63 protein-coding genes and 2 pseudogenes are annotated in these 56,681 nt (G+C 39.9%); 5 read left to right on the forward strand and 60 right to left on the reverse strand.

Features of this window, described 5'->3' with window-relative positions:
* The 15 genes from DXC23_RS10630 to DXC23_RS10700 form a co-directional block, all read right to left on the reverse strand.
* Nucleotides 1–200: Type 1 glutamine amidotransferase-like domain-containing protein (locus DXC23_RS10630; RefSeq protein WP_158552566.1), on the reverse strand; the 200-nt coding region annotated here is incomplete at its 3' end.
* A 578-nt stretch (nt 201–778) separates the two neighbouring features.
* A complete protein-coding gene (locus DXC23_RS10635) occupies nt 779–1,111 on the reverse strand; it encodes a DUF3784 domain-containing protein (protein WP_117706258.1) in 333 nt (110 codons plus the stop codon).
* 393 nt (nt 1,112–1,504) lie between these two features.
* Nucleotides 1,505–2,737: a tyrosine-type recombinase/integrase gene (locus DXC23_RS10640; protein ID WP_117706260.1), complete on the reverse strand. Its 1,233-nt coding sequence runs from the start codon at nt 2,735–2,737 to the stop codon at nt 1,505–1,507.
* Between the two features lie 11 nt (nt 2,738–2,748).
* Nucleotides 2,749–3,000 carry an excisionase gene (locus tag DXC23_RS10645; RefSeq protein WP_117706262.1) on the reverse strand — a complete coding sequence of 84 codons (252 nt, stop codon included), beginning with the start codon at nt 2,998–3,000 and terminating at the stop codon, nt 2,749–2,751.
* A gap of 14 nt (nt 3,001–3,014) precedes the next feature.
* The gene (locus tag DXC23_RS10650) at nt 3,015–3,248 is read right to left on the reverse strand and encodes an excisionase (RefSeq protein WP_117706264.1); all 234 of its coding nucleotides are present in this window, start codon (nt 3,246–3,248) and stop codon (nt 3,015–3,017) included.
* Nucleotides 3,229–3,462, reverse strand: coding sequence for an excisionase (locus DXC23_RS10655; RefSeq protein WP_066714304.1), 234 nt, complete (start codon nt 3,460–3,462; stop codon nt 3,229–3,231). Before DXC23_RS10655 ends, DXC23_RS10650 begins: the two co-directional genes overlap by 20 nt.
* 19 nt (nt 3,463–3,481) lie before the next feature.
* A complete protein-coding gene (locus DXC23_RS10660; RefSeq protein ID WP_117706266.1) occupies nt 3,482–3,703 on the reverse strand; it encodes an excisionase in 222 nt (73 codons plus the stop codon).
* Nucleotides 3,704–3,798: 95 nt separating this feature from the next.
* Entirely contained in the window at nt 3,799–4,020 is a 222-nt protein-coding gene (locus DXC23_RS10665; protein ID WP_002587855.1) for an excisionase, read from the reverse strand.
* Nucleotides 3,993–4,574, reverse strand: a complete 582-nt coding sequence (locus DXC23_RS10670; protein ID WP_117706268.1) for a type II toxin-antitoxin system PemK/MazF family toxin — start codon at nt 4,572–4,574, stop codon at nt 3,993–3,995. Before DXC23_RS10670 ends, DXC23_RS10665 begins: the two co-directional genes overlap by 28 nt.
* A gap of 104 nt (nt 4,575–4,678) precedes the next feature.
* Nucleotides 4,679–5,266 (reverse strand): sigma-70 family RNA polymerase sigma factor, encoded by a 588-nt coding sequence (locus DXC23_RS10675; protein ID WP_117706270.1) that lies wholly within the window; start codon nt 5,264–5,266, stop codon nt 4,679–4,681.
* Nucleotides 5,267–5,512: 246 nt separating this feature from the next.
* A complete protein-coding gene (locus tag DXC23_RS10680) occupies nt 5,513–5,701 on the reverse strand; it encodes a hypothetical protein (RefSeq protein ID WP_055156969.1) in 189 nt (62 codons plus the stop codon).
* Entirely contained in the window at nt 5,698–6,435 is a 738-nt protein-coding gene (locus DXC23_RS10685; protein ID WP_117706272.1) for an ImmA/IrrE family metallo-endopeptidase, read from the reverse strand. The genes DXC23_RS10680 and DXC23_RS10685 overlap by 4 nt, the downstream gene beginning before the upstream one ends.
* A 19-nt stretch (nt 6,436–6,454) precedes the next feature.
* Nucleotides 6,455–6,706 carry a hypothetical protein gene (locus DXC23_RS10690; protein ID WP_055156974.1) on the reverse strand — a complete coding sequence of 84 codons (252 nt, stop codon included), beginning with the start codon at nt 6,704–6,706 and terminating at the stop codon, nt 6,455–6,457.
* Between the two features lie 3 nt (nt 6,707–6,709).
* Complete coding sequence (locus DXC23_RS10695; RefSeq protein ID WP_055156976.1) at nt 6,710–7,009, reverse strand: hypothetical protein; 300 nt, start codon at nt 7,007–7,009, stop codon at nt 6,710–6,712.
* Between the two features lie 13 nt (nt 7,010–7,022).
* Nucleotides 7,023–8,258 (reverse strand): DNA polymerase IV, encoded by a 1,236-nt coding sequence (locus DXC23_RS10700; protein WP_117706274.1) that lies wholly within the window; start codon nt 8,256–8,258, stop codon nt 7,023–7,025.
* Between the two features lie 152 nt (nt 8,259–8,410).
* Here DXC23_RS10700 and DXC23_RS10705 point away from each other — a divergent pair, with 152 nt between their 5' ends.
* Both DXC23_RS10705 and DXC23_RS10710 read left to right on the forward strand, forming a co-directional pair.
* Nucleotides 8,411–8,821, forward strand: coding sequence for a helix-turn-helix transcriptional regulator (locus tag DXC23_RS10705; RefSeq protein ID WP_117706276.1), 411 nt, complete (start codon nt 8,411–8,413; stop codon nt 8,819–8,821).
* Between the two features lie 91 nt (nt 8,822–8,912).
* Nucleotides 8,913–9,455, forward strand: a complete 543-nt coding sequence (locus DXC23_RS10710; RefSeq protein WP_242997499.1) for an ImmA/IrrE family metallo-endopeptidase — start codon at nt 8,913–8,915, stop codon at nt 9,453–9,455.
* 189 nt (nt 9,456–9,644) lie between these two features.
* On the opposite strand, the pseudogene trxB reads toward DXC23_RS10710, so the two are convergent.
* A pseudogene (gene trxB, locus DXC23_RS10715) lies at nt 9,645–10,571 on the reverse strand (thioredoxin-disulfide reductase).
* Nucleotides 10,572–10,586: 15 nt separating this feature from the next.
* Nucleotides 10,587–10,910: a thioredoxin family protein gene (locus DXC23_RS12705; RefSeq protein WP_005330449.1), complete on the reverse strand. Its 324-nt coding sequence runs from the start codon at nt 10,908–10,910 to the stop codon at nt 10,587–10,589.
* 115 nt (nt 10,911–11,025) lie between these two features.
* Here DXC23_RS12705 and DXC23_RS10720 point away from each other — a divergent pair, with 115 nt between their 5' ends.
* A complete protein-coding gene (locus tag DXC23_RS10720) occupies nt 11,026–11,760 on the forward strand; it encodes a Crp/Fnr family transcriptional regulator (RefSeq protein ID WP_347474794.1) in 735 nt (244 codons plus the stop codon).
* Between the two features lie 121 nt (nt 11,761–11,881).
* Here the strand turns inward: DXC23_RS10720 and DXC23_RS10725 are convergent, their stop codons facing one another.
* The 15 genes from DXC23_RS10725 to DXC23_RS10795 form a co-directional block, all read right to left on the reverse strand.
* On the reverse strand, nt 11,882–13,573 hold the full coding sequence (locus DXC23_RS10725) for an FAD-dependent oxidoreductase (protein ID WP_117706281.1): 1,692 nt from the start codon (nt 13,571–13,573) through the stop codon (nt 11,882–11,884).
* A gap of 1 nt (nt 13,574) precedes the next feature.
* Nucleotides 13,575–13,895 (reverse strand): rhodanese-like domain-containing protein, encoded by a 321-nt coding sequence (locus DXC23_RS10730; RefSeq protein WP_117706282.1) that lies wholly within the window; start codon nt 13,893–13,895, stop codon nt 13,575–13,577.
* A gap of 13 nt (nt 13,896–13,908) precedes the next feature.
* Entirely contained in the window at nt 13,909–14,214 is a 306-nt protein-coding gene (gene trxA, locus DXC23_RS10735; RefSeq protein ID WP_005421612.1) for a thioredoxin, read from the reverse strand.
* 92 nt (nt 14,215–14,306) lie between these two features.
* Nucleotides 14,307–15,053, reverse strand: coding sequence for a 3-oxoacyl-ACP reductase family protein (locus DXC23_RS10740; protein WP_005421611.1), 747 nt, complete (start codon nt 15,051–15,053; stop codon nt 14,307–14,309).
* Nucleotides 15,054–15,206: 153 nt separating this feature from the next.
* Entirely contained in the window at nt 15,207–15,365 is a 159-nt protein-coding gene (locus DXC23_RS10745) for a rubredoxin (RefSeq protein ID WP_005339874.1), read from the reverse strand.
* Between the two features lie 91 nt (nt 15,366–15,456).
* A complete protein-coding gene (locus tag DXC23_RS10750; RefSeq protein WP_117706284.1) occupies nt 15,457–15,831 on the reverse strand; it encodes a desulfoferrodoxin family protein in 375 nt (124 codons plus the stop codon).
* A gap of 46 nt (nt 15,832–15,877) precedes the next feature.
* A complete protein-coding gene (gene rbr / locus DXC23_RS12780; RefSeq protein ID WP_117706286.1) occupies nt 15,878–17,059 on the reverse strand; it encodes a rubrerythrin in 1,182 nt (393 codons plus the stop codon).
* A complete protein-coding gene (locus tag DXC23_RS10760) occupies nt 17,052–17,459 on the reverse strand; it encodes a transcriptional repressor (RefSeq protein ID WP_055151682.1) in 408 nt (135 codons plus the stop codon). The genes rbr and DXC23_RS10760 overlap by 8 nt, the downstream gene beginning before the upstream one ends.
* A gap of 126 nt (nt 17,460–17,585) precedes the next feature.
* Nucleotides 17,586–18,236 carry a peroxide stress protein YaaA gene (gene yaaA / locus DXC23_RS10765; RefSeq protein ID WP_347474800.1) on the reverse strand — a complete coding sequence of 217 codons (651 nt, stop codon included), beginning with the start codon at nt 18,234–18,236 and terminating at the stop codon, nt 17,586–17,588.
* A gap of 140 nt (nt 18,237–18,376) precedes the next feature.
* Nucleotides 18,377–18,976, reverse strand: coding sequence for a transcriptional repressor LexA (lexA, locus tag DXC23_RS10770; RefSeq protein WP_024853352.1), 600 nt, complete (start codon nt 18,974–18,976; stop codon nt 18,377–18,379).
* A 189-nt stretch (nt 18,977–19,165) separates the two neighbouring features.
* Nucleotides 19,166–20,149, reverse strand: coding sequence for a WYL domain-containing transcriptional regulator (locus DXC23_RS10775; protein ID WP_117706288.1), 984 nt, complete (start codon nt 20,147–20,149; stop codon nt 19,166–19,168).
* Between the two features lie 23 nt (nt 20,150–20,172).
* A complete protein-coding gene (locus tag DXC23_RS10780) occupies nt 20,173–20,598 on the reverse strand; it encodes a hypothetical protein (RefSeq protein WP_117706290.1) in 426 nt (141 codons plus the stop codon).
* A gap of 55 nt (nt 20,599–20,653) precedes the next feature.
* Nucleotides 20,654–21,358, reverse strand: a complete 705-nt coding sequence (locus DXC23_RS10785; protein WP_117706292.1) for a transglutaminase-like domain-containing protein — start codon at nt 21,356–21,358, stop codon at nt 20,654–20,656.
* A gap of 64 nt (nt 21,359–21,422) precedes the next feature.
* The gene (locus DXC23_RS10790; protein WP_117706294.1) at nt 21,423–22,034 is read right to left on the reverse strand and encodes a class I SAM-dependent methyltransferase; all 612 of its coding nucleotides are present in this window, start codon (nt 22,032–22,034) and stop codon (nt 21,423–21,425) included.
* Between the two features lie 31 nt (nt 22,035–22,065).
* A complete protein-coding gene (locus DXC23_RS10795; protein WP_117706296.1) occupies nt 22,066–23,592 on the reverse strand; it encodes a DNA methylase in 1,527 nt (508 codons plus the stop codon).
* Nucleotides 23,593–23,643: 51 nt separating this feature from the next.
* Between DXC23_RS10795 and DXC23_RS10800 the strand changes: the two genes are divergently transcribed.
* The gene (locus DXC23_RS10800) at nt 23,644–24,207 is read left to right on the forward strand and encodes a restriction endonuclease subunit S (RefSeq protein ID WP_199523077.1); all 564 of its coding nucleotides are present in this window, start codon (nt 23,644–23,646) and stop codon (nt 24,205–24,207) included.
* On the opposite strand, the gene DXC23_RS10805 is transcribed toward DXC23_RS10800, so the two are convergent.
* From DXC23_RS10805 to DXC23_RS10840, 8 genes are all read right to left on the reverse strand, one after another.
* Nucleotides 24,186–24,770, reverse strand: coding sequence for a restriction endonuclease subunit S (locus DXC23_RS10805; RefSeq protein ID WP_117706300.1), 585 nt, complete (start codon nt 24,768–24,770; stop codon nt 24,186–24,188). The two genes, DXC23_RS10800 and DXC23_RS10805, sit on opposite strands and share 22 nt — an antisense overlap.
* Nucleotides 24,771–24,780: 10 nt before the next feature.
* On the reverse strand, nt 24,781–25,764 hold the full coding sequence (gene xerA, locus DXC23_RS10810; RefSeq protein WP_101069750.1) for a site-specific tyrosine recombinase/integron integrase: 984 nt from the start codon (nt 25,762–25,764) through the stop codon (nt 24,781–24,783).
* 116 nt (nt 25,765–25,880) lie between these two features.
* Nucleotides 25,881–27,146 carry a restriction endonuclease subunit S gene (locus DXC23_RS10815; protein ID WP_117706302.1) on the reverse strand — a complete coding sequence of 422 codons (1,266 nt, stop codon included), beginning with the start codon at nt 27,144–27,146 and terminating at the stop codon, nt 25,881–25,883.
* A complete protein-coding gene (locus DXC23_RS10820; RefSeq protein WP_117706305.1) occupies nt 27,139–28,773 on the reverse strand; it encodes a class I SAM-dependent DNA methyltransferase in 1,635 nt (544 codons plus the stop codon). The genes DXC23_RS10815 and DXC23_RS10820 overlap by 8 nt, the downstream gene beginning before the upstream one ends.
* 11 nt (nt 28,774–28,784) lie before the next feature.
* Complete coding sequence (locus DXC23_RS10825) at nt 28,785–31,970, reverse strand: HsdR family type I site-specific deoxyribonuclease (RefSeq protein ID WP_199523078.1); 3,186 nt, start codon at nt 31,968–31,970, stop codon at nt 28,785–28,787.
* Between the two features lie 17 nt (nt 31,971–31,987).
* Nucleotides 31,988–32,194: a helix-turn-helix transcriptional regulator gene (locus tag DXC23_RS10830; protein WP_101069754.1), complete on the reverse strand. Its 207-nt coding sequence runs from the start codon at nt 32,192–32,194 to the stop codon at nt 31,988–31,990.
* Nucleotides 32,195–32,381: 187 nt separating this feature from the next.
* The gene (locus tag DXC23_RS10835; protein ID WP_002594687.1) at nt 32,382–32,597 is read right to left on the reverse strand and encodes a hypothetical protein; all 216 of its coding nucleotides are present in this window, start codon (nt 32,595–32,597) and stop codon (nt 32,382–32,384) included.
* Nucleotides 32,598–32,752: 155 nt separating this feature from the next.
* Nucleotides 32,753–33,088, reverse strand: coding sequence for a helix-turn-helix transcriptional regulator (locus DXC23_RS10840; RefSeq protein ID WP_117706307.1), 336 nt, complete (start codon nt 33,086–33,088; stop codon nt 32,753–32,755).
* Between the two features lie 152 nt (nt 33,089–33,240).
* Between DXC23_RS10840 and DXC23_RS10845 the strand changes: the two genes are divergently transcribed.
* Nucleotides 33,241–33,693 carry an SLOG family protein gene (locus DXC23_RS10845; RefSeq protein ID WP_117706309.1) on the forward strand — a complete coding sequence of 151 codons (453 nt, stop codon included), beginning with the start codon at nt 33,241–33,243 and terminating at the stop codon, nt 33,691–33,693.
* 39 nt (nt 33,694–33,732) lie between these two features.
* Here DXC23_RS10845 and DXC23_RS10850 read toward each other — a convergent pair.
* The 20 genes and pseudogenes from DXC23_RS10850 to DXC23_RS12725 all read right to left on the reverse strand — a co-directional run bounded on the left by DXC23_RS10850 (nt 33,733) and on the right by DXC23_RS12725 (nt 56,118).
* A pseudogene (locus tag DXC23_RS10850) lies at nt 33,733–35,472 on the reverse strand (lysozyme family protein).
* 14 nt (nt 35,473–35,486) lie between these two features.
* Nucleotides 35,487–35,981, reverse strand: coding sequence for a hypothetical protein (locus DXC23_RS10855; protein WP_117706311.1), 495 nt, complete (start codon nt 35,979–35,981; stop codon nt 35,487–35,489).
* Between the two features lie 17 nt (nt 35,982–35,998).
* Nucleotides 35,999–36,766, reverse strand: coding sequence for a class B sortase (gene srtB, locus DXC23_RS10860; RefSeq protein WP_117706313.1), 768 nt, complete (start codon nt 36,764–36,766; stop codon nt 35,999–36,001).
* A gap of 12 nt (nt 36,767–36,778) precedes the next feature.
* Entirely contained in the window at nt 36,779–37,180 is a 402-nt protein-coding gene (locus DXC23_RS10865; protein WP_117706315.1) for a DUF6075 family protein, read from the reverse strand.
* Between the two features lie 13 nt (nt 37,181–37,193).
* Nucleotides 37,194–39,527: a VirB4-like conjugal transfer ATPase, CD1110 family gene (locus tag DXC23_RS10870; RefSeq protein WP_117706317.1), complete on the reverse strand. Its 2,334-nt coding sequence runs from the start codon at nt 39,525–39,527 to the stop codon at nt 37,194–37,196.
* Complete coding sequence (locus DXC23_RS10875) at nt 39,520–39,885, reverse strand: PrgI family protein (protein ID WP_002587811.1); 366 nt, start codon at nt 39,883–39,885, stop codon at nt 39,520–39,522. Before DXC23_RS10875 ends, DXC23_RS10870 begins: the two co-directional genes overlap by 8 nt.
* A 68-nt stretch (nt 39,886–39,953) precedes the next feature.
* Nucleotides 39,954–40,655, reverse strand: a complete 702-nt coding sequence (locus DXC23_RS10880) for a hypothetical protein (protein WP_199523079.1) — start codon at nt 40,653–40,655, stop codon at nt 39,954–39,956.
* 157 nt (nt 40,656–40,812) lie between these two features.
* On the reverse strand, nt 40,813–41,649 hold the full coding sequence (locus tag DXC23_RS10885) for a hypothetical protein (protein WP_117706319.1): 837 nt from the start codon (nt 41,647–41,649) through the stop codon (nt 40,813–40,815).
* 71 nt (nt 41,650–41,720) lie between these two features.
* On the reverse strand, nt 41,721–42,080 hold the full coding sequence (locus DXC23_RS10890) for a hypothetical protein (RefSeq protein WP_002587808.1): 360 nt from the start codon (nt 42,078–42,080) through the stop codon (nt 41,721–41,723).
* 18 nt (nt 42,081–42,098) lie between these two features.
* Nucleotides 42,099–43,889 (reverse strand): VirD4-like conjugal transfer protein, CD1115 family, encoded by a 1,791-nt coding sequence (locus tag DXC23_RS10895; RefSeq protein ID WP_117706321.1) that lies wholly within the window; start codon nt 43,887–43,889, stop codon nt 42,099–42,101.
* Nucleotides 43,879–44,082, reverse strand: a complete 204-nt coding sequence (locus DXC23_RS10900; protein ID WP_002587806.1) for a hypothetical protein — start codon at nt 44,080–44,082, stop codon at nt 43,879–43,881. Before DXC23_RS10900 ends, DXC23_RS10895 begins: the two co-directional genes overlap by 11 nt.
* An 11-nt stretch (nt 44,083–44,093) precedes the next feature.
* The gene (locus tag DXC23_RS10905; RefSeq protein ID WP_117706323.1) at nt 44,094–44,978 is read right to left on the reverse strand and encodes an LtrC-like protein; all 885 of its coding nucleotides are present in this window, start codon (nt 44,976–44,978) and stop codon (nt 44,094–44,096) included.
* A gap of 5 nt (nt 44,979–44,983) precedes the next feature.
* The gene (locus DXC23_RS10910) at nt 44,984–45,790 is read right to left on the reverse strand and encodes a PcfB family protein (RefSeq protein WP_117706326.1); all 807 of its coding nucleotides are present in this window, start codon (nt 45,788–45,790) and stop codon (nt 44,984–44,986) included.
* Entirely contained in the window at nt 45,774–47,138 is a 1,365-nt protein-coding gene (locus DXC23_RS10915; protein ID WP_117706330.1) for a relaxase/mobilization nuclease domain-containing protein, read from the reverse strand. Before DXC23_RS10915 ends, DXC23_RS10910 begins: the two co-directional genes overlap by 17 nt.
* Nucleotides 47,129–47,470 (reverse strand): plasmid mobilization relaxosome protein MobC, encoded by a 342-nt coding sequence (mobC, locus tag DXC23_RS10920; protein ID WP_002587802.1) that lies wholly within the window; start codon nt 47,468–47,470, stop codon nt 47,129–47,131. Before mobC ends, DXC23_RS10915 begins: the two co-directional genes overlap by 10 nt.
* On the reverse strand, nt 47,439–47,597 hold the full coding sequence (locus DXC23_RS10925; protein ID WP_002587801.1) for a DUF3789 domain-containing protein: 159 nt from the start codon (nt 47,595–47,597) through the stop codon (nt 47,439–47,441). Before DXC23_RS10925 ends, mobC begins: the two co-directional genes overlap by 32 nt.
* 124 nt (nt 47,598–47,721) lie before the next feature.
* Entirely contained in the window at nt 47,722–48,126 is a 405-nt protein-coding gene (locus tag DXC23_RS10930) for a DUF3846 domain-containing protein (protein ID WP_002587800.1), read from the reverse strand.
* A complete protein-coding gene (locus DXC23_RS10935; protein WP_117706333.1) occupies nt 48,123–49,079 on the reverse strand; it encodes a DUF3991 and TOPRIM domain-containing protein in 957 nt (318 codons plus the stop codon). Before DXC23_RS10935 ends, DXC23_RS10930 begins: the two co-directional genes overlap by 4 nt.
* A gap of 23 nt (nt 49,080–49,102) precedes the next feature.
* A complete protein-coding gene (locus DXC23_RS12815; RefSeq protein ID WP_347474802.1) occupies nt 49,103–55,435 on the reverse strand; it encodes a DEAD/DEAH box helicase family protein in 6,333 nt (2,110 codons plus the stop codon).
* A 329-nt stretch (nt 55,436–55,764) separates the two neighbouring features.
* Nucleotides 55,765–56,118: a TnpV protein gene (locus DXC23_RS12725; RefSeq protein WP_225359666.1), complete on the reverse strand. Its 354-nt coding sequence runs from the start codon at nt 56,116–56,118 to the stop codon at nt 55,765–55,767.
* Nucleotides 56,119–56,681: the final 563 nt, after the last annotated feature.

Below are 56,681 nucleotides of genomic sequence, written 5' to 3' on the forward strand. Positions count from 1 at the left end.
GTTGAATAAGCCTCCGTTGAAATATCAATTTCAGTTACGATTGCTCCCAACTTTTTGAATAATTTTCTAGCCGAGCCGACATAACCGGTGTAGCCTTCACGCAGTGAAGCTGTTGGAATAAATGCGACTTTCTTATTTTCAATTTCTTCCTTTATCAGACTTCCCACACTTGAAAAGTGCGAACATAAAAATAGTTTCATCAATATTCTCCTTTATAAATACCGATTTATCTTTTTCTTTCTGAAAATGGGCAATTCCGCAATGGAACTGCCCATTCATCTTGAAAATTATGTGATTTTTAAGGCTCTGCACAAATTCACGCATCAAATGATGTAAGTTTGATGTAAATCGCTGATTTGTGAGGTTATCCTAAATCCCAAAACCCGCATAAATACTGGTTTTTTGCTACTTTTATTTATCTAAGGGTTTCATTGTCGGGATTTTTGTTGCGGTTCCCTCATTTGCAAAAATAAGTTGTTCTAACGGGCATTAAAGCCTTTTTCAAAGGCTTAAAAACAACTTTTTCGGACTCATTTACATCAAATCAACGCCCAAATGATGTATGTTTTGATGTAAGTGATGTAAGCCAAACTATGAAACCAGGCAAATCTCCACTAACATTTATTATATTCATCTTCTGCCTGAAAGTCAACCTGCAACCCAAATCCCATAATGAAGTTTTGGCTTTATCTTGTAGTTTGCGAATATCTGTAAAATCAAAAAAGCCCTTTGAGAAAAGATTTCTCCTCTCTCAAAGGGTTCGACAATCCGAATTTTATTACTTTTTACATCCTTTATTACAGGAGATGATGATTGCAACAATATCAATCAAAACAATCCCCAAAAAAACATATACGAAAAATGCAGGTAAAATATTTTCAAGCAACACCATAATCAAAAGAAGAATTGCTATAACAGACATTCCTATTCCGATTATTCGACATAGCTTTTTTTCGTTATATTTTTCTTTTTCTTCTTGTGAAGCTGTATTGTATCCGGCAATAAGCCAACTACCATGTCCGGAAATTAAAACAACAGAAAGTATAATCAATATTATAAAAACAATCCATACAATCCAATCCGGTCCGGTTGATAAATCTGCCAATTTCATTATATACACCTCCGTAAATTTGGTCATATATATGTTGTATTATTCGTTAATCGGCTTCATTGTCGGGACGAAATCGTCCAAATTAACATTAAAACCATCTTGCCAATTTCGCTACTTGTAAATGGGCATATACAAGGCATTTTTACACCATTTCTATCAGTTTCATTAAGCTAAAAATAAGATTTGGTGTAAAAAATGGTGTAATTGGTGTATGGCTATATTAAATTACTCAGGCTCTTATTATGTATCACTGTAATAATTTTATTTGTTTTTCCGAACTTCGATAATCGCTTCATCTTATTTTTTCTATTCTACCATTTTCATCACATAAAGTAAAGAGAGCAGACACCGGCATTGTAGCCGACATAAGCTCTCTTTTCATTTTTCCAGTATTTATTGATTGAACTGCTGTTCAAGTCCCTCAAACTCTGACTTTCTTAATTCCTTTGTTACATCTGTGTAGATGTTCAATGTTGTGGATACATCTTTGTGTCCGAGTGCGTCCTGTATGACTTTCACATTCACTCCTGCTTCACACATTCTCGTGGTAAATGTATGTCTAAGAGAATGGCAGCTAAAGTGCGGAAGTAAAACCTCCGGATTATCACTTTCTAAAAACTGCTTATCATTACAATTTCGTATAATGCGACGAATTGCTTTATTGAGGGTTGCTTGATGTTGCGGCTGACCAAAACGATTTACAAAAATAAAATCCGTATATCCGTCAACCGTGGCTTCACAATGCAGTCCGAGAAGTTCCTGCCTTTCTTTTTCCATTAAAAACGCTTCTTTAACAAATTCAAGCATTGGGACTTGTCGCATACCTGCCGGTGTCTTGGTTGTGTTCACATTGAAATAGCAACCTCTCTTGCTTCCTTCGGTTCTGTGGTCGTAGTAAACAAGCGTATGATTCACATCTATAATTCCTTCCTCTAAATCTATATCGCACCACCTGAGTCCGGTCAATTCGCCCACTCGCAGTCCTGTTCCGACCATAACCGCAAATATAGGATACCAATACTGTGCTTCCGGTGTGTTCTTCAGATAATCAAGGAAAAGTTCCTGCTCCGGTTTAGTTAATGCCCTGCGTTTTTCATTCTTAAAGCAATGCGATTTTTTCAATTCTCGCAAAACATTGTCCGTTGGATTGCTTCTGATATAATCATCATCTACTGCCATTTCAAAAACCTGATGTAGAACGGTATGTATACTGTCAATTGTTGCAGCTTTCAAATGTCTGTCATCAACAAGGCTGTTATAATATCTCTTGATGTCACTCTTTTTTAAGGACATTATAAATTGAGAGCCAATCTGGTTGCGCACGAATGTCTCGTACATATATTTGTAATTTTCAAAGGTATTGTTTTTTATTCCACGCTTCAAATCTCTCCAAAGCTCATACATATCATTAAGTGTTGTGTATCGTGCTTCTGCCTTGATACCGTCTTTTTTGTCCTTGTCGATTTCTTCTTCCTTATATCTCAAATCGTCTAAGTTTTTTGCGTAAATGCACTGTCTTTTTCGGTTCACATCCGTCCAACGATATTGATATGTACCATCTGAGCGTTGAGATTCTCCTTTGCGGAGAACCTTTCTGGATTTGTCTTTTCTTTTTGTATTTGCCATCGTTCTACCTCCTAAAGTTCTGTGGTCACATCAATAAATTTTTCTAATTTCTCTCGTATAATTAAAAACTGGTCGCTTCTTGCAATTCTGAAACTGCAATCCTTTTCTTTCAAAAGTGCTTTCAGTCTTCTTTCTCCGATACCGGTATATGCAGCCGCTTCCTCAACAGTAAGACATTTCTTTTCCCAAATTGGTATTTCCTCCGGCGGTTGCAATAACTGTTGTTGATAATCATAAAGTTCAGTACCATCTATCTTGTACATCTTCATTCCTCCCATCAAATAGAACTCATTTGTTCCAAAAATTCTTCAAAGCATTTGCGTTTAATCAGCGTTCTTTTTCCTATTTTTATTGTGAATTGTTTTGCTTCCGGCAGTTTGATAAGTCCTCGTATTGTTTCTCTGCCGATACTTGTGTACGCATACATCTCATCAACCGAGAGTGCTACCTTGTGCCATACCGGAACGCTCTCACTCTTAGTGATAAACCACTCAATATTCAGACTGCTCATCTTTTGCTCCTCCCTTGAATTTTGATGTCCGAATGAACTCATCGAACGCTTTTCTCTTTATAAATCTGTGATAACCCATCCACAAAACAAATGGACACGCATACGGATTTGTTATTTCTTTCAGTTTTTCCTCGCTGATTCCTGTATAGAGTGACGCTTCTCTTAAAGTCAGTATTGGCTTATGCTCTAATGGCATTCCTTTGTTGCTTATCATTTATTCTCCTTTCCACTTCCTATATGGAATACTGTCTTTCCAGATATTTTTCAAACGATTTTCTCTTAATGACTCTACGACTTCCAACCCATATGACAAACGGACATTTTTCATCACTTGTCATTTCGTAAATTTTATTTGCACTGAGTCCTGTGTACATCGCAGCTTCCGCAACAGACATTATAGGTTTGTTCCATAATGGAATATCGTATGTTATGATTTCATCTCTTTTTCGGGACATATACTGATACCTCCTTGTGTTGATGGCATCAGTATATTCATTTTTCTGCGATAAGCCCATTATGCAATCGGACTCATCGCAGATTTGACTTTTTACTATATTGAATACTGCCTTTCGAGGTATTCCTCAAAGGATTTTCTCTTGATTACCCTGCGACTTCCTATCCATATCACAAAAGGACAGTCCTCCGATTCTGACATCTCATATATCTTATTGGCACTTATCCCTGTATAAATTGAAGTTTCCGTTACCGATAAAACAGGCTTTAACCAAAGCGGGATGTCATAACTTACAATTTCATATCTTTTCTTAGACATTCTGACACCCCCTTTTCTCTTGCGTTGTGCTGTCTTTCAGCAATCACATAATCCCAACCGGATTGATTGCATTTATCACAATGGTCTTTGACCTTAGCAAACGGGTCAAGCCGACGCACGATATACTCGGGATTGTGAATATAATCTTTCAGGCACTTTGGGCAAAGGCAACGGATATTTTCTTTCTTTTCTTCCTTATAAATCCAAAGTCCGAAAGTCTTTTTAAGCGTTATATTTATTCGCCTTAAAAGCTGCTCATCTTCAATCGTTCCGATGTAATCTCTGAGTTCATCTTTGTTTACTGTCTGAAGTTGCTCCAGTAGAACCATTGACGGCTTCTTGAGTCCAAACTCCTGACCGAGCAGGATATGTGACGGCAGGTATCTTTTCTTGATAACGCCTGTTACAGCAGCCACAATAATTGTTGGTGCGTTTCTGTTATAATCATCTGCCTGAATCACAAGCACCGGTCGTGTTCCGCTTTGTACCGAACCTGTTCGTGTTCCGAAGTCGTAGTAGAATAAATCTCCACGGCAAATTGTTTTTTCTTTCATATGTAAAACCTCACATTTCTAAATATTTTGAAGTGTCATTCGTATCCGGAATGAAATAACCCCTTCACTCATTGCACAAAAGGCTTCATTTTGGACACCCAAAATCAGAGATTCTCATAAAATTTCTTAAAATTTTTCTTTGCCGCTTCAATAGATTTGCTGACAGAACTGTGATAAGTACCTTCTTCTACGGCTATTTCACGACAGCTCTTTCCCTCAATGACAAACTTATACAATCTTCGTCCCTGAGCAGGTTTCATCATTGAAAGCACTATTCTAACTTTCTCAATTTCACGCAGACGCTGTAATTCTTTCCTCTCTGCAATTTCTTCTGCTTCTCTGAGTTCAAATGGGTCAACAAAATCTAAGAATGCTTCATTATGGAATTGCTCAAATAAATCATCTTCATAACAAAAGGCATCTAAATGTCTTGCATCTCGCATTTCACATCTATGAGTTGTTCTGTTATCGTCAATAATCACTTTTCCCTGTGCGACATAAAGCAGAACAAAAGGAATGTATCTGCCGATAATGTCAGGATATTTATCCCACAGTTCTTCTTCGGTAAGTTCGGTTATAATCGCCCATTTCTCTGTACCGGTATATCCGTCGTATTCATATTTGAGATTGATACGTTTACAGTCCTTTGCAAATAATTCTTCTTGTTCCGTTAATGTAAGTTTGTTTGTCATTTTCGTAATCTCCTTTGAATTTTCTAAAATTGCTTTTTTATATAGAAAATTTGGAGATTATGGGTATTTAGCTATGTATGCCTGCCACTGCTTTTTCATTTGCTTCTCCGTTTCGGAGCAACAAAAAAATAGCCGAACATCAAGAACGCAAGGATATAGTTATCCCGTTATTCTCAATGTCCGGCTATTTGGTAACTCATTCAGGTTCCGTGGCTCGGTACAAAGCTCAGTTATTCAGTTGTTTGCTCATTTCTTGTTTATTCTAAATGTTCTGAATTTGAGATTACCTCTGCGCAGTGAAAGGTCAATCTCATTTACATACCCACATTTCGGGCATTTAATTTCAATGTTTCCTGTCGTCATCGTGACTTTATCAAAGATACGCCATTCACAGCGTTTGCACCTGACGATTACTTTCTGTTCCAGTCTTGTCAAATCTTATACACCTCCGGATAAACAGCAAGGTAGTCAAACGGATTATCAAGATAATCCTTGTGCAAGAGTCCAAGCTGTTTCATTCGTATTGCAAGTGCTTTCTTTGAGCATCCTAAAAAATCTGAAAGTGCTGCGTATCTTTCATAGACCGCCGGATAATAGATTTTATTTAGGCATTCGATTTTATCCCCAAGCCCAAACAAAAACATTCCTTTTTCTATCAGACACCTCGGAAGCAGAATTGCAGCCGCAAGTGTATTTGCCTGCCATTCCTCCCAATCGGTAATTATTCTTCTTTTCTCTGTGTCTGCGGTTGCCTTGTAATAATGCACTCCGGCTGATTTTTCCGTTATTCCATAATCATTTGGGAACAACATCTTGAATATCTGATGACTGCCTTCGTGCATTAGTGTAAAATTCTTTCTTCCTTTCAGGTTGTTGTCATAGTTAAGGTCAGACTCGACCAGAACCGTTTTGCCATCCAAGAAGAAAAAGGCTTCATCGTCGTTGTTTTCAAATACCTGCACTCCGAGTTCCCCAAACGATGTCATTCCGAGAATGCTTCCATCATAGGAAAGGTGCATATACTCAATCGTCAGTCCAAGTACCTTTTCGAGCATTAGCTCCGGCTCAATGCGGTACACCTGTGATTTCTTTATTTCAGGCAGTTCAAAATATGCCTTTACAAATTTCTCTGAAATTGTTTCTATATCATTTCTCGATAAGCGTTTCAATTACTTAGCCCTCCTAACATTAGGATTTTGCTTCGACAAACCACTTTCCGTTTTCTTCATCGAACAGAAAAGCCGACTGTCCGCAAATCTGAACCGTGTAGCGAATGCCTGTGCCACCGACCTTAGTAGCGGCGGCTCTGCACTTCTGCATTACACGGTCAACTTCATATATCTCATCATTTTCAAACTTAATGGAATTCGGACGAGCCGTTCCATCAGGTCTATGCGTCACATTTACTTCGACATATACTTTTCTTCTTTCACACTCCATTGCTTATACCTCATAATTTCTCATTGTTACAACCAATCTTCCCAAATGCTCATATCCGTCGATGTCTTTATCTGAGACTCTGTATTTCGGTTTTTCGTCATCATTCTTGTTAATGTAGCAGGAAAGCCGACCTTTTAGAAACGGCTTATTCAAATCAAAGAATAAAAACATCCCTTCGTATATTCCGTAATCGGTAAAATGGTTTCCGCCGTCCGCAATGAAGATAGCCATATCATCACTGCATCCTTTTATTAAACAATCAGGCATTCTTACATATGCCTGTACATCACTTTCATCAATCACAATTAAGCCCTCCTTAGCCGACCATTCCCGTCGGCATCGTGATTTCCACTTTTTCCGGTGGTAGCTGCAAGTCCTGATACAGAACTCCATTCCTTATGCTGCCCTTACCGAAGCGTCTGCGGATTGTTTCAATACATTTTTCAAGTCGTTCCAACTTTTCCTGCTTTTCCACATCCATAAATAATCCTATCTGACGGGGCGTGTCTTGAGGAATAAGATTGATTGCTTGGATTGTTACGGAACGGATTGGATTGTACCAACCATACCTTGCTTCAAAAAGTTGAAATGCTCTCTTGGCAAGAACCATCGGCGATTGCGTAGGCAAGTCAATCTTGGTCTGCCATTGTCTTGTACATAGTGTGTTATCTCTAATGTGTATGGCAACTCCTTCGGCACTCAGTCCGTGGACTCGGAGCTTGTGTCCGATGTCTTGGGTCAATTCGAGAAACACGGGCCACACCTGCTCCGGTTTCTCTAAGTCTGCAACTGTCGTTATACCGTGTCCTACGCTCTTGATAGGCGATACGAAGTCTTTCTTGGCAACAAGGGAAAGGTCATTGCCATTTGCGTAATTCCATAATGCAACTCCGTTTTTTCCTAATACGCTTCGCAGGAACTCAGGGTCGGTCTGTGCCAAAGCCCCGATGGTACGAATCCCATAGCTGTCTAATGTACGCTGTGTCGCTCTGCCTACACCGAGCAACTCAGCCGCTGGGAGTTTCCATATCTTTTCTCTGAAAGTATCCTTTAGTATAACCGTTACTGCATCCGGCTTCTTCATATCAGAGCCGAGTTTTGCAAATATCTTATTAAATGAAACACCAACGGAGATAGTAAGTCCGAGTTCAAACTTAATCGTTTCTCTGATTTTGTTTGCAACTTCCACCGGAGAGCCGAAAAGACTACCTGTTCCGGTAATATCCAGCCAGCACTCATCCATACCATAAGGTTCTACTTGGTCTGTATATCGTTCGTACACGCTTCTTGCAAGTTTTGAGTATTTTATATATTCCTCATAATGCGGTGGAACAATAACCAAATCCCGACATTTCTGTTGTGCCTGCCAGACGGTATCTCCGGTTTTCACTTCAAATGCCTTTGCTTTATAATTCTTAGCAAGGACAATTCCGTGTCGTTCTTCAACAGAACCGCATACAGCAACCGGATATTCTTTCAGAGCAGGGTTAAGCATACACTCAACACTTGCATAGAAGTTGTTCATATCGCAATGTAAAATATTTCGAGCCATTCTGCGTAACCCCCTTGACTTTTTGAGAAGTTTAATATAAACTATGAGTAGTTAAACTTCTTACTTGCTATTATACGCAGTTAAACTTCTCTTGTCAAGAGTGTAGACGAAGTTTAACTACATAAATTTAAGACAAGGAGTGAACAATCAAGATGACATTCGGCGAAAAAGTTAAGAACGAACGAAACAGACTCGGATTAAATCAGGATGAGTTGGCGAAAAAAATCGGCGTTACTCGTAGAGTTATCAGTTCCTATGAGAATGACAGTTCCCGTCCAAGAGGAACAGAACGCTATAAAAAACTTGCCGAAGCTCTCGGTGTAAATATCAACTATCTTTTATCGGAAGATGAAGCATTTATTGCAGATGTTGAAGATAATTACGGACACAGAGGTGCAAAGCAGGCAAAAGAACTTCTAGCAGAAGTAACCAGTTTATTTGCCGGCGGAGAAATGGCTGACGAAGACATGCGTGAAATGGTTGATGCCATTCAGGAAGCGTACCTTATTGCTAAGAAAAACAACAAGAAATACACACCGAAAAAGTATCGCAAAGACGAGTAACCTCTCGCTGTGCGTTGTCCGTTTTATGGGACAGCAGATGGTTTATAATAAAAATGGATAATATATCTGTTATAATGGCACTGCAAGGGAGGTGAGCCGTTTGGGATATAATACGCAGGATGAGATTGTCAAGATAGTGAACCGGCTCATCAAACGATGTGGCACTCGTAATCCATATAAAGTCGCTGATGAGCTTGGGATACATATTCTCTATCGAGATTTTACGAAACAGCGTGGAGCATACAAGGTAATCTTGAAGAATCGATTTATCTTTCTTCAGAACGGTTTGCACCCTGTTATTGAACAAATCGTATTATGGCACGAAATCGGACACGATGTTCTTCATCGCCAAGAAGCAGTTTCAGCCGGAGGATTCAAAGAATTTAATATCTTTGATATGCGTGAAAACCGGATGGAATATGAAGCCAATGTCTTTGCAGCTCAGGCTTCTTTACCGGACGATACGATTATTGGATATATTAAACAGGGGTATGATATTCAGCAAATTGCTCGCTGTATGCACTCAGACATAAATCTTGTCGCTTTGAAAGTTGATACTCTCAATTCACAAGGCTACAATTTTAGAAAACAGGAACATAGAAACGACTTTCTCAGATATAACAGAAAAATGTAAAGACCGTCAATTCTCGAATGAGATCTGACGGTCTTTGCATTACTTCGATTTCCATTCATATTTCAGTGTAAAAAGTTCAGTATTCAAATTCTGATTATTTATAGTAAATATGGTCTATCAAAATGACTATTTTCTGCTTCATTATTTAACTTAACCAAACAATTCCTATGCATAAAGGCGGAATTCACTTTACATTTTCCCTATATATTTTTCTGCCATATGTACTGCCATAGCACCATCTGCAACAGCTGTTACTATCTGACGAAGTAACTTTGTTCTGACATCTCCTACAGCATAAACACCCGGAATACTCGTTTCAGTGTTTTCACCTGCCACAATATATCCTTTATTATCCAGTTCTATCTGATTATCTAAAAAATCTGTTGTCGGTTTTCTTCCTATACTCACAAACAGGCCGTCACATTCTATAATGTTTTCTTCTCCTGTAACTGTATCTTTCAACCGCACACCAGTTAATCGTTCTCCATAAATCAGTTCATTTACTGTATTGTTCCATCGAAACTCTATATTTTCAGTTTTCATCAGCTGGTCATGGTAGATTTTCGTTGCACGTAATGTATCTCTTCGATGAACAATGATGACTTTCTTAGCAATTCGACTTAAAAGAACAGCATCTGATACAGCAGAATTTCCACCACCAACAACCACCACGATCTTATCTTTATAAAACATACCATCACAGGAGGCACAATAAGCAACCCCATGACCTATCAATTCTTTTTCTTTAGCGAGACCAAGTTCTCTTGGATTTGCTCCAGTAGCAATCACTACTGTTTTCCCAATATAAATTTCCGAACTAGTTTCTACTCTCTTAAGCTTTCCTGTTAAATCCATATTAAAAACTTCAGCATATTCACTTTTAGCGCCAAATTTTTCCGCCTGTTTTTGCATTTTCTCTGCCAATGAAAATCAGTCAATTCCATTTTCAAAACCAGGATAGTTATCAATCTGCCAGGTCAATGACATCTGACCACCTGCAGATAATTTTTCTAAAACAATTGTATCAAATCCTGCTCTGGCTGCGTATAATGCTGAAGTATACCCTCCAGGTCCTCCCCCCACGATAATCATATCGTAAACATGATTTTCATTCATACAGCAGTCCTCCTTTTATTTTTCCAATGCTTCATTAATAAAATTCTCTATCATTATTTTTGATTCAGGTGCAACAATAGAATCTATTGCCTTTCCATCTCGATATAAAACCAGCGTAGGAATTATCTCAATCTTTTCAGCTTCTGCAATCTGTGGTTCTTCATCAATATTTACTTTTCCAGCAATAAGAATATCGCTGTATTCTTCACTTATTTTTTCATAAGCCGCTCCAATTCTACGGCAATAACCACACCAAGGTGCCCAGAAATCAACCAAAACCGGTTTTTCTTTATGAATTAATTGTCCAAACTTTTCTTTATTTATATTTATTGATGTCATATTTTTCAACTCCTTCTCCTGTTTGAACTTAATATACCTCATAAAAAGTCTTACTTCAGTGATGATATCACAGAAAAGATAATTTACTTTATTACACTTCTTTTTATTTCTATTTATGGCATATGCCAGTTACATAATTGACACATCTAAAAAAAGAAAGTATACTATGTTCGTAAAGGAGATAACGGTTATGAACTTCGAAAATTGTTTTCCACTATGGAATGACTTAAATACAACACAGAAAAAAATAATTTCAGACAATCTAATCACACAGTATGTAAAAAAAGGGACAATCATTCACAATGGAAACCTGGATTGCACTGGATTATTACTGGTTAAATCCGGGCAGCTTCGAACCTACATACTTTCAGATGAAGGACGAGAGATTACACTTTACCGTCTGTTCGATATGGATATGTGTCTTTTATCCGCTTCATGTATCATGCGGTCTATTCAATTTGAAGTAACCATTGAAGCAGAAAAAGATACGGATCTTTGGATCATCCCTGCTGAAATCTATAAGGGCATCATGAAAGAATCTGCTCCTGTCGCAAACTATACCAATGAGTTAATGGCTACCCGTTTTTCTGATGTCATGTGGCTGATTGAACAGATTATGTGGAAGAGTTTGGATAAGCGTGTTGCTTCATTTCTTTTAGAAGAGACCTCTATCGAAGGAACAAACGAGCTGAAAATCACTCATGAGACGATTGCTAATCATCTTGGTTCCCACAGGGAAGTTATCACTCGAATGCTTCGATACTTTCAAGGCGAGGGTCTCGTCAAACTCTCCCGCGGCAAAATCACAATCCTTGATCCAAAAAGACTGGAAACACTCCAAAGGTCATGAAACTATTTTTCTATAACATATAAAGAAGAATCCTCCATTTATCAGAATTATGAAAGTCATTCTAATAAATGGGGGATCTTTTTATGCTATAAGAAAATTATAAAAATATCGTGATTATTTTTTAATAATCCATACCACATGCATATGCCCTTTCAATCAGCGCACGGTCATTGACCACTGCATCATAGAAGCGAAATCCGCCAGAGAAATTATACGTTTCATAACCGTTTCCTTCCAGAATACGGCTCGCAATATAACTGCGCAGACCACTCTGGCATATCAGATACACAGGCTTTCCTATCTCAATTTCACTAATTCGTTCTCTCAGTTCATCTACAGGTATGTTTTTGAATCCATCAATATGCCCCATGCTGAATTCACCTACAGTTCTCACATCTAGCAACACCACATCTTTATCTTTAGAAATCTTGTCCATATCTTCCAAATGCCATTGCTTTAATGTCCCTTTTGCAATATTGTCTATCATAAATCCAGCCATGTTTACCGGATCCTTGGCAGAAGAATAAGGTGGTGCATATGCCAGATCCAGATCTTTCAACTGAGTTGCATTCAGCCCCGCATGAATTGCTGTTGCCAGCACATCAATACGTTTATCAACTCCTTCATATCCAATAATCTGAGCGCCAAGCAAACGATAGCTCTCTTTTTCAAAAATCACCTTCATGGTCATCACTTTTCCACCAGGATAGTAACCGGCATGACTCATAGGAGAAAGAATTACTGTATCTACCTCTAATCCTGACTTTTTGGCATTGGTTTCATTGATACCTGTAGTGGCTGCTGTCATATCAAACACTTTTATAACGGAGCTTCCCTGACTACCCAAGTAACGACTATCACCGCCACAAATATTATCAGCGATGATTCTGCCCTGTTTATTGGCTGGTCCTGCCAAAGAGATCAGCGCATCATTACCCGTAACATAATGTTTTACCTGAACTGCATCACCTGCAGCATAAATATCCGGTACAGAGGTTTCCATTCTGTCATTCACTACAATACTTTCCTTGATGCCAAGTTCCAGACCGGCTTCTTTTGCTAATACTGTGTCTGGTGTGACTCCGATTGCCAGAACTACCATATCAGCCTGAAGGGATGGATTATCTTTCAACAGAACCTCCACTCCGTTGTCTTTTTCTTTAAATCCTTCTACTGTATAGCCCAGTACCAGTTTTATCCCATGCTTTCTCATTTCATTATGAATCATGGATGCCATATCCGGGTCAAAAGGATTCATCAGCTGCTTAGGCCGCTGGACAATCGTAACATCCATGCCAAGCTCCATCAAATTTTCTGCCAGTTCCAGACCAATAAAACCGCCACCTGCCAATACAGCCGATTTTGGATGATTCTTATTTATATATTCCTTTATCCGAAAAGTGTCTTCTACAGTACGAAGTGTAAAAAGTTTATCAATACCAACTCCGGGAAGTCTCGGCTGTGTTGGCTTTGCACCTGGAGAGAGGATCAGCTTATCATAGTTTTCTTCAAATATTTCACCGTTTTCTAAATTCTTAACTGAAACAGTTTTACATTCGGGATGTATTGAGATAACTTCATGATGAATTTTCATGTTAATACGGAAGCGTTTAAAAAAACTCTCTGGTGTCTGTAGTGTAAGTTCTTCTGGGTCTGTGATCACGTCTCCAATATAATATGGAAGTCCACAATTTGCATAGGATATGTATCCGGATCTTTCAAACACAGTAATTTCAGCATGCTCATTCAGTCTGCGTATTCTTGCTGCGGCTGTAGCTCCTCCGGCTACACCTCCTACAATTATTACCTTCATCTTATTTTTCCACCTTTCCTGAGTAAGCTGCAATGCCACCGATATTATTTACTTTAGAATATCCCATTCGTTGCAACATCCCAGTTGCCTGACGGCTCCGGGAACCGGAATAACAGTATACAAACAGAGGGATATCCTTATTCTTCGCTACAGAAACAATATTGTCTAGTTGCTGCAACGGCACATTTTTACTTTCTGGTATATGTCCTTCCTGATATTCCTGCGGAGTACGGACATCCAGCAGAACTGCACCAGCAGTCCTTTTATATTCTTCTATGCCTTGATTAATATTCGACTGTTTAAAGAGATCGAAAAATCCCATTAGCACACCCCCCCTAAAGCATTTCTAAAATCGCATTCTTAGGTCTCGCCCCTGAAACCTGCTGTACAATCTTCCCATTCTTCATAACCACTAAAGTTGGAATGCTCATAATACTGAACTTATTTGCCAGTTCAGGCTCTTCATCTACATTAATCTTTCCAACTTTAATATCTCTACGCTCACTTGCAATCTCCTCTACAATAGGTACTACCATACGGCAAGGCGCACACCAAGATGCCCAAAAATCTAAAAGAACGGGTTTATCGGAATTCAGTACTTCGTTCTGAAAATTATTTTTATTGATATTAATAGCAGACATTTTACAGTCCTCCTTATCTTTTTCTTTTTGTAGATTTATTATAGTCTTAATTTCATTTATTTTCCGTGATTACATCACCATACCTCATTAACTTAACTTCTTGCCATACCATCTACACTTAATATAACACCTGTAATGTAACTCGCCTCATCTGAAGCAAGAAACACAAACGCATTGGCAATATCTTCTGGCTGTCCAAGACGACGCAATGGAATTCTTTCAATCATAGGTTCGATAACTTCCTTTGGCACGGCCTTCATCATATCAGTTTCTGTAATCCCAGGTGCAACAGCATTAACACGAATACCTTTAGGTCCTAGTTCTCTTGCTAATGATACAGTCAATCCGTTTACTGCAAACTTCGATGCCGGATAAGCAAACCCACTTGGCTGTCCCGAAATACTCACCATGGAAGAAGTTGAGAGAATGACCCCCTTGCCTCTTGCCACCATACATTCTGCTGCTACACGAGTAGTATTAAATACTCCTTTTACATTTAGATCCATGACTTTATCAAAAGTCTCCTCTGTATAATCCATAAATGAGGTGTTTTCTGAAATCCCTGCATTATTTACCAGTATGTCGACACATCCATATTTTTCAGTTGCCTCTTTAAAAGCCTTTCTGACAGACTCCATGCTTGCCAGATTTGGACTAATTCCAGCAACTATTGCATTGGGATATTTTTCTTTTAATTTATCTACAGCAACATCTGCCGATTCCTGTGAACTTGCTGCCAACACAACTGAAGCACCTTCCTTCAAGAATTTATCAGCTGTAGCAAATCCTATACCACGGCTTCCACCAGTAATGATTGCAACTTTATCTTTTAATCTCATTTAGACTACCTCCTTACTTTGTTTGTAGTTACATTATAAGCAAAAGGTAAACCATTTTCTGTGATATCATCACAAACTATCGCAATAAAAAACCCTGTTGCTCACACGCACCAGGGTTTTTGTTTATTTATCCGTATTTAAATAATCAGAATTTTATTCAACTTCTGAAAACTGATCTTTTCCAACATTACATAATGGGCATTCAAAATCTTCTGGAACGTCCTCCCACTTTGTTCCTGGTGCAATACCACCTTCAGGATAACCTTCCTCTTCATCATATTCCCATCCGCAAACGTCACATACATATTTCATTAGTTTGTTCCTCCTTATAAATATATTAATACACAGCATATATTACTGTTGTATTTGTGTAGTTCTGTAACCTTAATATGTATAAATGCTTTTAGCATTTCCATAATCCATGCAGGTTACAATATGCATATACCTCTTCTACCTGTTCACCATCGCAAAGACAAAAATCTGCTACCGGCTCCTGCCCTGGATTTAACTGTTTTCTGTATATTCCCTGATTTGTATTTAATGTAATCCACTCAATGAAATGCTCTTCAAGCATTGGATGTTTTGTCTCTCCGACCACGACATGAACATGACTGCCTTCTATCGTATATACAGGTACATGCTTCTCGACAGCAGCATCTGTCACTCCGGCTTTTAATTCCTGCATAGATTCTCCGCAACAAATTACAGGTACACCCTTATCCTTTACCTTTTCAACAATGTTTCCACAATGCTTACAAATATAATACCTTACTTTCATGCCTTTTTCTCCTTCCATGTGTAAAATTTATAATTCAATTGTCTCCTTAATAATTCTCTTCATGTACTTCAAAATAGCTCTGTGGATGATTACATACCGGACATACTTCAGGCGCCTTAGTTCCTACCACAATATGTCCACAGTTACGGCATTCCCATACCTTAACTTCGCTCTTTTCAAATACCTGTGAAGTTTCAATATTCTTAAGAAGTGCACGATATCTTTCCTCATGGTGCTTCTCAATCTCACCTACTGCCCTGAATTTTGCTGCAAGCTCAGGGAAACCTTCTTCCTCTGCTGTTTTAGCAAAGCCATCATACATATCTGTCCACTCGTAGTTCTCCCCTTCTGCAGCAGCAGCTAAGTTTTCTTTTGTATCACCAATTCCTGCTAATTCCTTGAACCACATCTTTGCATGTTCTTTCTCATTATCTGCAGTCTTTAAAAACAATGCTGACATCTGCTCGTAACCTTCCTTTTTCGCTACAGAAGCAAAATATGTATACTTATTTCTTGCCTGTGATTCCCCTGCAAATGCCTCCTGTAAATTCTTCTCTGTCTGTGTTCCTGCATATTTGTTTTCTGCCATCTCTTTTACCTCCGTTTTCTTTACTACTTTTTCAAAATCTGATGCCGGGTGCTTGCACAAAGGACATATAAAGTCATCTGGTAATTCCTCTCCTACATATTCATATCCGCAAATTCTGCAACGCCATATTGTCTGACTGTCCTCTGTTTTTCCAACCTCCTGTGGCTTAGGCTTAATATTATTCTGATAATAATCATATGTTACTGAAGGAACATTGCTTAAAACTTCCATATCGGTTATCTCACCGATAAACATCGTATGTGAACCCAAGTCCTCTGTTTTAGTAACTGTCACAGAAATGTATGCATTTGTACCTTCTGTAATATAATAAATACCATTTGTGCCCCTGGCACACTGCTCAAAGGCTTCAAACTTATTAGTATCTCTTCCTGATTGGAAGCCAAAATGTTTGAACAATTCAAATTGTGCCTTCTGACTTAAGACTGATACAGTAAATTTTCCGGTTCTTTGAATCATATCATGCGTATAATTTGCCTTATTTACACAGATACTTAACTGGTTTGGTTCCGAAGCTGCCTGAATAGCTGTATTAATGATGCATCCGTTATCTTTTTCTGCTTCTTTAGCGGTCAATATAAACAGTCCATAACTCAACTTATACATTGCTTTCCTATCCATGCTGTTCCTCCTTTACCTTCTCCCTGCATTTCGGGCAAATGCCTTTAAATGAAATATCATAATCCACAAATTCAATTCCATGAGTGTTATGAATTCTTTCCAGCAAATCCGGTATTTGATCCATATCCACATCAAAAATTTCACCGCACTTTATACATCTTACATGGTAATGATTTTTCAATATAAAATCAAATCGGTTCGGTCCATCCGGAACTTCAACCTTTCTTAATGCACCTTCCTCTACCAATATATCAAGATTTCTATATACAGTTCCTTTTCCAATTGTTGGATATGCTTCTTTTATAAATTCATACACTTCATTTGCCGTAACGTGTCTTCTCATTTCGTATACTGTATTTCTTACAAGATCTTTTTGAATGGTATTTCTCCTACTTGTCATCAGTCCTCCTTGTTAGGATTTATTCTTAATAAGGATTATATACCATCATTATTATATTGTCAACAAAATAGTAATAATTCTCATTGTTATATTAAAGATGCCCATGCTGAGCATCTTTAATATAAATCATTGTTCTATTTTTCGTTCAAAAACATATTCAGTATCTGATGATAAATCAGACCAGAATGAATAACCAAGTCTGTCGAATTTCTTAATATCCTCAGGATTTTCAATACTGTTTTCAGCCATGAACCTAACCATTTCACCATGAGCCATCTTAGCATATGTACCTTTTGTCACCAGTTTATCTCCTGATAACTCACAAAATGTAATCGTAATGTATCTATCCTGTTGTGTCAGATATTTTTCTATACATTTAGAGTATTCTTTTGATGCCAGATTGATTATAACCCTGCTGTTATCAATCACTGAGCGGTACAATAAATCTCCCCAGTACTCATACAGATTTTTTGTTTCTCCTATTCCGACCTTCGCCTGCATTTCCAAACGATAAGGCGTCACACCATCTCTTGGTTTTAACACACCACAAAATGCCGATATTATTCTCAAATGATTTTGTACATACTCGAACTGACTGTCCTCAAACACGGATTGAGCCATATATTGAAAAGCAATTCCATCATATGATAACACAGCTGGAGTAAGAAAATGATAAAGATCCATGTTTTCAAATCTATTGAAGTTCTGTTCTGTAATTTTGTCATTGCATTTCCAGATAGTCTTCGCTGATTTCTTCCAACTCGGCTCTTGACATATAAATACTCAAGTTGTGTCCACCTCCGACTCCACCTTGTCCGGCGGTGCAACTCCTCCGGCAAAGTTCTGTTGTATTTCCGCACTATCCAAATTGATTAGATAGCGAATTCCTTCAAGTGTTCTCATTCGTCTGTCCTCTGTTATAGTTCTTTGATGATGTGACAAGCCACACCCTGAATGCAGCACTCATCTACAATGATGTCTTTCATCTTCTTATTTTCCGGGTGGAGAATGATTTTCTTATTCTCATCATCTCGGAAGTAGCGTTTCAATGTATTCTGATTATCCACAAGGGCAACTACTATATCGCCCTCTTTGGCTTCTACCTGCTTTTTAACAACCACAAGGTCGCCGTCATCAATCCCTGCTTCAATCATAGACTGACCGCTTGCTCTTAATATGAAGAAATCTCCTTTGCCGAAAATAGCAGTAGGAAGTGATACATATTCTTCAATATTTTCTTCCTCATACTGAGGACTGCCACAAGGAATAGAACCTACAATCGGCGTCTGTGTCTGTTCGCCACTGTACTTACGGGTCACATTGGTGCGAATCTCCTGCCCGTCATATTCAATCATATTCTTCTCAGCCATCTCTACCAAGTATTTGTATGCTGTACCTCTGGCAATGCCAACCGCTTCAGCAATCTTTGTAGTCGATGGGGATTGTCTGTTTTGCAGGTAATAATCCTCGATATACTTTTTTATCTCGCTCATAAGTTCAGGACTCTTGCTTCTCATACCTGCACCTCACTTTCTTTTCTATCGGAAGCAGTTTGATTTCGATAGTTTTATTATACCTGATACGAAAAATTTTTCAAGTAGGTTTTTCACAAAAGAAAAGAGGTGTCGCAATTTGCTAACACCTCTCCATTCTTTAATATTGACTTTACGCTTTATGCAGACCGTCTGCACAAATTCAAATCTGCACTATTCGCTTTCCTGCATATCCTCATCAGCTTTTGCAATCATCTCTCTGTACTGTTCCTTCACACTTTCCGGTGCAAGTATCTGTACCTTGCCATTAAAGCCAAACACCCAACCAAAAAAGGTCGGACTGGCTGATACTTCGGTCTGTACTCTGAAAGAAGTCATATCATACGCAAGGGTTGTCACATCTTCCCCGAAACGGTCAACCATTGTTTTCATCAGGCTGTTATCACATCGTAAATCCACAAGGACTTTTTCGCCTGAAAACATAAAGAAAACTTCCTTTGTGTAATTCTCAATATCAAAATCATCAAGCATAGGAATAATATCTTTATCCAATATCTCCGGCTTGGAAGCAATACGGTCTACCCTGAAATTGATGACCTTGCTTTTCTTCTCAGAATATCCGAGAACATAATAATAATCCCAACACCAGAGAAGTTTATACGGACTGAGTTTATAAATCTCGCCCTTATTCTTCAGAACCTTTTTCTTTAATCCGGTATAATCATAATACTGGAAAGAAATCTGTTTGCCTACATTGATGGCGTCGTTTATAGCATCAATGATATAATATATCTGCTCATTATCCGGCTTAATTCGATTGACCACATAGTTATTACGCTTCAGCTTTGCCACCTGCCCCGGACTGGTCATCGTATGTATCTTCTCAATCAGAGTTTCGCTTTTCTTCTTTGTAATGAACTTCGATGACTCTACTGCGTCTATCAGCAATTTCAGTTCCGGCAATTCAAACTTACGACTGGCTACAAAGTATTTGCTCTGAGTAGAGTGGATAGTAACAATATCCATTCCAAACTCCTGAAGTGCTGCAATGTCTTTCGTAACAGTAGTTCTATGTGCTGAAATCCCGTATTCATCAGCCAATATATTGATTAGCTGCGTCGTCGAAAACGGATGTTCCTCGTCCGTTCGTTCCTCTAATATTTTCTTTAAGTATAATATTCTTGGCTTTGTTTCCATTGTTTGTCCTTTCCAAGTTATTACTAATATAATCCTTTGAACATTTCTCCTTGTATCTCACTGATTTGTTCAATCGGGATGACTATTTCATCCTGCATAATCAGGTTGCGTTCAAATTCATCAATCTTTTTTACCATTCCGGAATGCGTGATATATGCTCCTCCGGCTTTTTTATCATCAGGCACAAAATAAGTGATTATCACTTCCTGTTCTGTACCAATATTATCTCTTATCATATTTAACTGGTCATTCAATTTCATAATGACCTCATCGCTCAACTCTAACCGTTCATCCGTTAACCTTGCAGTTTCCTTAATAGCTGCATCGTGTCCTGTAAGTGCCGCAAAAGGAGCAAACTGTGCTGCTCTGTCGTGAAGCGACATACGAGGATGGTTCCTTGATGTCGGATGTGGAAGATTGATTATATCATCATAAGAATGATTGTCCATCTGTTACAGCACCTCCTTTACTCGGCAAACTGGATTTTGCCACTAAGCATTATATTTAAACTTTCGCATCTCTGATTCTCTTAACATTTTTATTCATGAGATGTCTACCGAAATGACGGTATGCAAATGCTTTTACTATCGACATTTCCTGATGATGCTCTGTAAGTAACTCATCTGGTGAATTATATATTCCAAAATCTTGATTGATTCCTTCACTTTGTATATGAGTATTATTTCTTTCAAAATCAATCACTGGATTCTGAAAATCTTTTACCGCCACACCATAACCACAAAATGCACCAGAACATTGGCTATTTATTTTTTGCAGCTTATTCAAATATTTCTTATCTAAAATAAATGCTTCAAGTTCATACCATGTATCATCTAAGTACACTTCAACCCAACTATGAAAAACATTCTGCGGAGCATTTTTATAAACAATTCCTGTCATTGCTCCTTTTTGCAATTGCTTATCTATTGTAAACCCATGCACCCTACATGGTATTTTACATGCCCTAAGCAACGCCATAAATAAAGTACCTTTTGTATTACATTGACCATATCCATCACTTAAAACTTTGGATGCAGATATGCTGTCATCAATATTGTAGCCGAATAAAATCTCATCCCTAACGTATAAATATATGGCTTTAATGCATTCAAACTGCTCCAGATTCTTCCAGCCTCTATTCTCTATTAGTGATTGAATTCTGGAATCATTAAAATCTAGCATATGGGTTTCTTTTAATAACTCTTTCAACCTTTTCCTCCACGCAAATTTCAATTCACATTAAATTTTTGAATTCTACAAATTGTATATTTATCTATTTTGTTGCCACAATACAAAGCCAATGCTTTTTGGCATCTGCATATGGTTTGATTTCCATAAAACCTGCTTCTTTTAAAGCGGTGACAAGTTGATCACAATTATAAATCTTCATGCCATCAATTATCTTTGTCCATTTATCGTCTGAGGCATTCATTCCGTCGCTCTCGTTACAAATTAGGAAGGTTCCTCCGTCTTTCAGAACACGATTTACCTCAGAAAAGCATTTTTTCAATTCTGGCCAGAAGTAAACCGTCTCAAAAGCTGAGACATAATCAAATTTTGCATCTGGAAATGGGATGGCAGATACATCTCCCTGAATGACCTTGCATTTTTCCTGTTGAATAGCGGCAGCGTTCAATTTTCGAGATTCTGACACACTAACCTCCGAATAATCCAATCCTGTCACATGGCCATTCCTGCATTTGCTCAGCCAGACCGCAATGTTTGCACCACCTCCGCAGCCAACATCCAGCACCTCAGCGTCCGGATTTACAGAGATATTCGAGAACCCCCATTGTGATAGCCTGGAGTGGCCGCTGTTCATCATCTTTGTCATCAATTTTCCACCGAATCCTTGTGGCTTACGAGTATTTTCAAAAAAGCTCATTGAAATATTCCTCCTTCATATTTAGATTTGTTTAAGCCTTATGACCGCCGATTTGCTCGTTTCGGTCTTTGGCGGTTGCACCTTCTTCAAGGTTCATTCCTTTTAACACAGCATTCTTACCAAACTTCTTTTTGATACTAAGCATTGCTTCTTGCATACGCCTTTCCCGTTCCAATTTTTCTTCTTCCTCCGCTTGCTTCTTCTTCAGTGCTTCGTAATCGGTAAACAGGTCAAGCTGCTGATATTCATCTTCCTGTTTGACAGAATTTTCATCTACAAGTTTATTTGCTGTTATTGTTATCCTGCGGACAAGTAAATTCTCGTCAACTATTCTGTCGTATAAATCCATCACAGCATTGGTAATCAATCGAGTAGAGGACGTCTTTTTCTTCAGATTTGCTGTTCCGTGTGCGTGCTTTGGAACTTTGCGTCCATATCGGTCAATCGTAATCTCGCCTTTGTATTGATTTTTTAGGTTCGAATTACTTAAATTTTCAATATCATAGCCGATTGTCAACACAAGTTGGTCAGTTACAACTCCTTTATCCACCAAATCAAGCACCATTTGGTCGGTCATTTCTTTTACAATCAACTTTGCCTTTTCATAATCATAAGGGCAATGCAACACCTGACCGGAAGATACACTGTTTGTTTCTGGCTTATATGCTTTGACCTGCTCCATTGTACAAGGCTCATATCCCCAAGCGTGGTCTATGAGCAGTTCCGCATTGATACCGAACAGCTTGTACAGCAATTCCTCGTTATACAGTTCATTCGGCTTTCCGATAGAACATCTTGCAATATCGCCCATTGTATAAAGTCCGTGTTCCTCTAACTTCTTCGCATAACCATTTCCGACTCTCCAGAAATCGGTTATCGGGCGATGACTCCATAGTTTCTTACGGTATGACATTTCATCAAGTTCAGCAATACGCACACCGTTCTTATCTGGCTCGATATGCTTTGCCACAATATCCATCGCAATCTTGCAGAGATACATATTCGTACCGATTCCTGCGGTTGCAGTTATACCAGTTGTTTTCAAGACATCCTGTATCATCGTCATAGCAAGTTCTCTTGCAGTCATACGATAGGTTTTCAGATAATCAGTCACATCCATAAACACTTCGTCGATTGAATAAGGAAATATATCCTCTGGTGCAACGTATTTGAGATAAACATTATAAATTCTTGTGCTATACTCCATATAATATGCCATACGAGGAGGAGCAACGATATAATCTATCTCCAATGTAGGATTTGCATCCAACTCTGCCTTGTCATCGGAAGAACCGGTAAATGTTCTGTTCGGTGCTTTCCATCTGCGGTTGTTATTTGCTTCCGTGACCTTTTGAACAACTTCAAACAATCTTGGTCTACCGGGTATCCCATAACTTTTTAATGACGGAGATACCGCAAGGCAGATAGTTTTCTCTGTCCTGCTTTTATCCGCAACCACAAGATTTGTAGTCAATGGGTCGCGATTTCGTTCCTTACATTCCACAGAAGCGTAGAATGATTTCAGGTCGATTGCGATATAGGTCTTTTGCTTTGCCATCATTCTATGCTCCTTTCTGTGATTTCCGTTCTAAACGATAATTTAGCTTCAATGGCTTACGACATTTATATGCACACATTTTTCTCCAAAAAGCCTAATGGTAAGCTAAAAGATATACTCATAGAAGCAGATAAATCATCTGTTCAGGTAGGCGAAGCAAAGCAATCTACCGGAGAATATCCGTTTTTTACAAGTGGCTCGGCTATTTTGAAATGGGATATACCATTTATAAATGGACGAAATTGCTTTTTGAATACCGGAGGTAATGCCGATGTCAAATTCTATGTTGGCGAAGCAGCTTATTCCACGGATACTTGGTGTATTTCTACCAATAACAATATGTCAGATTATTTGTATCTGCTTTTGGTATCAATAAAGCCTGAACTTAACCAAAAATTCTTTCAAGGAACAGGATTAAAGCATTTACAAAAACCATTATTGAAAGACCGACCTATTTATATTCCGGATTTTGAGAAACTCAAAACCTTTAATGAGCAGGTAAATCCTATGTTCAATATTATTTCTGAGAATACGAGAGAAAATCAGGCACTGATTACACTCCGTGACTGGCTTCTGCCTATGTTAATGAACGGTCAAGCCACCATTAGTGACTGATACGGTAAATTATCGTTTATCTTACTATTCATTAAAATTTTTTCATCAATCGCTGATAATAATTCAACCATTTTATCTTGTGCTATTTTATCAGGCACCTTAAAATCAAGGGATGTTAGATAATCAATATTTATATTATCCTGTGTACTTCCTGAAGCTGCATTCTGTATTGAATTTCTGATAAAATCAAATACATAATACATAAATTTTTCAGATGAAACTTCTTTATAAGCCTTAAAACCAACTACACTATCCGGAAAACACATAGGATAAGCAAGTAATGCTGTTTCTGCGATGTTAGCCGCAATCGTAATGCACAAAGTCTCTGCATCCCATAATTTGCTTTGTTGTAACCCAAATTCCCCGTATTCTTGAGTGTGATGCGTAATATATAGGTTTGCTTCTTTAATTTCACCTGTTTGTACTAATGGATACCCGCCACCCTCAAACAAGTTCTTGTCGTTCCTTGGACGGTGTGTTGATTTTCCTCTTGCAAATTCACCTAAATCAGAAAGTTTCATAGTTTTCCAATTTTTATTATATTTACTTTCGTTGTAAACCATCCTTTTCTCCTTATCCGATATATTTCCTATGTGCAATTTTTACATTGCTTTGTTTTACCATTGCATACTGCAAGGTCGTATCTATCTTCCTATGCCCCAAGAGCTGTTGCAGTTGCTCAATGGGCATTCCTTTGTCTATTGCCATAGTTGCAAGGGTACGCCTGAACTTGTGTGGGTGTACCTTGTGCAATCCTAATTGCTTTCCAAATTCTCTGAGCCTTGTTTCTATACCGCCGATTTTTAGCCTTTCGTGCGGTGCTTTCAGCGATACAAAAAGTGCCGGGTTATCATCGGTTCTGCTGTTTAAGTAATTCTGTAAGTGTATCTTTGTCCTTGCGTCAAAATAGACCACTCGTTCTTTGTTGCCTTTACCGAACACGATACATTCTCGCTCGTTAAAATCAATATCATTTCTGTTGAGCAACACCATTTCTCCGACACGCATACCCGTTGAAGCCAGCATATCAATCATTGCCAAATCTCTCGGCTCGGTGCAGTTATCTCTCATAAGCTCCAACGCTTCATCGGAGTATGTTTCTTTAATGTTCGTGCCGGTTTTGACCTTATGTATTCGCCTGACAGGACTTTTCAATATATAGTCCTCGTCCTCAAGCCACGAAAAGAAGCTTGAAAGGATACGGCGGATATTATCAATCGTAACCTTGCTTGATTTTTTCTTTTCCTGATACTCGGTCAGGTATCGCCTTATGTCGTCAGTTTCAATGTGCTTTACGCTTTTGCCGACGGTTGCAATCATCATTTCGATAGTTGCTTTGTAGTATTTAAGAGATTTCTCGGAACAGCCCTCAATTCGCTTTGCCGACAGGAACAGCTCCATATAGTCCTGCTCCGAGATTTCTTTTTCACTTTCATTTTTTGTTACCTCATAATCAAAAAGTGTATGTTGCAATACCTCTTGCAAGCGTTCTGTCTGTGCGTTATTCAAGAAAGGTAACATAGCCTGAACAACATCTGTAATTAAATTTTGTTTCATTAGTCAATTCTCCTTTTATTTAACTTAGAGAACGACTACGGAGTGGGTAGTCCCCTGATTTAACTCTCGCCACCCACAAGAGTTATGGGATGTATGTTAAACGATAATTTACCGTATCAGTCACTAATGGTGGCTTGACCGTTCATTAGCATAGGTAAAAGCCAGTCACGGAGTTTCAATAATTGTGTATTTTCTTGCATATTACTATGAATAAGCTCCAAAGATTGCGAAACAATTTGATTAAACTCTCGCAACAATGATTGTGGTGGAATAGGAACAGTCAAGTTACTTAGTGTATCTTGACTCACATTCTGCAAAATTGAACCTCCTGTTTTGGTAGCGGCACTACCTTCTAACTGTTTCAGGTAGAACATTAAGTAATATTTATATATATCATCACAAGGAGTACAGCAGATAATAAATCCACAAAAAATAATATTGCTACTTGGTTTTTGCAGGATTCTTGTAGCTCCCGGTATACCACTTCGTGCGACGATAATACTGTTCTCAGACACACAGTACTTATTGCCTTGTTTTTGTGGAAGACTTATTTCATCCAAGTCATTTTCATTTAATATGAGGTCGGAGGAAGATATATTTCGTACATTTATTATTCTATATATTTTGTCTCCTTCAACACTCTTATCATAGTTGATACCGTTGCGAAGAGAACATAACTCGCCAAATGATTTTATCTCCCAACCAGCTGGAATCTTACGTTTGATTTTATCATTCCATATCATCAGTCCTCCATCAGCCTTATACTGATGTTTGTCGTTATGAGGAAAATCAAACTGATTAAACCAATAATTATAAATATCTTTGAGTTGGTATGCTAAATTATCGTTTATCGCATTATTCAAATTCACTTTTTTCTCTATATCATACAAACATTTGCCAATTTTCCTTTGAGTAGTAATATCCGGTAAGAATACTTCAACATCATAAACATCATCGGGTGATATATTCCTTTGCCTTGTCCCGCTGGCTCTGTATTCAAGTTGGTCTTTCACTAAATTCGTAGCCAATAAATAATGAAGATAATATTTATCCGCCTTGTCATCAACAGGAACAACCTTTCCAACACGCTGATTAAGTACAAAAGTTATTCCTTGCATTTTAGGTACAAATGCAGTATTTCCAAATAATCCAACAACCTGTTCTGTGAGCGGCATAATTAAATCGTCCTCTTTCAAGATAAAGTCATTTGGAAATGAAGCCCCATAAAATGTTGTCTTATCTTTGTTGAATTGGAAGTTATTTGTTGATGAAATATTCGCAAGTGTGACAAGTGCATACTCGCTCTCGTCAACATAGTTTTCACTCTTGAACGCAAATCCGTGTTTAATTTTTAGTATTTCTCCCAGCTTAACTTTATTCATACTTCACCTTCTTCAACTGCTCCATAATCTCTGTTTTCAGTTTGTCTCCCTCTGTGAAATATTCCTGCAACTTGTCTGCATATGCTGTCATACGAGCATTAAATTCGTCCTGCGATAATTCCACATATTCGATTTTTACATCAAAATACTGTCCGGCAGAAAGGGAATACTTCTTTTCCTTGATTTCATCATAAGTGACTGCAACAGAGAAATCATCAACAGCTTCTTTATTAAGGAAAGTATCTACGATTTTATCAATTTCAAAATCACGAAGTCTGCGTTTCTGATTGTTTCCGTCTTTGTATTCCTCGCCAAGTTTTGAAGCGTCTATCAGCACAACTTTTTCTGTTTCTTTGGAATTATCAAAGAACAGGACAGACACATTCGTACCGGTATTTGCAAATACATTTGATGGCATACTGATACAGCCATACACGATATGTTCATCTACAATATGCTGTAATATCTTCTTTTCGACACCGGATTTCGCTGTTACAAAACCGGTAGGTACAACAATCGCACCTTTTCCTTTTGCTTTAAGGGAATTAAGAACGTGCTGAATAAAAAGGGTGTAAATCGCCATACTCTCTTTTTTCTTCGCTGGAACTTTCGGAACACCAGCCCAAAAGCGAACTGGCATTGCAGCAATTCGCTCTCTTGTATCTGAAAAGTCCATTTTGAACGGAGGGTTGGATACTACATAGTCAAAAGTTCTGAGTTCTGTACCGTTGTCGCTCTTGTGATACGGAGCAACAAGCGTATCTCCCTGAATAGCGTGGTCAAGAGAAGATACCAGACCATTCAGAATAAGATTAAGTTTTAACATCTTATTGCTTCGCTGTGAAATATCTTGTGCAAAAATCGTACACTTATCTTCTCCAATTTGATGAGCAAGAGCCATCAAAAGTGTTCCTGTTCCTGCCGATGGGTCGTAACATTCTATATTGTGCAAATCAGTTGCTTTACCAACAAGTAATCTTGCCATAATCGTTGCGATAGCGTGTGGAGTATAATACTCTGCATACTTTCCGCCGCCTGCGGTATTATAGTCTTTAATCAAATATTCAAATATATCTGCAAAGAAATCGTAATGCTGCTCAAATGCTTCCTCAAAAGAGAAATTAACAAGCTTATCTACCAATGCACGGGCAAACGGTGCTCTTGCAGCATCATCAGTTACATACTGCGTCAGTTTTTCAAAAAGCGGAATCTTTGTATTCTGAGCAGTTTGCGTAGAAAATATATCTATATTCTTATCCGCTATGTCTGTCATTGTGCTGTCAAAAATCAGGTCGAAATCACCCTTTGCCTGCTGATTCCAAAGATTTGCAATCAAATGTTCCGGATATAAGCGTGGAATATCCGATGATAATGTATCAAAAATATCAAGCCTGTCATCTTCTGGCATTTCAGCATAAGTAAGTTCCCACTTTTCCGCATTCTTTAAAGCAGGACTTACTTTTTTTACTTCATATCCGAATTTATCATTCAAAAATTTATAAAGGAAAACCTGTGTAATAATCTTGTATTCATTACCGTCGTTTCCCATACCATAAGTCTGACAGGTCGCTTTTAATGCGTCTATCAGCTCTACGGTTTTTTCTTTTATCGTTTTTGTTTCTGCCATCGTGTTCTCCTCTATGCAACTGAATAAGTTTGATTATACTGGTCGAGATACTGCTTCGTTATTCTACTTTGAATAAATTTTCTGTCATCACGAGCACTCGCTATACCAAGCCTATCAATGCCTAATTTGATTTGTGTCATAACCGTTTGTTCAAAATATGCGTCTTTCTTCAATATATCATTTCGGTCGTATACCTTTTGGTCTATATCAGTCTTAATAGACTTCAAAACATCCATAATTGATGCGTCATATTCCGAAACAATCGGTTGTTTATTAGCTGCTTTACGAGCAAGATTTTCTTCTCGGATTCTCTTATGAACTCTTGCAAATTTTGCGTCGCCATTATATTTACGGAGCAATACATTATTCTTTTTCTGAAGCTCATCCAATTTTTTAAGAATTTCCTCCAGTTCTTTTCCTTGTTCCTCAATCTCAGTTATACTTTTCGGTTCAAATCCGTGTTCCTTAAAGCGAAGCAAAAATGCTTCCTGCAATGTAATAAATTCTGGGTCGTCCGGGTCAATATTCTGAGTAAAAGCACGAACTGTCTTTCTGTATTTCTCAGTAACATTTTCTTTGCCACCGACAATTTTTAATTCTTCTTCGCTGATTTTACTGAAGTTGAAAGTAATATCTTCCATAGCTTCATTTACAAGCAGTTTTGTTGTATCGTCGCTTGCAAAGAGTTCCTTTTGATTTATATTGTCGATATGGTGCTGAACTTCTGAAATAAGAGAAGGCAACTTTGTCAGTTCCATTCTTGCAAAAGTTTCTTTCAGCTCATCATCGCCAAAAGTTCTTACCAAATTGCAACAATCACGAGCCGCAATCAAAATCTTTTTAAGTTTCAGCAGTTCTTGCTTATCCTCAATCGTGGATATTTCGGTACTAAACGCTTCTGCATTATCGGTCGTGTAATTGAAAAGAACCTGCTGCACTTCCTGCATTTGCTGAATAAGTTCCTGCGGGTCTTCAATAACCTGTTTAAACGTATCCACTTCATTACCTTTTCCAACTTCATTTGGGTCGTTGAAGCGATTAAGTTCTTTCAAATAGGCTGCATTGGTTTCATCAAAATTACGCTTAATATCAGCAAAATCAATCACATATCCGTAGTGGTTATCCTTATATGGTCTATTCACTCTTGTGATTGCCTGCAAAAGATTGTGGTCCTTTAACTTTCTTCCAAAATACAGTCTTTTCAATCTTGGTGCGTCAAATCCGGTAAGCAGCATATTAAAGACAATAAGAATATCTACCGTCATATTTTTCTTGAAGTTATTGACAATAGTATCTCTCGTATCTTTATCATCACTGTCATACAGAATGAGCCCTGCTTTTAGATTACTCTTTAAGGAAGCAGTCCTATTAAGTTCATTTTGGATTTCATCAAAATAAGCAAATAATTTTCTTGCCTGTTCACTTGTTTCGCATATAATCATTCCGCCCAGAGTATTATCTCCCTGAATTTGTCTAAATCTCTTCAAATCAGTGATGATATACCGGAGCAGTTCCTTGACATAATTATCGTGTTCTACAATCTGGTTTTTCTTAACATCTTTCTTTTCAACTAATGTTTCGAGTTTCTCATAGATTTCAGAAAGACGCTCTTTATACTGAGTTTCTATGTCTTCTCGGATAATTTTCAATGTGTATCCATCTAAAATAGATTTATCATAATAATAAGTGTGAAGATAGTTTCCGAATACTCTCCACGACTCTCGTTCCTCCTTCAATAAAGGAGTTCCTGTCAACGCAATCTTAATGGCATTTTTGTCTGCGTCCAGAAGATTTGCCAAGAATGAACCTTCCGGCTTATATCCTCTGTGTGCTTCATCTATAATAAAAACTCTCTGCAAGTTTGTTGCATATGCCGGCAAATCAACCTTTTCTCTATCTTCTTCAAATCGTTGAATATTAACGACCGTTATTTCCGGCTTTCCTGAGTTTCCCTCCTGTGCCTGATTAGTGCGGAATTGTTCCATAAGTTCAGCTCGGGAATTTGCAGTTTTAACAACCAAACCACGAGCTTCAAACTCATCAGATGCCTGTTTCAGCAAATCCAGTCGGTCAACAATAAAATAGAACTTCGCCACCTTGTCGTGCTTGCTGAAGTAATCTGAGAGAACATATGTGAGATTATAAGACAAAGCAGTTTTTCCGCTTCCCTGTGTATGCCATATCACACCGGAAGTTACACCTTTATCAATTTTTTGTCTGACAATCAAAGCAGCAAACATCTGCTGATAACGCATTATATGTTTTTGGTCTGTAACCTCAATCTTTCCGTCAATCTCTTTTTGAAAACGAACATAAGTAATGCCGTACTTCAAAATAAACAGTAGCCTTTCGGGGCTGCACATAGAAGTAAGTACACGATTCGTCGGTGTATATGTATCCAAATTTGTCTGATACTCAGGCGTATTATGGATAACCTGACAGTTGAAATCAGATAAAATCTTTCTTTCTACTTCTCTATCTATATCCTTATATGGAAAATCTCGATTATATGGAGCAATTTCTAAATTAGTTGGATTTTCTTCTCTGAAGCAATTAAATGGTGCAGATTGTCTCGCTGTTGTACAGTAAAACGCACCCTGAACAGGAACAATGCCGCCCATTGTGTCATATTCCATATTATTTGAGAAAATCATCAACTGCGTAATGTTCAAAAATCTCCTAAACTTCTTGTTCGGAAATCTCTGATTATTCATTCTCTTGCTTTCTGCAACCATTCCACCGTGATTGTTCGGCTTCTTAACTTCTACAAAAACAAGTGGTAATCCGTTTATAAACAAAGTTATATCCGGTCTGAATTCATCTTGGTCACGCTTACAGGTAAATTCAGCAGTAAAATGATATGTATTATTCTTAGGATTTTCAAAATCCACCAATCTGATTGGCGAAACTGAAGAAAGTCGTTTATAAAAGCTGTGTCCGAGGTCGTCGTTATCCAGTTCCTGCCTTATCGTTTTCAAAACCTGTTCTGCTTCTCCCTTATGTTCGGGATTGAGTTTAACAAATTGTTCCTTGAAAACATTGATTAAGATATTCGTATCCGGATCATAAATAGTCCCAGCCATATCTTCGGTTATCTTTCCAAAATAGGTGTATCCAATTCTTGTGAGATGAACCATTGCCGGCATTTGCACACGAGTAGCCTCGTTAAACATATTACGCTTACCATTGCCTGCCATATCCAGACCTCCTTAATTCACTCATCCAAAATAACTTCGCATATATCCCCAATATCGCAATGAAATACTTTGCAAATTCTCATAAGCACATCAAGGGATACTGTTTCATTCTTATTCAATTTTGTTGCAACAGACGATGAAATCTCCGCAGCACGCATTAAATCTTGTCTTTTCATTTGATTATCAATCATAAGTTTTTGAAGTTTGTTGTAGCTTATTCTCATCTGTAACGCTCCTTCGTATTCTCCGTTTCTTTTGGTTACAGTTACTCATTTGATATTATACTATGAACAATCTATTTTTTCAAGATATAGAGATTCATTTGCAACTTCTACCCATTGAGGTGTCACTTTTTACGAACACCTAATACAACTCTTTTAAAGAATAATAAAAAAGAGATGCCGAAGCACCTCAATTATACATTCTATTATTAACGTTCAATGCAATCATTGCTATGACCTTTTCTATCGGCGGCTCTTTTCCGTCCGGTGCAACTGCTTTCCAGAAAGCTATTGCTTCCGGTTCAGCACTTTTCATTGCTTCCCGAATAGCAAACTGCATTTCCTCCTTTACTGCTTTTTCGGTTGTTCCATTTTCTTTCGCTATTTGTCTGAAAATGTCGTTCACTTCTACTTCCTCCTATGTCTATTAGTATGTGTCTATCACTGACAGTTGTTGTTATAGCATATTCTCTCTGTCGAAGTCTCGAAAAATTTGTCGATAGCAGAAATTTTTTATACTGAAAAAAAGAAAGCTCGTCGATTAGGACGAACTTCTGTATTTTATGGAAGTATTTGCTTTGACTGCTTCACAAGTGTATCTATGACTTCATAAATTCTGTTTCTATCTTCAGGAGCAAGTTTTTCAAGCTTTTCATTCAGCATAGAGTTCTTGACTGTGTATCCCGTTTCCAAGACATCTGTAAGAATCATATCCGATGATACACCTAAAGCATTTACTATCTTTATGAAAGTTTCGAGTGACGGAATTTTCTCTCCACGCTCAACCATACCAATATAATTTGTTGTCAAATCTGTTTTCTCAGCCAAATCTTCTTGGCGTAATTTTTTCATCAGTCGATATTTTCTGATGTTCTTGCCGATTGTAGCGAGTTTCATCTCATCACCCCCTTGGTGTGTTTCTATCACTAATAGTATAGATTGTGTTCAGTCAAACATATACACACTATTTGGAAGTGATAATAACTATTAGTGATGATTTTTTAACTTTTTTATGCTATACTGTATTAAACACGGGGTGATGGTATAGTATGAGTAAAGAAAATACTGCTGTATTTATAGGGCATAATGAATGCTACGGAGTAACAAGTGAACAGATTAAAGAAGCCATTGTTTCATTTATAGATAAAGGCGTTACTGATTTTTTAAGTGGAGGACAAGGCGGATTTGACCGTTTATGTGGTCGTTGTGTTTATGAAGTCAAAAAGCAATATCCTAACATAAATAACTATCTCGTTATCCCTTACCTGTCTTTCAATGTATATAATCAAGAGTTGTTCGATTCGATAATATATCCCGATGGCTTTGAAAAATATTACTTCAAAGCCGCCATTCCTGCAAGAAACAAATTTATGGTGGATAACGCAAACTACGCTATATGCTATGTTAATCACGGATGGGGCGGAGCCGCAAAGACTTATGAAAGAGCGAAGAAAAAAGGCTTGAACATCATCAATTTTGGAAATTATGATTTTGAAAGTTAATATGTACTCGATGGCTACTCAAACGAGCAGCCATCTTTTTTAATACGCCGGGATACCGTATCCATAGATATTGCTGCTTCCGACTGCGTACTGTCTTTGCTTGCAGGCGTCGCCTGAGTTACCCTCTACGGTATAGACTGTGCCATTCTCACACTTCTCTACGATACCAACGTGGTCTGTTGTACCGTCGCCTTCCCAATCAAAGAAGATAATATCTCCTGCCTTTGGTTCATAAGTGCGGTTTTGCCATTTTCCATTTGACTTAAACCAGTTTGCACCGTCCACACAACCTGCAAATTTCGGAACAAGTCCGCTTTCAATATACCCGCATTGGTCAGCACACCAAGATACGAAGCAGGCACACCATTCCACTCGGCTGTCAAAACCATACCAACTCCAGTAAGGTTGTCCGCCCTGATTGCCTACCTGCGTCAAGGCAACCTCAACAATCGCCTGATTACCTCCGGCAGTAAAGGCTCGCCCATACGGATAGTACCTCAGAACGTGAGCCGGATATTGGGTGTCTCCATAACTGTCCCAACCAAGCCTTTGTGCCTGCTGAGTGGAAAACTCCACTGCATTGGCATAAGAATAACCGCCATACTTTGATTTTACCCAAGAGATATATCCGTTACCGAAGTTGTAGCCTTGCAAAGCAAGTTTGATACGCTCCATATCAATCGGACTTTCAACTTCTGCCGAAGTAAGAGCCGCTTTCAATTCCTGAACACCACATTGGATAGAATATTCAGGGTCTTTAATTCCATTGGGTTCGTGTGGATACTTCGTATTGAAACTTCCTTCTGCTGCCTGCATAGGGTCAAGTCCTCTGCCGCCACTTTCCTGCATCATCACAGCCTTAATCAATTCCACATATTCAGGAATGCCATATTGCTTTGCATACTGTCGTATCAATGGGTCGTATGCTTCCACCTCTGCACTAACCTGCGTATAAGTATTGCTTTCACTTCCGCCACCAAACATTGCAACAGCACTTCCAAGTAGGACAACAATCATAATAATCACAACTGCTATCCAACCGCCTGCGGCAATAGCAGCAACAAAAGCTTTCGTACCGGCTATGATTGCTTTTACTGTGGCAATAGTCGCTTTTGCTGCGGCTTTCACAGCATTTGCAGTTGCTTTCGCTGTCGCCTTTGCTGCCTGTGCCGCTTTCTGTGAAGCCTTAACGGTGGCTTGTGCTGTTTTCTGTGCGGTTTTTGCTGTCTGCTGACTGGTCTTAATGCTTGCCTTTGCGGTATGTTCGGCAGTCTTAACAGACCTCTGCGTTGTTTTCGCCGCTTCCTTACTAGCAAGTTTGATGTTCTTCTTGCCGGCAGAAGTAGCCGACTGTTTGACCATTTTCTCCGGTTTTTCAAACGTTTTGATTGCCGATGATGTCTGCGTCTGTGCTGAAGAACTGCCAACCGTTGTAGTTCTTCCTTGCGTTCTCTGAGCGTTCATTGACTTTTCGGCTCTCTGCTGTTTGAAACGTTGAATGCCGTCTTTGGCAGATTGGATATTCTGCTTTGTTTCCTGAACACCTTTTCGCCCTGCTTTATCAAAAGCATATGCACCTTTATGTGCAATTTCATCAATTCCGGCTTCCGTCTTATCAGCAGCATATTCTTCCGCAGTATTTTCATTTGCATTTACCGAATGTTCCGCTTTGTCCTTTGTGGCGATATATGCCTGTTTCATTTTCTAACCGGCAATGGCGACTTTATCCAAAGTCTTTATCGTACCCTTGACCGTATCTCTTGTTTTAATATCAGCCACATCAAACCTCCTTCCTAAGCCGGTTGAATAACTCTCTTGAATTTTGTCGAACTGTCGGCAATATACTCGTTAATCAATCGGCTTTCTGCTTTTGTTTCGGGATAAGCGATAATAGAGATTGTCTTTGCGTTCCAATCGAGGGTGTAACTGTCGCTTGCCACATTTGTGATGTGGTGCTGTGCAAGGAAGTCTCGCAAACGCTTCATTTCTTCAAGGTCGTCGGACATAATCACATTCACATATGTTCTGTCCTTAGACATTTTCTCATTGATAAAGCAGGCGAGAGAACAACCCACACCACCTGCAACGGCAACAACAAGCATTGCAATCTCGTTATTCGCAGAAACAACTCTTTTCGTTATCCAAAAATAAATGAAGTCGGATATGATAACCACAATGCCTGCAAGTATCCACCGACTTCTTTGTACTAATATTGTTTTTGTGGTACTTAGGGCATTGTCCACAACTTTCGCTGTGAACAACACCGCTAAATTTATCAAACTAATCATACAAGGCTTATCCCTCCTTACTCAGCCACTTTCTTTGCCACGACGACCATTCTTCCGTTGTTACGGGAATACTCGCAAGTGGAAAGCGTAATCAATTTATCGCCATATTCTGCATTTACTCCTGTATCATAGATAGCAAGTTCCTTGCACTTGGCAATATACGCATTGAAATCATATGCCGTATCTGCATTGACAAAATCATAGTATCTGAAACTGTTTGGACTATCTGTATATACTTCTGTCTTAAAAGCAGCCACTACTTCGTATTTGCCTTTCTCAGTCAACGTATCAAACTGAATGGTTTTGTGCTTTTTCCAAAAGGATTTATCGGCATACTTCATCAGTCCAGCGAACATCGAATTGTCGTTCATATGATGACCGTAGATAACAAGGTTGTCTGACGGAGCGTCCACATCGCAGTTTTCCTGCACATACGGACAACCGTACACTGTATAACCTTTATCAAATCCGTGTCTTAGGTAGAAATTCGGGTTATTCTTTGATTGCATAACCGGATAATTGATTTTGGTATCATCAACCTTTATCCAACCTACCATATCATTGTTCTGCATATACAATTCCTGATAGTCAGGCAGAAAGTCCTTATCTTCGGAATAGGACATTGTATCTTGCGTATCATCTATTTCTTCAACGGTTTCAATTAGATTGTCGTAGAGTTTCGCCTGATTTTTGGAGTCGCAGTAGTCTTTAGCCAAGAATCCAATGCTCACAGCAAGCACAACGCTTAATAGCGATATAAACGCAATTCTTAATTTCATATTCATCGTTTTATACCTTTACCTTTCCATATCTTTTCTTTTAGGTGGAGTCAAATCTCTACAATATTCGGGATACCTGAGTTTGATACCCTCCATAAAGTAGGGAGCGTATCCGCAACAGAATAATTCCTCCGGTGTGAAAAGATTTTCTTTTCCCTCCTCCGTAAAACCGTTCCAAAGATTAAAGGCAAGGTGGCAGACCTTGACTGTTCCACTGGTCTGCCAGCCACCATACATCCCCTCCGGCACAATGCAATCGTTCTTAAAATCAAACATTTTTCCGATATTCATTCTAGTTTCTTCTGAAATGCCAATCACATAGAAAAATGCCTGATGATAGCAGTCATTGTGCCTGCATTTTTCGAGATTTTCAAAGACAAAATCTCTGTGTTCTTTGTTTCTGAATTGAATTTTAGCCATAGAAAACACCTCCTTATAAGCCTTCACCAGGCTTCGTCGTCATCAAGCGGTACAACTTCGTATTCTTCGGGAACTTGTTTGCAAACGGTACAAGAGAACTGCCCACCTTGATAAGTCCGTGTCCTGCGTCAACATTTGTGATATACGAAAGCTGAAGGTCGGAGATATTCAGAAGTTTTGCAAGTTCCAGTCTGTCGGTAGAAGCCTGATTGAGCATAATGATAAACTCGCTGTTTGCAAGCATTGTTCTTGCAGTATGGCTCTGCAAAAGGTCGTCCACATTCTGAGTGATACCGGTTGCGTATGCACCGTACTTTCTTACACGCTTCCAGAGTGTAAAGAGGAAGTTTGCAGAATACTCGTGCTGGAACAAAAGGTAAATCTCATCAATGAAGATAAAGGTATGCTTACCCTTTGCTCGGTTCTGTGTGATTCGGTTCAAAATACTATCGAGGACGACAAGCATACCGATTGGCATAAGCTGCTTACCGAGGTCGAGAATGTCATAACAGATAAGTCGATTGTGAGTATCTACATTTGTCTGCTTAGCAAATGTGTTCAGCGAACCGTGAGTAAACAACTCAATAGCAAGAGCGATTTCCTTTGCTTCCGGCTCATCCTGTTTGAGAAGTTCATCTCTGAAATCCTGCAAGGTCGGAACCTGACCGGTATAATCGTTCTGCTGATAGGTGCGGTAAACGCTTGCAGTACAACGGTCAATGATGGACTTCTGCTTTGCTCCGAGATTTGTACCGCCGATAAGCTGTTCGCAAAGGGACATAATAAACTCGGATTTCAAGATAACAGGATTTGCTCCGTCGCCATAGTCCTTGTTCATATCCATTGCATTGATATGGTTATTCGATGTTGCGGAGATATTGATAATCTCTCCACCAAGTGCATTTACAAGATGGGAATACTCCCTCTCAGGGTCGATGATGATTACATCAGCATCGGAAGAAAGAATAATATTTTCAATCTCTCCCTTAGCCGCAAAGGACTTACCGCCACCGGATACACCGAGGATAAAGGAATTACCGTTAAGAAGCTGTTTTCGGTCGGCAATTATCATATTTTTGCTGATAACATTCTGACCGTAATAAATACCATTTTCGTGATAAATATCCTGAACCCTGAACGGAATAAACACTGCAAGGCTTTCGGTGGTAAGGGTTCTGAAGGTGTCAATCTTCCTTGTCCCGTATGGCATAACGGTATTGAGTCCGTCCATCTGCTGAAATTTAAGAACTGCAAACTGACAAAGATGTTTTCTCGCTGTTGTAAGCAACGCTTCCGTATCGTTATCCAGCTGTTCTTTGGTATCTGCGGTATGCACCATCGTAAGCACTGCGAACATCATTCTCTGGTCACGGGTGGTAAGGTCATCAAGGAACTCTTTCATTTCCTTCTTCTGCTGTTCCATATCATAAGGAACGGTTGCCGAAAAGTTGTTGTTCATATTCTGCTTTCTCTGCCAGTTCGTGATGTTGGTTTCTACACCGAGCAATCTGTTCTCGGCTTCTCTGACTGCTTCATCGGTAGGAACAGGTACAATATCAATGGACATCATCAGATTTCGGTTCATATCCGTAAGTTCTGCCACCATACTGTCCTTGATATAGGACGCATATTCACGAAGAAAGATAACCCTGCCATAACGGTTGCCGATTTTGAAATAATCACTTTCAAATTCTAAAGAGTCCGGGCAGATATAGTCCTTAAAATCGTGCCCTTTCTTTCGGGTTTCCTTAATATCAAAATGATATGAAGTTTCTTCCCCCACACGGAAGAAGTCGTGAATAATGCGAAGTCGCTCATCTGTTTCAAGCTCCACACACTTACTGCCAAGTCGTGAAAAGTGTGAAATCAAATCCGCACCTACACGGGCAAAATAAGTTCTTGCGTCGTCCACATTCTTTTTGTTGATGGAGATGGTCACATACTTATCCTGCACCGTTGAATTTGCTCCCGTCGCCTTATCAAGAAGCATTTTATTGTATTCCTCTCGATACTCATCAAGTTCATCTCCGGTTTCAGGAATAAGGATTGTTTTCTCAAAGTCCAAACGGTTCAGTCGTCTGTTGTTGATAGTGAGCTTTGTTGTTGCTCCACTGTCAAGAGAGTTAAGCAGTTCCGAATACTCAAGGAACATTGCTTCCTTATCTTCTCGACTGGCAACCGCATAGTTAATATCCGTAAACTTAAAAGATTTGGAATACTTATCTTTGCCCACTCTAAAGACACCGTCGTCATAGATGGCAGTAACCGGAATACAGTCCTGCACACCCTTCGGCACAACGAATTTTTCCTTATCCTGCTTAAAGATGTTATTTAATGTCTTAATCATTATTTTTGTAAGCCTCCTTTGTCTTTTTCTCAATGCTCGGTTTCATCAACTCTAAATAGGTGTTTGTAGAGTGAAATACCAATTTCTTGGGCATAAGAAATTCGGACTTAATCCACGCCCAGATAAATTTCTCCGCTGTCATTCCGTTGTATTTCACAAATCCGAGAGCCGCAAACGGTGCTGCTCCCAAAATACACACCCACGATACTGTTTCTGTTCCAAGATGCGGTTTGAGCAAAAAGTACAATCCTACTGCCACACCACACGCAAGGACAGAAAAAATGAACTGTCTTAGCGACAGTCCGAAAAACATTGATTCTGTGTAATTTCGTATTTCTCTGTTAATTTTTACTTCCATTAGAAATTCCTTTCTATGACAAATAAAAAAGCACCGCCATAACTGACAGTGCCACATCGTTTTGTGCATTACCAAGGATTTAGATAAGTAAGTCCTCTTGGTAAATTATCTTCTTCATCTTCTAAACTTTGCTGTATGTGATTATAAACATTATGAATACTTTCTAAATACAGAATAAAGGACTTTTTGTTCGTATCCCTATTGCGATTTTTTAACTTGATATACTCATCACGAACACAATTCCATCCCTGCTCATATTCAAGTATTTCCTGAAGTTTGCAGTCTGCATTTTGTGATAAGACTCTATCTTCAAATGAATAACGATTGTTTTTCTTCCAATTCTTGATATATCTATACCCATTGTCCAAGTCGTCATCATCTAAATAATAAATTATCGCAAAATCACAACTTCTGATAATCTTGGAATGTTTTTTGTCAACAACCTTTATGGTAATAGAAGAAGTAGAATCTTCAGGTTCTCCGTACTTTGTACCTTTGAGCGACTTGGAAAAAGCTCGCATAAACTGTTCTTTCAGTTTTTTGGGATTGTCCCATAAATCGCTCTTTTGCAAAATTAGATTGTAGTCAAAATCATACCCTCTGTTGCCATCTTTTATCTTAGTGACGAGGTGTCGATTTGCACTTCCAATCAATTTGAATTGAAAAGTCGTATCATATTCGGTTTTCATTATTTTTTGAACCTTTTTTATGATACTTTCAATTTCCTCTTTATAAGGCTTGTATTCTGCTTTGCTGACGTATTCGTACATATACTTGACCATCCTATCTTTACTTCCTCAATCCGACCATTTAGCAAAGCTAAATCATTACAGTATATCACGATTTTTTCACTTGTCAATTATTTTTATTTGTTTTTGTGTTTTTCAGGCAAGAATTTTGCCTGAAGATTTGTTCCAAAAACCTCCGTTATAAGCCCATCATTTCTCTGATAATACGGTCACTCATCTTTACTGCACCGACAAGAACAAGCATATTAAATACAAGTTCTCCGATATATGACCATACCTGTGTGACTGCCGCAGCGTCCGGGTTTACTGCCGGCGGACTTGACGCAAACAGTGAGAAGATTATGCAGGCAAGCACAATAACTGCACCTTCAAGCAGTACCGCACAGTAACTTTTAATAAAACTCTTGCCCACATTCTGCGTTGGTTCTCCGGCAAAGGTAGATAGCGGTATCGGTGCTAATGCCGTATACATATACAGTTTGAAAAATCTGCCGTAAACCGTCATTATCAGAATGAATGACAACACCGTAATAAAAAGACCGCCTATCAGAGTCACTGCCCATAGCGGAATACTTTCAAAGAATCCGCAGTCCTCAATGGTTGTTACCATTTCGGATGGGAGCGTCGTTTGATTCGGAGTTCCAAATCCCGATGATGTCATAATGGTTGAAATGATACCTTGAACGATATTGAATAAAGCAAGCATAAGCTCCATACCGTAGGTTATGACACCTTTGGCAATGGCAAAGCGAACAAACAATTTCAGTGCGTGCTCCGGCTTTTTCACATTGGTAAAGCTTCCGCAGGTACGGACAACTCCCACCACAAAGAACAGCACTAATAGTGCAAGCCCGATTGCCTGAACTGCTCCGTTAATAGTTACCATCACATTCCATATGCTTCCGCCTTTGAAATCCTGCGGTGTTGTGGTTAAAAGCCGCCATATCTCGCTTAATTTATCGTTCCAAGTTTCAAGAGCGTTTTCGAGGTTTTGAACTACCCAGTTATCGCTCATTCATTCGCACCTCCTTGTAAAAATAGGGCATACCCGTTTTAGCGAGTATGCCCCGTGATAACTGTTGCTTCTTAGCCTGTGATAAGAGTAAGGATTTCTTTTGCGAAAGTAATGATGATACCTCCGGCAAGAGTAAGAAAACCGTTTGCTCTCTGGGACGGGTCGTGGGACTTCAAAGAAAGTCCGACCTGCACGATACCGAAGCCGAGCAGGATAAGTCCGATTGCACGGATAAGTCCGAAAATGAAATCGGACAGATTGTTTACTACCGTGATAGGGTCGTTCGCCGCAAATGCGGTTACACCTGTGCCGAGTACAACGGTCATCGCCAATACTGCCACACAATAAGCACGATAGCCTTTCTTGACTTTTCCGGTCATCGGCAGTTTAGAAGTTGCTTTGTTTTCTGTGTTTTTCTTAAAAAATCTCATTGTAATTTCCTCCTGTGATTAAAAATTGTTATCTACTTCAAAATCCTCATCGGACAGAAGTTCATAAGTGGTTTCTCCGTAATTGCTTTCCTCAACCTCATCCGGGTCAATGGCAAGAACGGAAATAGATGAGTGCGGTATCGTCACTTCTCCGTGCTTGTACGGTTTCTCTTTTCCGTCTGTGGTCAATGCCACATTCGGGGGCTTCAAGATGTCGTACTTAAAATCCATAATCGGTCGCTCCCCTCGGATAAATAAAATCGCATATTGGTTACCCAGCATACGCACTTCATCCGGAGTGAGAAGCTCACGACCGCTTATCTGATAATTGGTGGAGTAGTTACCGCTTCGCCCGGAACTCTTACCGTAAGTGTTCGTGTCGATGGTTTCCTTACCAAGCAGCTCCGACACATATTTGTGTGTGCTTTGCTCGTTGCCGCCAAGATACAGAAATTCATCGCAGTTGCCCACGATACTTTCCCATTGCTTTTCAAACAAGGCTTTAAGCTGTGCCAAGTTCTGTAAGATGATACTGACCGACACACCTCTGGAACGCATTACCGAAAGTATCTTGTCAAAGTCATCCGGCAAAGAAACATTGGCAAATTCGTCCATCAGAAAATGAACGGGAACGGGAAGCGAACCCCCGTGGATATGGTCGGCGGCATAGAATAACTGCTGAAACAGTTGAGTATATAAAATCGACACCAGAAAATTAAAACTGGAGTCGTTATCGGGTATCAGGGCAAACAAGGCGACTTTTTTCTCGCCCATAGAGGGCAGGTCTAACTCGTCTGCCGAAGTTAAAGAAGCAAGACTTTCAAGATTGAATTTCTCAAGCCTTGCGGCAAGCGTTATCTGAATGGATTTCAACGTCTTTGCCGAACCGGAATGATAGGAACGGTAATACTTTAGAGCAATATGGTCGGGATTGTTCATCTCAAGCTCGGCAAATAATTCATCGAGAGGAGATGGTCTTGTATCTTCCTCATCCTCAATCGAACCGGCTCTGAGCATTTCCATAACCATTGCAAAGTTCTGTTCTTCCTCCGGTGCTTCATAGCGTAAATAAAACACCAACGCCAAAAGAAGCATAGAAGCCGAGGTGTCCCAAAACGGGTCTTGGGACTGACTGCCCTTTGGTGTGGTGCTTTTGAATAAGTTAGTTACAAGTTTCTGCACATCGTTGTCGTTCTGAAGATACACAAAAGGATTGTAACAGTGGCTCTTTTCCATAGAGATAAGGTCAAGAACTCTGACCTCATATCCTTTTTTCTCAAGAAGTTTTCCCGTATCCCTCAAGATTTCGCCTTTCGGGTCAAGGATTACAAAAGAGGTATTGCACTGCATAAGGTTGGGCTTACAGTAAAATCTTGTTTTACCTGCACCGGAACCGCCACATACCAGTGTATTCAGATTTCGTCTGTGCTTTTTCGCATTCAGTCCGATACGGACATTCTGCGTCATCAGCTTATTATCGGAGTACGGAGACTGTCTGTACTTCTTATCCACGGCTCTTGCATTGCCCCATTTTGCAGAACCGTGTTCCTCCCGCCTGCGGTAGTTTCTCTGTGTGGAGAAATATATCCCGATACCCATTCCATAGCACAAAAGCAAAATGAGGACAGTTTTCACGCTGTCCCCACAAACTTCTATATGAAACGGATTGTTAAATACATTCATCAGGCTCGGCAATATCTCCGGCAATCCGCCTTTAACTGACGGAGCTATGAGAAGTGCCAGCCACACAACCGGAACAATACCGATGACAGAAAGAATAATCGCAGACTGTCTTTCGTTATCTCGCATCGCCGGAGCGTTCCTTTTCGATAACCTTGAATTTTTTCTTTGGGGCAGTCCCGACCTTGATAATCAGATCGTCCACAGCATCGGTTGATTTCCCCTCGTTCATTAAATCTGTTTTCTCATCATTGAGAGAACGGATAACGATACCGTGTTCATAATCATCCAACGCTATATGGTAAAGTTCTTCTTTCGCCATATCTGTACCTCTTATCTTTCATAATCTTTTGTGCGTGCCTGCTTTTTCTTATACAGTTCGTCTGATACACGGGAATGAATATCTGTCATCGCATTTCTCGTCTTGGAAAGTTCAAAACGAATGTCCTTCGGCTCTTTGTTAGTGAGCTTATCCGGAATACGGTTAATGGCAAAATTCTGTGTATCAATACCGTACTTTTTGCAAAGCATATATCCGATACATACCGCCTGAAATCCCATATCGGAACGACTGTAACTGTCGCTGTTGATGGAAAGCTGTGCGTGCCCCAGTTCCTGTGCCACACACTGAGCAACCGCTACGCTGTCTCCCACATCACGCTTTACATACAAGGTTTGCTCCTCATTGTTATAGAACGCTGCCATATTCGGATAGGGGAGGTCGTTTGTCGCTTCCACATTCACAGGCGAGGAATCAAGCATTGTGGTAATCAGTGCTTTCGGGTCACGATTAGCTGTCGGTGCAGGCGGTCGTTTCCCATTGGTCTGTGACACATCAAACACTTTCTTCACATTGTAGGAAATGCCTGTTGTACCGTCACGCTTTGCATATTCCACCGGTTCAAGAATGGAAATACTCTTAGCACCTTTTGTGATTTTAATGTTGTCTTTGCTCCAGTCATCAAAATCTTTAAGCTGTACCGCCTGCGGATACTGCTTGTAAATCAAAAGTGCGTTGACTGCCGAATATCTGTCAAGTCGGCTCTGCGTATCAAGGAACGCTTTGAATTTCTCCGGCGAAGATACAATTTCTTTCGCCGCTTCATCCGCAAGCTGATACACACCGTCTTTCTCAGCTCGTTTCTTCTCAGCATATTCCTCTTTGGAAAGTCTCGGTCGCTGAGTGCCTGCTTTTGCAGGAGTAAAGTTTTCTGTCATTGTAATTACCTCTCTTTCGGTTTCTTGGATTTTGTTTTCGGCTGTTGGTGTACCGTCTGCTTCGGTGCAGAAGAATGCTTTGCCTTATCTGTTTCCGGCTCTTTGCGTTCTGCTTCTTTTTGCTGTTTTGCCTTAGCCTTATAGCGGTCAAGTTTTTCTTTGACCGATGGCTTCTTCTGTCTGTCAACAGCAATACCCTTATCAGTTTGCATATCTTCCGGCTCTGAGTTTTGCCTTGACGGAGGGTTTTTGTCCGTTTTGGCGGTTGTGGGGTTTGACTGTGCGTTTTCCTCTTTTTGAAGTGGTTTTCGTACAGCTTCCTCCGTGATGATTTCATTCTTGGATTTTGTCGGTTTATCTTTTTCCACGGCTTCTCGTTTTTCAACCGCTTTCTGCGATTCTGTTACGATTGCCGCCTTATCCACCTTACCGAGTTCAAACCTCTCAACGATTCTCTGAATTTTAGAAGCGTCCTCCGCACGTGCGATAATATCAATCGGGACATTATCTCCCCTTGTGTTCTTATCTCGGAGAACACAATAGAGAACACCGTAGCGTTTTGCCTGTTCGGTAAACTTCTTTAAATCCTTATTCGGAATGGAAAATACCTTCAACTCCTTGCCTGATTTAATCATATTGGTAAGACGGGCTTTGCCTCTTGTCTTATTCGCCTGCGTTGCTTCCTGTTTTAATACGGAAGCAAGAAGAATTGCGATATTCTTTGCGGCTGAACCGGTAAGTCTTGCAGCAACTTCAAAGCCTTCAAGGGATAACCTGACGACCTGTTCGGCTGCGTCACCTGAATTTGTCATTTCGCTTTTGCTCCTTTCGCTGTTGTTTTTCTTCTTCGGCTCTGATTGTTTCAAGGTTCTTCTCCATAACCTTTGACCTCTCGGCAATGTCGTCACAGAGACGAACCTCTTTGTTCAGCTCCCGAATTTTGTCGCTTACCGTCGAAATCTGTTCTTTGACCTTAGACAGCTCATCGTCACTCATCTTTGTTCTTGCTTTTTTTCGCAGGTGCGTTCTGTCGTCATTCAAAGTTTTAATTTGACCTTTCAGCGACTCTTTATATGAGAAAAGCTGCTCGTCCGTAGAAATATTTTCTCGTCCGAGCAGCCTTGTCTCCGCTGTGATTTTATCCAGCTTCAATAAATCCTCTTTCAAAAGGTAGTGAAGTCTTGCTGTATTCTGTTTTTTGTATTTGGGCAGATAACCGAGTCTGTAACAGTAATGCAGATACAAACCATACAGTCCGTACACTTTTTTGATTTTATTTTCTTTTGTAGGCAATCGGTACTGCCTGATAACCACCGTCTGCTTTGCAAACGGAACTATGCGTACTCTCTGATTTTCCATAAGCCTACGCCTGATTGCTTCCTCGGTATAATCTTCTCCGAGATTTTTAAGTCGTATGGGTTTCGTGTACCCTTTTGGTACAATCGTCCAATACTTCCGGCTCTCACTTAGACAATGCTCATATCCCATCTGCGTAAGTGCGTAATCAAGACTTCTGATATTTGTGCTGTGGGCAATCGCTTCATCTATGGCTTCTCGCACCATAGAATATCTGGTCGGCATTCCCGCCTGTTCCTGCTTATAGTAGTAAGAGGATTGCTTACTGCGATTCGGGTTTGGATTGTAATATAATCCATATTTCTCACAAATACGGTCGGCAACTTTTCTGAACTTAAACCACGAAGTATCTTGACATCGCTTGCCGTCTTTGAATGAAACAGAGTTAATTACATAGTGGCAATGCAGGTGCTTGGTGTTTAGGTGCGTTGTAACAACAACCTGAAATCTTTTCCCCCACACTTCGTTTGCAAACTCCATCCCGATTTTCTGTGCAAGCTCCGGTGTGATATTTTGTTCCTTAAAACTCAAATATCCGTGATAGGCTTGTATGCCATCCTCTTTCCCATACGCCTGCTTGACTGACACAAATTGGTCACGGGCAGTGGTCGGATTACAGTTGATACCTTCCACAAAATATTCTCGTTCGGTTTTTTCTTCGTCCTTTGCATAGGAGAGAACATCGGCAAGTGCCTGATATTGTTCCTCGGTATAAATATCTGCCGCCGTCTTTTCAGGATTGGCAGCATAGTCGATAACCTGACCGAGCCTTGAATTGACCGTCCACAACTTGCTTACTGCCATTTCATTTCACTCTTATCGGGTCTTAAATAAGTACGCTCAATATCTGCCTGAAACTTATGCCAACGCTCCGCTTCCTTTTTAAGCTGCGGTGCGTCAACAAAGCCAAGAGCGTTTGCTTTAACTGCAAGTTGATTGATGTTGTTGCCGATAGAAGAAAGCTCACGCATTACATCATAAAATCTTTCGTCTGGCTTTTCTCTCGGCTCATATCCTCGAAGAAGCAAACGGATAAGTCCGGCTTCACTCAGGCAAGCCTTTTTTGCCTTCTTCTGCAAATCCTGTGCTTCATCTCGACTGAACCTAACAATCTTCTGAATGTTTCTTTTCCTCATTTTCTGTGCCATCCTTTCTTGTGATGATATAGTGTCTGTCCTTATTTATCTGAAACAGACACATAAAAGTGACTCCGATAAAGCCGCCGGCAATTACACCGACAGCAACCAATGCTATCTCACGCATAGCGTTCTCCTTTCTCTTGGGGTATTAGGGGCAACCCCTAACGAGGTATTTGGTAGTGTGCTATCCAAATACACTGCTCGCTAAGAATATGCAGACTCTCCGGGTTGCCCCATCGTCTGTCTTTTTATCGCTCCATATCTTTTGAAATTGGCTTATATGCTTTCGCTTCAATGCCCTTGTCCGTCTGATAAAAACGCTCCGGATATCGGAACTTATCCTCATACTTTTTCATCAAATCCTTTGGCATACTAAGAAAACTCTCCGACTCAATCGGTGCGTATGCGATAAAGAATTTGCCTGCAATAATGTCGAGGATTTCCTTATCATTGGAGTAGATTGCACGGTTTAATTCCGCACCGTTCATCTTCCCTTCTTCGTTACATACGATTGCAACTTCATCATCAAAAGGCATATATTCCTCAATATATCCGCCTACGGTTTCCTGCATTGCTTCCAGCGTATCCTCAATCTCAATCTGTTTCGGATATTTGCCCGGTTCAATGAGAAGTACATTTATTTTTTCGCTCATCTCTCAAAACTCCTTTCATTCTTCTTCGAAATTCCTAATTTGATACACAAAAAGTCGTTGACATCTTTTCCGCACTTGGGCGGATCGTCAACGACTTCGTATCTGTCTTTTAATTTAATTTTCAGTGCATTTGCAGCCTTTCTTCCAGCAATATCATTGTCAAAATGAAGCACGATACGGTTAATGTTCTTATTCTTTTCAAGCAGATTTTTAAGTGTAACCGGCACTTTGGACTTTTCCGTTTCTCTGTTAGGCGAATACACGCCGGAGAGAGAAACAAGGTTTAATTTGTGCCAATCCCTGCCCTCCATCTTTGCTAATGTGGCATAAGATAACAGGTCGATGGCACATTCAAACAAGTGTACCTCTCTGCTTTCTTCATTTGTCAGCCTGAAAGAAAACTGCTTCTTGCTTCCGGTGCAGTCGCCCATAATACGACTGCTGTTTGTTGCCCGAAATGCGGCATACTTTGCTTCTTTTTTCTCGTCATAACCGATAAAAACAACATTGTGATATGGCAGTGATTCAATGATAAGTTTCTTATCAAGGCAGTAGTTTATGATTTCATAATCAATCCCTCGACTGAAAAGATATTGCGTGACCACATCATTACTTGGACTTTTCTGCGGTAAAAGAAGCTGCTGATTTTCATAACTCCGGCTTTCTTTTTCATAGACTGGAGCAGAAACAGCACACTGTCCCATAATGGTTTCAACCGCTTCTACAAAATCAAGTCCTTTGACTTTGATAAGATAGTCAAGGGCAGATTTGCCACCGATACCTCTCGACCACCACATCCATTTCCCGTTTGAAATCTTCAAACTGTCGTGTTCTCTGGTACAGTAAGTGTTACCACTATAACGGACAAGTTCGCCCGGTTCATAGGTGCGAAGATAGGTCAGCAAATCCATTCTCTTTGCTTCGATTATGACTTCCGGTGCTATATATGGCATACTGACCACCTCACATTTCTTCCTTATCTTTCATACGACTTCTCCTTTCGCTTCTCGGTGGATTCGCCCTCATCAGGTTCGCCGCCTACAATTTCATTTTCCTTTTTATCCATATTGAGTAGGATATTCAGCTCGTCCAAACGGGCGAGTTTCGACTTCAATTCTTCTTCCTGCACAAACGGTTTTTGCACTTCTTTCTGTGCGGTTTCAAACTGATTTTTCGTATCAGCAAGACTGTCCTTTGCTTTTTCAAGGTCGTCTACAAAACGCTCAACCGTATTATCAATACGAGTGATATTACCGAAAACATCATCGCCAAGCGATACCTGTTTGCTGGTTTCTCCTTTGACCGTTACGCAATAGGAACGCTCCGTCGTATCGAAAGACAGTTCCGTTTCAAATCCTCTGTACTTGCCGAGAAGGACTGGTGCAGGACTTGTCATCTCCTTGCAGGCTTCAATGATTGCTTTACCTGCGTCCGCCTTTTCAGAATAAAAAACACCCTTAACCTCCATTCCGACAAAGCGGTCATCTGTTGGTTTCGGGTGTTGTTTTGCAGTTTCTACATCTGCTGTCAAACCGTTAATGCGATTTTCAAGAGAAGTGATACGCTGCGGGTAATATTTAATTATCTTGTCCTCAAGGCTGTACTTTTCAGATAAGAAATTGGATTTTAGCAGTTTCAATTTCTGTACCTGAATGTCCAAATCCATCTTTTCCTTGATATATGGATTGCCGGTGGCAAGCATTTTAATCTCGGCATAAGACAGTGCGGTTTCATCAATATCTTCCGCACTTCTGACCGGAGATTTGCTCGTCATAATCTGTGAAGCGAATTTCTGCTTACCCTCAACAAGCTGATAAAGATATGCGTCAAAGGTCTGCTTTGTAACATAACGATAGATTTCCACCTTTGGATTTGAGTTGCCCTGACGGATAATTCTACCACTGCGTTGCTCCAAGTCTGCCGGTCGCCAAGGACAATCAACATCGTGAAGTGCAATAAGCCTGTCCTGAACATTCGTGCCGGCACCCATCTTTTGAGTCGAACCCATCAGCACTCTGACCTCTCCTTTACGAACTTTCTGAAACAGTTCTTTCTTTTTCACATCGGTTTCTGCTTCGTGGATAAATCGGACTTCGCTTTCAGGAACACCTCGCTCTATGAGCTTCTTTCTGATGTCATTGTAGACAGAAAATGTTCCGTCATTCTTTGGTGTCGATAAGTCGCAGAACACTAATTGTGCTGACTTTTTATCTTTGTTTTCTTCCCAAATGCGGTACACATTATCAACGCAGGCATTGATTTTACTGTTTTCAAAATCAGGCAGCATAGCATTTAGCATACGCTGGTCAAGTGCAAGTTTTCTTCCGTCGTTTGTTATCTTGAGCATATTATCTACGCTTGAATCTACACCTCCTCCACGAACTTTCTCGGCTCGCTCTGCAAGGGAGGCAACCATTTCTTTCTGCATTTCGGACGGTTCAACCGACACATTATGATACTCTGCTTCCGGTACAGGAAGATTAAGCATATCGGCTGTTTTAATGTCTGCAACCTCTTTGAACATCGCCATAAGTTCGGGCAGATTATAGAATTTTGCAAAGCGTGTTTTCGCTCTGTAACCCGTTCCTTCCGGCGTAAGTTCTATTGCTGTTACCGTTTCTCCAAATGTGGAAGCCCAAGCATCGAAGTGCTGTAATCCATTTTTTACAAGGGTATTATATTGCAAGTATCGCTGAATGGTGTAAAGTTCCACCATACTATTTGAAATAGGCGTACCTGTCGCAAATACTGTTCCTCGTCCGCCGGTAATCTCATCAAGGTATCGGCACTTCATAAAAAGGTCGGAAGATTTCTGTGCTTCCGTCTGTGCGATACCTCCTACATTACGCATTTTTGTGTAAAGATAAAGGTTTTTGTAGTAATGGCTTTCGTCAATAAAAAGCCTGTCCACACCTAATTCTTCAAAGGTAACAACATCATCCTTTCTGCTTTGGTCGTTAAGTTTTTGTAGCTTTTGCTTGACGGATTTTCTTGATTTTTCAAGCTGTTTGACAGAGAAGTTTTCTTCTCGGTTACGCTTTAGTTCTGCAATTCCTTCCGTCAATTCATTCAACTGCTGTTCAAGAATTGCCCTCTGCCTTTCAATGGACATCGGAATTTTTTCAAATTGGGAATGTCCGATAATAACTGCGTCATAATCTCCTGTTGCAATTCTTCCGCAGAACTTTTTACGGTTCTTTGTTTCAAAATCTTTCTTCGTTGCAACCAGTATATTTGCTGACGGATAAAGCTGCAAGTATTCAGCCGCCCACTGTTCCGTTAGATGATTCGGTACAACAAACAGCGATTTATTACATAGTCCAAGTCTCTTCGACTCCTGCGATGCCGCTACCATCTCGAACGTCTTGCCTGCACCAACTGCGTGTGCAAGTAGGGTATTTCCGCCGTACAGAATGTGAGCTACAGCATTTCTCTGGTGTTCCCTTAATGTGATTTCCGGATTCATTCCACTAAACGTGATGTGACTTCCGTCGTACTCACGGGGTCTTATGCTGTTGAATTTTTCGTTATACATCTTCGTCAGTTTCTCTCTACGGTCAGGGTCTGCCCATATCCAATCCTGAAAACCTTGTTTGATAAGTTCCTGCTTTGCCTGTGCGATTGCCGTCTCCTTTTTATTAAGGACAGCTTTTTTCCTGCCCTCATCATCTTCGATATAATCAAAGATACGAACATCTTTCAGGTTCAGCGTTTCCTCAATTATTTTGTAGGCATTGATACGACCTGTGCCATATGTGCTATACGCTTTGACATTGGAACGGTCATAGGATTTACCCTCGATATTCCATTCGCCTGTATAGGGAGAGAAGTGAACTTTTATATTCCACTGTGCATATCTCGGTGTATCAAGGAACTCAAACATAAACTGCTGGATTACCTCCTGCGGTAGCCAAGTAGCACCGAGCCTTACGGAAATCTCACTTGCAGTCAGGTCTATCGGCTGAACCTTTTCCAGTGCTTCCACATTGATTTTGTAATCTTCAGGATACACCTCGGCAGTTTTTTTGGCTGTGATAAGTTTCTCCCTGACATTGCCTGAGAGGTACTCATCTGCCATCAAATACTTTGCCTCAGTTACATTTCCATATCCGTGAAGCGGATTTAAGAAGATAACACCTTTCAAATCCTGATAGAGTGTTTCTTCATTTTTACCTGTGAGTTTTGACATATACTCCATATCAATTCCGGCTTTTTCTCCCATAGAAACAGCAAGTGCTTCACTGGCGGTATCTACCTTTTCTACCGGCTTATGCGGCTTAATTGTACGCTTGAAGAACATATCCGCCTTGCGTTCCAGTTCTCCGTTTTCGTTGATTACTTCAAGTGCAGAAAGCAACGCAAAAGAACTGTCGTCGCTGAAAGCAGAGATATTCGCTCTGCTGTTAATCAGTCCGTATTTCTTAGTATAACTGTCATAAAGACTGTTGAGTTTTGACTGCTCGGCTTTGATTTCTTCGTCCGGATAGTCCCCGGTTTGAAGTTCAATCAAGTTGCGAACGCTGTCACGAACCGCAATCATACCCTTGATTCTGTTCTCGGCGGTTGCCGACACCTCCACCGAAGTCATACGAGAATTCTCACGGAAATAGATTTTGTCGTCCACCACTGTGTAAGAAAAATTCCTTACATTCGGGTCTGCCGGGATAGAATTATCTTCTTCCTCCAACTCGTCGGTTACTTCGTAATCGTTTATTTCTCCGTGTATATTTGCTACCGCTTCCGATAACAATTCGGATAAATCTGCATTTTCAAAAGGTACGCAGGTTACCTCTTCTCCGAAGCGACCGCTTACTGTTTTCATTTCGCCCAGTATCATTTCGGGATGTTCCACAAAGTACGAGTTCATCGTGATACCGTCATCAGTTGTGCCAAGCTGTACCCAATCGGGTTCAATATCTATGAGCCTGTCACGCTTTTGCAAAAACAAAATATCCGATACAACTTCCGTACCGGCATTGCCTTTGAAAGTATCATTTGGAAGTCTGATTGCTCCCAAAAGGTCGGCTCTTTGTGCGATATATTTTCTGACCGACGAATTGGTTTTATCCATCGTACCTTTACTTGTAACAAGTGCCATCACACCACCGGGTCTTAATTTATCCAAAGACTTTGCAAAAAAATAATCGTGAATAAGGAAGTTATACTTATCGTATCTCTTATCAAGCACTTTGAAATCTCCAAACGGAACATTCCCCACAACTCCGTCAAAGAAGCTGTCCAGTACATTCACTTCTTCAAATCCCTGTGCCGCTATGGAAGATTTTTGATAAAGCTGCTGTGCAATTCCTGCCGAAATCTTATCAAGCTCCACACCGTAAATCTTTGTATTTCTCATCGACTCCGGCAACATACCGATAAAGTTACCAATACCGCAGGACGGTTCTAACAGGTTGCCCTCCATAAATCCCATCTGTTCCATAGCCTTGTAGATAGCGTCGGTAACTTCGGGAGGAGTGTAAAAGGCAGTCAGTGTACTTTCTCTTGCGGCTGTGTATTCTTCGGGAGAGAGTGTGGTATATAACTCAACAAATTCATCTGCCCACGCCGAATTGTTCTCATCAAAGGCTTCTGGCAAACCTCCCCAGCCGACATATTTCGACAAAATAAGCTGTTCTTCGGGTGTGGCAAATCTGTTTTCAAACTCACATTCCTTCAGAACCTTTATGGCTTCCATATTCCTGCGAAAGCGTTCTTTCTTGCCTGCCGGCTCTACTGGATTGGAAAGCAAATCAAAAGTATTTCTCTCTGCCATCGGAATATCCGGGTGCAAATCAAAACTCTTGACCTTGCTCGTTTTATTCTCCCACTGCGGTTTTATCGGTTCAGGCTCTTTATCGTACCCGTTGCCGATACGAATGCCCTCGTTATACATCTCATCGTAGCTGTCAAAGCCATTCTGATTTGCAATGATTTCTCGGAAGTCCTCAATAGGTACTTTACCAATATTGGTTGCTACCATATCGCTTCTTTCGGTATTTTCAATGAGTGATTCCATTGTTTCTGTCGTACATTCTGTAAAATCCGGTGTCTGCCTGAAAGCTTTATCTGCTTCTTCAAACCATTCTGTACCTATATCGGCAAGGGTTTGATTTGCGACACTGCCAAGGTAATCAAAGAACTCATCTGCCGATTTATAGTTCTGTGCAGCATTTCTGATTTCATCAAAAGAAAGCGTATTTGTAACATACTGACCTCCGGCACTACTGTCCGGATTAAAGTACATCCAAGTAACGCTTTCCTGTTCTCTGTTAATAAAAAACGCATCCTCATAATCTGTTTTCTGTTCAGTTTTGGTATCACTATGCGTGATATTTTCGTCTGTATCGGCTTTTTCTGCGGCAGGTAATACCGTTACCCTCAAGTGGTCATTCAGCGGATTTTCCCGCACTTTGCGGTCAAATTCTCCCCTTGAAAACTCCTTGTTGAACAGTGGCATTTCTGTATCGTAAAGCATTACTCTCTCATCATCAAAAGATAAGATTTCATACTCCGAAGCACCGATATATACCGTGTCTCCAAGATGATATTCATATCGGGTTTCAGGTAATTGCTGTTCCTGTGTTTGCTCTGCAAGCAGACTGCGGACATAATCAATCTTCTCTACACGGCTAATCGGGAAACCTACGCTGTCCTCAAAAGTGACATCACGCATAGAAACATCGCCGCTTATTTTACCGACGCTTTCAATAACAAATCGGCGGTCGTCAATCACAACTTCCTTACCGATAATGTCATCATCATTTGTCTGCTCCCCTTCTTCAGGTGGTGCAGTAGAAAGAATTTCCCGATTTCTTTTCTGCTCCTCGATTTCTGCCCGTCTTGCTTCCTGCTTCTCAAGCCACTGCGGATACTGCTCCTTTTCCTTTGGATTTAAGTATCTGTCTGCACGGATAAGCTCCCCGATACGCTTTTCCACCTGTGTCCATTTAAGAGTGAGTTTCGGTGCGTCGTTTCCAAATCCTCTTGAAAGAGTTATGCCTTTCCCATCGTGGTTTTCATCAATACCTGCACCGATAATGACAGGATATGAACCTCCCCAACCGTATTCGTTTTTGAGAAAGTCTGCATTTTCTTTTGAAGATAAACTCTTTTGAAACTGCTCATAGATACGCATTTTACCTTCGTAAATACCGCTTCCACAAGTCAGAACTGCGTCGATAATCTCCTGAGAAAAAGTAAAGGCAGAGGTTTTGTTTTCCTCTGCCTGACCGTCTAATATGAAGCTCATCTGTCCGTCTGCCGACGGTAGCGGTTTCATTCTATCATTTAATTCTCCCAAAAGACGCATTGCTTCAAAATGCTGTGCAATCACGCTCCAGTTATAGAAACTCTGTGCAGTTCTGCTGTCATAATGACCTTCCCAAAGGTGCAAAACATTTTGAAATGTCTTGTAACCTACGGTTCTCCCGTCCTCTAATGAGAGTTCCGTATAGTCGTTATTGAAGATACTCTTGATATATTCGGTACGGGTATCGCTATCGGTATTTCTCTCATAGAAGTCTTTAATATCTTCGAGAGAAGCCGACAAATGCGGTGTAGTACCGAGTATTTCTCTTATAGTATCATCTCTTCCGAAAAACGGTAGGCTCTTATTCTCGTTACTTCTGTCATAATATTCTAAATGAATATTACCTGTTCCTTCACGATTTCCTGTGCCGAGTTCCTGATGTTGTTCATCAAGCGAATCCAATTCATCATATCGTCCGCTTTCATCTGCTCCGTCAGTCCCTCTTTCTCTGCCATCTGTCTGATAAGCGTTTCCTCCAGTTCGGTCGCCCTCTGCTGAACTTCCGACAGATGACTGCTCAGTATCCCTTTCGTCAGGAGATTGTAATACTGAACCTTGTGGTGTTCTTTCAGATAAGTTCTCCTCATCTGCGACCACTTGCCCTGAATGACCTCCGGCTGTTCGGGCAGAGTCAGGTTCGGAAGATTGTAATCCCCGACCATCGTGTATGTTATCTCGTTCATAATCGCTGCTCCTTTCGTCTTTGATGTCTTTATTGTATTCCGGTTGCCTGTTTGCTTCAATTATGCGATTTTGACGGTTCAGTGCCATCACTGTTTTGGAGATTTCCGAAAGTCCCATTTCTGCAATATCGCTTGTGGCAAAGCCTAAAGCGTTCATCGTATCCTGTGTATTGAAATTGGTAACATCTCGAAAATCATCGGCTTCAAAATATTCGCCGGTATCAATTCCAAGTCTTGTCATCATCATATATGCCACGCTGTTTGTGACAACCTTTTTATACAGACTTGCAATCATCGTTTCGTCAAGCCCTTCAAGGAAGCTGTCCTCAGAAGCATAGATGAGGTCATTAAGATAATCCGGCAAATTATCCTCTGCGGCATTTTGTGCGGCACTCATAACCGCTTCGCCCAAAGTGACTTTATTATCCAGTTTCCCGAATGTGCTTTCAAGCGTTTCAATAACATCGTCTGTGTATTCATCCCTCATATCCCAAAGTGGAACAGGACGTGAATATCTGCTCTCGTGGGTATCGGAAATATCGAAGTAGTGGGTGAGTCTCTGT

This window comes from Eubacterium sp. OM08-24 (assembly GCF_003438075.1).
GTDB lineage: Bacteria > Bacillota > Clostridia > Oscillospirales > Acutalibacteraceae > Ruminococcoides.

What these genes read in the sequence shown, in the direction of transcription:
- DXC23_RS10865 (WP_117706315.1), bottom strand. Translation starts at nt 37,180, where the DNA reads ATGGCTAAAATTCAATTCAGAAACAAAGAACACAGAGATTTTGTCTTT.
- DXC23_RS10910 (WP_117706326.1), bottom strand. Translation starts at nt 45,790, where the DNA reads ATGACAAATTCAGGTGACGCAGCCGAACAGGTCGTCAGGTTATCCCTT.
- DXC23_RS10905 (WP_117706323.1), bottom strand. Translation starts at nt 44,978, where the DNA reads ATGACAGAAAACTTTACTCCTGCAAAAGCAGGCACTCAGCGACCGAGA.
- DXC23_RS10665 (WP_002587855.1), bottom strand. Translation starts at nt 4,020, where the DNA reads ATGTCTAAGAAAAGATATGAAATTGTAAGTTATGACATCCCGCTTTGG.
- DXC23_RS12705 (WP_005330449.1), bottom strand. Translation starts at nt 10,910, where the DNA reads ATGACATCAATAAATATAAATAAAGAAAAGTTTGGACAATTAATTCAT.
- DXC23_RS10825 (WP_199523078.1), bottom strand. Translation starts at nt 31,970, where the DNA reads ATGGCAGGCAATGGTAAGCGTAATATGTTTAACGAGGCTACTCGTGTG.
- DXC23_RS10750 (WP_117706284.1), bottom strand. Translation starts at nt 15,831, where the DNA reads ATGAAAGTAAGGTATTATATTTGTAAGCATTGTGGAAACATTGTTGAA.
- DXC23_RS10655 (WP_066714304.1), bottom strand. Translation starts at nt 3,462, where the DNA reads ATGATAAGCAACAAAGGAATGCCATTAGAGCATAAGCCAATACTGACT.
- DXC23_RS10745 (WP_005339874.1), bottom strand. Translation starts at nt 15,365, where the DNA reads ATGAAATATGTATGTGACGTTTGCGGATGGGAATATGATGAAGAGGAA.
- DXC23_RS10640 (WP_117706260.1), bottom strand. Translation starts at nt 2,737, where the DNA reads ATGGCAAATACAAAAAGAAAAGACAAATCCAGAAAGGTTCTCCGCAAA.
- xerA (WP_101069750.1), bottom strand. Translation starts at nt 25,764, where the DNA reads ATGAAACAAAATTTAATTACAGATGTTGTTCAGGCTATGTTACCTTTC.
- DXC23_RS10930 (WP_002587800.1), bottom strand. Translation starts at nt 48,126, where the DNA reads ATGAGCGAAAAAATAAATGTACTTCTCATTGAACCGGGCAAATATCCG.
- srtB (WP_117706313.1), bottom strand. Translation starts at nt 36,766, where the DNA reads ATGAATATGAAATTAAGAATTGCGTTTATATCGCTATTAAGCGTTGTG.
- DXC23_RS10760 (WP_055151682.1), bottom strand. Translation starts at nt 17,459, where the DNA reads ATGACAAGTAGGAGAAATACCATTCAAAAAGATCTTGTAAGAAATACA.
- DXC23_RS10800 (WP_199523077.1), top strand. Translation starts at nt 23,644, where the DNA reads ATGGCTTACGACATTTATATGCACACATTTTTCTCCAAAAAGCCTAAT.
- DXC23_RS10900 (WP_002587806.1), bottom strand. Translation starts at nt 44,082, where the DNA reads ATGGCGAAAGAAGAACTTTACCATATAGCGTTGGATGATTATGAACAC.
- DXC23_RS12815 (WP_347474802.1), bottom strand. Translation starts at nt 55,435, where the DNA reads ATGCGTCTTTTGGGAGAATTAAATGATAGAATGAAACCGCTACCGTCG.
- DXC23_RS10855 (WP_117706311.1), bottom strand. Translation starts at nt 35,981, where the DNA reads ATGATTAGTTTGATAAATTTAGCGGTGTTGTTCACAGCGAAAGTTGTG.
- DXC23_RS10870 (WP_117706317.1), bottom strand. Translation starts at nt 39,527, where the DNA reads ATGATTAAGACATTAAATAACATCTTTAAGCAGGATAAGGAAAAATTC.
- DXC23_RS10730 (WP_117706282.1), bottom strand. Translation starts at nt 13,895, where the DNA reads ATGGGATTTTTCGATCTCTTTAAACAGTCGAATATTAATCAAGGCATA.
- lexA (WP_024853352.1), bottom strand. Translation starts at nt 18,976, where the DNA reads ATGAGAAGCAAGAGTCCTGAACTTATGAGCGAGATAAAAAAGTATATC.
- rbr (WP_117706286.1), bottom strand. Translation starts at nt 17,059, where the DNA reads ATGGATAGGAAAGCAATGTATAAGTTGAGTTATGGACTGTTTATATTG.
- DXC23_RS10885 (WP_117706319.1), bottom strand. Translation starts at nt 41,649, where the DNA reads ATGAGCGATAACTGGGTAGTTCAAAACCTCGAAAACGCTCTTGAAACT.
- DXC23_RS10780 (WP_117706290.1), bottom strand. Translation starts at nt 20,598, where the DNA reads ATGGACAATCATTCTTATGATGATATAATCAATCTTCCACATCCGACA.
- DXC23_RS10690 (WP_055156974.1), bottom strand. Translation starts at nt 6,706, where the DNA reads ATGGAGTGTGAAAGAAGAAAAGTATATGTCGAAGTAAATGTGACGCAT.
- DXC23_RS10795 (WP_117706296.1), bottom strand. Translation starts at nt 23,592, where the DNA reads ATGGCAAAGCAAAAGACCTATATCGCAATCGACCTGAAATCATTCTAC.
- DXC23_RS10875 (WP_002587811.1), bottom strand. Translation starts at nt 39,885, where the DNA reads ATGGAAGTAAAAATTAACAGAGAAATACGAAATTACACAGAATCAATG.
- DXC23_RS10725 (WP_117706281.1), bottom strand. Translation starts at nt 13,573, where the DNA reads ATGAAGGTAATAATTGTAGGAGGTGTAGCCGGAGGAGCTACAGCCGCA.
- DXC23_RS10740 (WP_005421611.1), bottom strand. Translation starts at nt 15,053, where the DNA reads ATGAGATTAAAAGATAAAGTTGCAATCATTACTGGTGGAAGCCGTGGT.
- DXC23_RS10815 (WP_117706302.1), bottom strand. Translation starts at nt 27,146, where the DNA reads ATGAATAAAGTTAAGCTGGGAGAAATACTAAAAATTAAACACGGATTT.
- DXC23_RS10670 (WP_117706268.1), bottom strand. Translation starts at nt 4,574, where the DNA reads ATGAAAGAAAAAACAATTTGCCGTGGAGATTTATTCTACTACGACTTC.
- trxA (WP_005421612.1), bottom strand. Translation starts at nt 14,214, where the DNA reads ATGTCTGCTATTAATATCAATAAAAATAATTTTCAGAACGAAGTACTG.
- DXC23_RS10895 (WP_117706321.1), bottom strand. Translation starts at nt 43,889, where the DNA reads ATGCGAGATAACGAAAGACAGTCTGCGATTATTCTTTCTGTCATCGGT.
- DXC23_RS10805 (WP_117706300.1), bottom strand. Translation starts at nt 24,770, where the DNA reads ATGGTTTACAACGAAAGTAAATATAATAAAAATTGGAAAACTATGAAA.
- DXC23_RS10790 (WP_117706294.1), bottom strand. Translation starts at nt 22,034, where the DNA reads ATGAGCTTTTTTGAAAATACTCGTAAGCCACAAGGATTCGGTGGAAAA.
- DXC23_RS10645 (WP_117706262.1), bottom strand. Translation starts at nt 3,000, where the DNA reads ATGTACAAGATAGATGGTACTGAACTTTATGATTATCAACAACAGTTA.
- DXC23_RS10660 (WP_117706266.1), bottom strand. Translation starts at nt 3,703, where the DNA reads ATGTCCCGAAAAAGAGATGAAATCATAACATACGATATTCCATTATGG.
- DXC23_RS10845 (WP_117706309.1), top strand. Translation starts at nt 33,241, where the DNA reads ATGAGTAAAGAAAATACTGCTGTATTTATAGGGCATAATGAATGCTAC.
- DXC23_RS10830 (WP_101069754.1), bottom strand. Translation starts at nt 32,194, where the DNA reads ATGAGAATAAGCTACAACAAACTTCAAAAACTTATGATTGATAATCAA.
- DXC23_RS12725 (WP_225359666.1), bottom strand. Translation starts at nt 56,118, where the DNA reads ATGAACGAGATAACATACACGATGGTCGGGGATTACAATCTTCCGAAC.
- mobC (WP_002587802.1), bottom strand. Translation starts at nt 47,470, where the DNA reads ATGAGGAAAAGAAACATTCAGAAGATTGTTAGGTTCAGTCGAGATGAA.
- DXC23_RS10635 (WP_117706258.1), bottom strand. Translation starts at nt 1,111, where the DNA reads ATGAAATTGGCAGATTTATCAACCGGACCGGATTGGATTGTATGGATT.
- DXC23_RS10840 (WP_117706307.1), bottom strand. Translation starts at nt 33,088, where the DNA reads ATGAAACTCGCTACAATCGGCAAGAACATCAGAAAATATCGACTGATG.
- DXC23_RS10925 (WP_002587801.1), bottom strand. Translation starts at nt 47,597, where the DNA reads ATGCGTGAGATAGCATTGGTTGCTGTCGGTGTAATTGCCGGCGGCTTT.
- DXC23_RS10720 (WP_347474794.1), top strand. Translation starts at nt 11,026, where the DNA reads ATGGCATATGCCAGTTACATAATTGACACATCTAAAAAAAGAAAGTAT.
- DXC23_RS10935 (WP_117706333.1), bottom strand. Translation starts at nt 49,079, where the DNA reads ATGCCATATATAGCACCGGAAGTCATAATCGAAGCAAAGAGAATGGAT.
- DXC23_RS10880 (WP_199523079.1), bottom strand. Translation starts at nt 40,655, where the DNA reads ATGTACGAATACGTCAGCAAAGCAGAATACAAGCCTTATAAAGAGGAA.
- DXC23_RS10915 (WP_117706330.1), bottom strand. Translation starts at nt 47,138, where the DNA reads ATGGCAGTAAGCAAGTTGTGGACGGTCAATTCAAGGCTCGGTCAGGTT.
- DXC23_RS10700 (WP_117706274.1), bottom strand. Translation starts at nt 8,258, where the DNA reads ATGGCTCGAAATATTTTACATTGCGATATGAACAACTTCTATGCAAGT.
- DXC23_RS10650 (WP_117706264.1), bottom strand. Translation starts at nt 3,248, where the DNA reads ATGAGCAGTCTGAATATTGAGTGGTTTATCACTAAGAGTGAGAGCGTT.
- DXC23_RS10705 (WP_117706276.1), top strand. Translation starts at nt 8,411, where the DNA reads ATGACATTCGGCGAAAAAGTTAAGAACGAACGAAACAGACTCGGATTA.
- DXC23_RS10675 (WP_117706270.1), bottom strand. Translation starts at nt 5,266, where the DNA reads ATGACAAACAAACTTACATTAACGGAACAAGAAGAATTATTTGCAAAG.
- DXC23_RS10820 (WP_117706305.1), bottom strand. Translation starts at nt 28,773, where the DNA reads ATGGCAGAAACAAAAACGATAAAAGAAAAAACCGTAGAGCTGATAGAC.
- DXC23_RS10890 (WP_002587808.1), bottom strand. Translation starts at nt 42,080, where the DNA reads ATGAGATTTTTTAAGAAAAACACAGAAAACAAAGCAACTTCTAAACTG.
- DXC23_RS10775 (WP_117706288.1), bottom strand. Translation starts at nt 20,149, where the DNA reads ATGGAAACAAAGCCAAGAATATTATACTTAAAGAAAATATTAGAGGAA.